The organism is Vibrio sp. Y29_XK_CS5 (assembly GCF_024181835.1).
Classification (GTDB): domain Bacteria; phylum Pseudomonadota; class Gammaproteobacteria; order Enterobacterales; family Vibrionaceae; genus Vibrio; species Vibrio harveyi.
Map to the genome: position 1 here is coordinate 2,056,924 of NZ_JAMZAM010000001.1, position 57,671 is coordinate 2,114,594.

The window sequence follows — 57,671 nt, forward strand, 5'->3', positions numbered from 1 at the left end:
CTCTGAACAGCCTATTTACACTGTAAAACACGTACTCGTGTCCAGCAGCAAAGCGCCATTCAAATTTAGCGATATGCAGCACATGCAAGGTCGTTCTATCGTGCTGCTGCTTGGCTTCGATTATCCTAACCTTAGCCCATTCTTTGAAAACGGCACCGTCAATGAAATGCGCGTCAAAGACTACGACGCTGCTTATCGCGTTCTGCAACGTACTCCTGGTGATACCGCCTTCGTCGAAATGGAATCGCGCGTGGTATACAACATCAAACGCCTAGAGTTGCCAATGGGAGACTTCCAGATCCAATCTTTCAGTTCAATCATCCCTGACTACTCCATTTATTTGGCTTTCTCTCCAGAGATGAATCCAAAAGTACAAAGCTTCATCAATAAACGCTTAGCGGAGCTTAAAAATTCAGGAAAAATCGACGACATCATCAAAAAATACATCTAGTCACTCACGCCTTAGCAATCATAAAAAACCACCAGCTTGGATAAGCTGGCGGTTTTATTTTTATTTCATATCTGCAACTAATCTTGTTCGAGCGCTTAATCTTGTTCAACAAATTTGGGGTCGAACATGTGGCCGAGCTTATTGGCTTTGGTTTGCAGATAATGTTGGTTATGCGGGTTATTGCCCTCTTGCAGTGGCACTCTTTCTATCACGTTGATGTTCACCTTCTTCAGCGCTGCAAGCTTACGTGGATTGTTGGTCATCAAACGTACTTCATCGATTCCAAGATGCTCCAGCATACCTTTGCAAAACGCGTAGTCACGCATATCTGCGGCAAAGCCAAGACGTTCATTGGCTTCGACCGTGTCTGCGCCTTCGTCTTGCAAGTGATACGCACGAATCTTGTTGATTAAGCCAATCCCCCTGCCCTCTTGGCGCAGATAAAGCAAAACACCGCAGCCTTCTTCGACAATGTTTTGCAATGCACGGTTAAGCTGGAAGCCGCAATCACAACGCGTACTGAACAGCGCATCACCAGTTAAGCATTCTGAATGCAGGCGAATCAGCGGCGCTTTACTGTTTGCTGGGTCGCCATACACCAAGGCGAGATGTTCTTTTCCTGTCGCGTTCTCGATAAAACCATGCATGATAAACGTTCCCCATTGAGTTGGCAGTTTGGCTTTATCGACAAAGCGAACCAGACTATATGGCTCTACATGTTTTAGTTCAGCACGTACGTTCATCAGAATCTCCCCTAAATGGTTTTCACCAGAGCCATCACCGCCATCGCCCCAGAAGGCATCTTTGTGCGAATGTTCGGTAAGACAGGCGTTTCCTGTCTGCATCAACTGTTTGGCAAGCTGAGGATTTTGCAAAAACTTCTCACGGACGATAAACGCCATCACAGAAAGTTTGTCGTTATCCCAATCTTCTCGGACTAGGTGCTGATACTTACGGCTTAAAGCAAAGGCTTCGTCGGGGCTTTTCGCTAAGAGGATTTTGTTTTGCAGTTTGAGGTCACTGAATTTTTGAGCTTGATAATAATGTTCGCTGGTGGGCCAAGATTGGGTGGAAACTTTGATTGGAGCTTGGCAAAAGTTGGAGAGAAAACCGTGGGATTCATCGGGCTCATAGAAAAGGATCTGATCAACCATAATCGTACTCCTGACGTTGCTGTTTAATAGTCAACAAAAAGCATATTGCTATTGATATAAGCTTTAGTAACGCAGGGTAAGAAAGTCAAATAATTGGTTGTAAATCAGAAAATGAAAAGGGCAGTCCTTTGACTACCCCATGGTTTTTATACCGCAGTGTGAGAATTAGTGAATTAAGCCAAGTTCCCTTGCTTCTTCGATGCTCAAGCCGCTTTCACGGATTTCTCGAAGTGCTTCAATACGACGTCTTGCTTCGGCAGACTTCACGGTTTTCTCGGGTCTCACAACGGCTTCTTCTTCTGGGAGTTCCCATTTGTGAGCGATGTTGCTCATCTCTTCATGGTCGATAGAATTAATGGACATATTTCCTCCGAACACACCATGTTTTCGATGGGTAATCTATAGCAAACCCCCAATGCAGAGGTAAGAAAAACAGTGGGGAAATGTGACCCCTTTCGACCTTTCATTAACTCTTTAATAGATTCATCATTTAGTTTTTGCAAACCACGTTTTTAGCGTTTAGATTTGAAGAATTCCCCCTACGAAAAGTGAGCTGATCCAGCTCTCATTTTTCCCTCATAAATTCACACTTCCATAACGGAAAAAAATCTTTTTATTACACTCAACTTTCGAGTCACTTCACTGATTAGACGGTTTTATCTTTCGCAAACCTTACACACCTGATAATGATAATAATTATCTTTTGTATTGGTAAGGTGTAATTATGAGTGAACTTAACCTGAACCAGGCATTCCACTCTGATCCTGTTATTCAGATCAGAGACTTATGCGTGGACTACATCACTGATAACGGTGACTTCAATGCTGTTAAATCAGTGAGCTTTGATATTGGCAAGGGCGAAATATTTGGTCTGGCTGGAGAATCTGGCTGTGGCAAAAGTACCATTGCTTTCTCTATCAACCGCCTACACAAGCCGCCCGCGTTTATCTCTGGTGGACAAATTCTATTTGAAGGCAGAGACATCCTTCGCCTACCTGATAATGAACTAAATACGCTACGCTGGAGCGAGATTGCGATGGTGTTCCAAAGTGCCATGAACTCGCTGAATCCGGTACTCACGGTTCAGGAACAATTTGCCGACGTATTACGCCACCACAAAGGGTTAACCAACGAGCAAGCCAAAGACCGCGCAGAGAAGCTTCTCGACTTGGTCAACATTCCGAGAAATCGTCTGGGAGAATACCCACACCAGTTCTCCGGAGGCATGCGTCAGCGTTTAGTGATTGCGATTGCCCTATCCCTCAATCCCAAATTGATCATCATGGATGAGCCAACCACAGCACTTGATGTAGTGGTTCAACGCGAAATCTTGCAGCAAATCTATCAGTTGCGTGACGAATTTGGTTTCTCTGTGCTCTTTATTACCCACGATTTAGCGCTCATGAGCCAATTGTGCGACCGCATTGCCATCATGCGCCACGGCAAGATTGTCGAAGTGAATAGTTCATACGAAATCCGCAATCATCCTCAACATGAATACACCCAAAAGCTATGGGCTTCATTCCCAAATATCCACGATGTACACAAACAACCGCAAACGGAAGGAGCACCAGCATGAGTGAACCGATCATCCAAATGAAAAACGTGATCAAGGAATTCAAAGTCGGTGGTGGTTTTGCCAAAGAAGAAACCTTCCGCGCGCTTCAGGGCGTGAGTTTTGATCTTTATGCAGGAAAGACCCTTGCTCTGGTAGGCGAGTCTGGTTGTGGGAAAAGTACCTGCGCTCGATTAATTACCAAAGTGTATCCAGCCAGTGATGGTGAAATCCTATTTAACGGGAAAAACGTCAACGATATTACCGCTCGTGCTGAGATTCAGGATTATCGCAGCAAGGTCCAAATGGTGTTTCAAGACCCGTTTGGCTCTTTAAACCCAACCCATACTATTCGTCATCACTTAACTCGCCCACTGAAGATTCATAAGCAGGTGAAGAGTGACAAAGAAATCCCAGCCAAGCTACTAGAACTGCTGGATTTGGTCGAGCTGCCAGAGGAAACTCTGAACAAGTTCCCTCATGAACTTAGTGGCGGTCAACGTCAACGCGTCAATCTCGCGCGAGCTCTGGCGGTAGGCTCACAACTTATCCTTGCCGATGAGCCAACATCGATGCTGGATGTGTCGATTCGTTTGGGTGTGCTCAACCTAATGCAGCGCATGAAGAAAGAGCTTGGAATCGGATTTCTGTATATCACTCACGACCTTGCAACCGCACATTACATCGCCGAAGAAACCGCAGTAATGTACAAAGGACAGATCGTAGAGTGGGGAGACACTCAAGCGATCTTAAAGAACCCACAGCATCCGTACACTAAGTTGTTGATCTCAGCGGTGCCAGATCCTGATCTGCCGTTTGGCAACCTAGTGGAAAGTGAACCAAACTATTCAGTAGATGCCGATGAGATCCGTAATCGCAGCAGTGTTATCGTTGAAGAATTCGATCAAATCGGACCAAACCACTTTGTAAAACAATGGACTGAGGCAGCTTAATGAATTTGATGACCTGGCAAGATCATATTTCAGATTGGTACGATAATCGGAAGCATGATCAAGTAGAAAGATTAGAAGCGATCTTATATCAAGCACCTGTTTCTGTATTTGGTCCAGAATTAACGGACGAACAGAGTAAAGCCATCGCTTGTTGGCTAGATGGCTGCCTAAGAGTCTTTCAATACGCTAGGCATCAAGACCATAAAAAAGCGTTTCAAATCCTACAGTACACCAGTGCAAAGCTAGAACACGCGGCTTGCCAACCGATGACCGATCTTCTAATCAAGGATTGGTGCCTCAAACGATTGCAACATTTGACCGTTTTGGCGTTGGAGTTTTGCAATCAACAGCACGATCAAAATGAGTGGCAGCAACAAGCAAGCAGCTTGATCGAGTCACACGTTGCGTTGATGCGATCGTTAAATTGGAATGAAACTAGGAAGCATGATCAAGGATTACGTCATTAATCCGGAAAGATGATCAAGGTTGCTTGTTTGTTCCGAATGGATTTTATGGATACAAAAGACAGGAATTTTAGATAAAAAAAAGCGAGTTTCTTGAGGAGAAACTCGCGAAGTCTATTCAGAATGAATGTAACAATATGAGCCAATCTATTAATCATCAGAAAGGACAAAAGGTTGTCTATTCGGGATAAATCTTAGTCTGCGCTCAGCGTTGCAATGTCAGTGGTTTGTAAGAGTTAAGTCTGATTTCCATCAGTGCAATTCATTGTTACATTCTGAATCAATTACTCATGCTTATCACTCGATAAGTATCCGCTTGGTTGATATCAGATCGCCATCTCATCAAGTGCTCTGAATACCATTTCATCCATATGACCTTCAAAGATCTGACGGCATACCTTACGACGGACAGCTAAGCCCGCAATCAAACGTTCAATGGTGAGATGTTTGACATCATTTTGGCTATTAAACAGTTCGACTGTCTTACTTAGTGTCTCGTATGGAAGCGGTGCATCCCCTACTCTCAAGAAATCAAGCTTCTCAATGAAGTCAGAACACTCTTCTTTGATCGAGGCATACGAATGCCCTGTCATCGCCGATAAAGCCGTTATACTGCGTTCTAGAGCCTCTGGAGAGGTATATTTAGATAGAGTTATGGTTATCTCGTCAGCATTGATCTCTACCAAGTGCTTTTTCTGTTTCACTCGGCGACCTAAATTGCCACGTGGAGACGGGGCTTTACGCTGAATAGGCTCAAATTCGCCGTCTATGATACCTGAGAGCTCATCTAGCTGCTGCCTGGTCACCATCTCATTGCGAAGTGGGTTTGGCAGTGTAGGCGCCATATTGCGCTTTCCTGCGTTGGTTGTACGAGCACGAGAATAACGCAGGACCTCTTCCACATCGCATTTGATGTCGATTTGGTAATCCATCACCTTGTCGTTTTCGATCATCGCTTCGATCGTCAAGTGATACCCCCAAAGATTCACAACAAAATGATCATCGCTCCCAGCCCCTTCCGATAGTCGTTTTAATTCACGGATCAGATCCATGGAGAAACGACGCCACTCAATATTGCGCGCTAATTTCTGGTTCAATTCGCTCAGCAACATGCAGTCCGTATGTCTACGTACCATGCGGCTACGGAAGAATGAATACAGTTGGAACACCAAAGTGTGCTGCTTCAGAATTTCTGGTGGGAACAGGAAGAAATAATCTCGCGTAAGCAGTTCTTCGTAGAAGGATGGCTCCCAAACCAAGATATACAGATTTGGTTTAATACGAATTTCGCCATCAGCGCCTTCTGTTGGAGCCTCCTCCGATGCCGTGATAGTACGCGCTAAGAAACGGAAACGGTCACTCTTGAAGCCTTCAGGCATGTTCTCGCTAAGCCAACGCCCTGTCAGTTCATGCAATTGAAAATCGGTAAACTCGATACGATCGATGCTGTCACGAATGGAATCTCGTGCCGGACCGCTGTCTTTTTTGCCACGTAACGACAGAATATCAGTAATGTACAGAGGAGTTTTGTTTGGAACATGCGCCGCATCCATGTGGTACTGATCTTTGTGATGATCATGGTACTGCACCGTTAGAGTAAACAGAGCAAACAAAGTCATCAGATCATCTACCGTCATGATATTTTTAGACGATCGAGTTTCAATCACAGCTTTTGTGCCAGAGATCGACACCATGGATTTTTGATAACTTTTTCGAGTACGCGGTGGCGCGAGAGCTTGGTCGATGATCCCTGCCCAATTGGTTGGTGAAACAACAAATTGATCCGCTTCATCTTTCATCATCGGCGGAGTATTTAAACCATGTTCGTTCAGTAAACGTTTATTCACTTGAGTTTGTGCTAGCGCTTTAGAACGTTTTTGCTTTTCGTTTTGACGAACTTTTTCAGTTACTAAGCTGGTGGCACCTAAGGCTGAAATAAGTTGATTCGGGTTAACGAACTTATGCAGCATGGTTTTACCTGCGAGACCTTCTTCAAAACGTACTGGTGTTTGAGTAAACAAACCAATGTTAACGGCAGCACGCAGGCGCTGTTGTAATGCAGCTCTGGTCAATTGACCGTCTGTCGCTTCAACAATTTCAGTTGTAGATACCAAACCATCTTTGCTGCTGAACCCTCTTAAAGAGATCAGATTAAGTAACTCCAAGATGCTTTTGGTTACCCCTTTGAAGTGTTGGTATTGCTCTACCCAATCTGCAGAAGATTCGTGTACCTCAAAAAGGTGCCCATCCTTATGGCTTCTTGGCGTTTTAATCAGAATTTTTTCATCAGCCGTCATTTTAGATCCAGATCACACTAGCCGTAGTTTTGCTATGGTTCCGAAGGATAAAGAAAAACAGATCATAAATAAAGAAAAAATCTTGGGTTTTTAAATAACTGATCTTTCTGATTATTCTGATCTTAATTGATTATATGATCTAATGATCTGGAGATTTTTGGCTCTGTAAGTTTTTGTTTTATAATGATATTTAAAAGTTCATTAACGGAACTATGATCATGATTATATCGAAACGATGATCAACATGAGCCGGAAAGCATGATCACAAAACGTCGTAAGCATGATCATTAAGTTTCTGAAAAGATGATCAAAACAGCCTTGAAACGATGATCATGATGTTTGTACAACTTATCCACAGATCCTAGCGGTTCAAATGGAAAACTTTCGGTTTCTGCATATTGAAACATTGTCATTTTACACTCGGATCGATGATCAAGAGAGAGGTTTTTTATCGTTCTGTTCATTGAGTTGGATATTATTTGCGCATGTGATGAAAACTTACTCTACTTTGCTGGTTGTGCCTCTTATTAATGATTAGCGTTAATTAAACGGAAGCATGATCATCAGATGAGTTTCTACATTTTGCATTCGCTTTGTTTTCATCGTTCCGTGATTTTATATTCGTTTTTGCCTCTATCCCCCTGTCTGTCTGCATTCTTCCGTAAATTAGCTTGAGAATTACATGCTTCCGAGTGGTTAATTCACTTGATCATTTTTCCGGTAAATTGATCCGTTTGAAATAACGAGCTGCAATGTAAATGATGCGTTGATTTCCTTGATCATGCTTTCGATTTTGGTGTGAGTACCGGAAGTATGATCAAGAACTCCCCTTGATCATACTTCCGCTTCATTTCACTTAAATATACGTTCTAACGTACTGGATGCATGATCAAGGTGTGGTTTTTTTCCATTTCTTTAAAGAGACACTGAAAATCATCCAACATAAGATTCATCTCACACTATCCGTAATTTAGCGTTGTTTTATAATCGTTCCGAGATTAATGCTATTTACATTGTAAATAAGTGACAGTGTGACATTTTAAATCTAGTCGAATTTGAAGCACTTTATTCGCAGGGTTTTGATTAAATTTTGTGATGTTTTGATGGTGAAATCATAAAACTGGCGTTTGTGAGTGTTTTTTATGTGATGGTTATTCAAAATGCTTGTGCACCTTTTTGTTGTTTTTGTGTTGTAGTGCTGTACAATGAAATGCAGATATCCTTCCAACGGAATTTGGCATGAAAAGAGAAACAACGATTGAAAATCTCCAGGAATTAGCAGAGCTGACGCAACAAGTTCAAGCTGACCGTATTGAGATTGTTTTGGAAGAGCGTAGTGACAACTACTTCCCACCAATGTCTAAGGCAATGATGGAAACCCGCTCTGGTTTAACTCGTCGTAAACTAGACGATGCTATCGGCAAGATGGAAGCGGAAGGTCATCAATTTACAAAGAATAATGCTAACCATTATTCAATCACGCTTGAAGAAGCGCACATGCTAATGGATGCGGCGGAAGTGCCAAAATTCCATGAACGCAAAAAGAATTCTGAAAATAAACCATGGATCATCAACGTACAAAACCAAAAGGGTGGTACGGGTAAATCGATGACCGCGGTTCATTTGGCGGCGTGTCTGGCTCTAAACCTAGATAAACGCTACCGTATTTGTTTGATTGACCTTGACCCTCAAGGCTCTCTGCGTCTGTTTTTGAACCCACAAATTAGCGTGGCAGAACACGACAACATCTATTCTGCTGTCGATATCATGTTGGGTAACGTGCCTGATGGTGTTGAAATCGATCGTGAATTCCTTCACAAGAACGTACTGTTGCCGACGCAATATCCGAACTTGAAGTCGATTTCTGCTTTCCCAGAAGACGCAATGTTCAACGCAGAAGCGTGGCAAACACTCTCTGAAGACCCATCGCTAGATATCGTTCGTCTGCTGAAAGAGCAGTTGATTGACAAGATCGCGAATGACTTCGACGTAATTATGATTGATACCGGTCCACACGTTGACCCGCTAGTATGGAACGCAATGTACGCATCGAACGCGCTATTGATTCCTTGTGCGGCGAAGCGTCTTGACTGGGCTTCGACAGTAAATTTCTTCCAACACCTACCAACGGTTTATGAGATGTTCCCTGAAGATTGGAACGGTCTTGAGTTTGTTCGTCTGATGCCTACTATGTTTGAAGACGACAACAAGAAGCAAGTTTCTGTTCTAACTGAAATGAACTATCTTCTAGGTGACCAAGTTATGATGGCTACCATTCCTCGCAGTCGTGCATTCGAAACCTGTGCTGATACCTACAGCACTGTGTTTGACTTAACCATAGGCGACTTCGAAGGTGGTAAGAAAACACTCGCAACTGCACAAGATGCGGTACACAAGAGTGCATTAGAACTAGAGCGCGTACTGCACTCTAACTGGCCGTCATTGAATCAGGGGTAATGAATAAATGGCATTGAAAACGTCTGAATTAAACGCGAAATTATTTGGTAAAACCAATAAGCGTCGTGTTGCGACACCTCAAGAAGCGCAAACGGCGGCAAAAGACAAAGCACAAACTATCGAACTAGCAGTCGCTGGTGAGAATACTGTGCAATTTGAATTGGTACGAATCCCTGCGGATAAAGTGGCGACAGACACGAGCGTATTTGCAGAAAACGCTCGTGAGCAATCTTTCCTAAACGAACACGCTTTATCGGATGTGTTGGTGACGTTGAAAGAACGTGGTCAACAATATCCAGCAGTTGGTCGTCGCACGCAAGATGGCAAGATTGAAGTATTAGATGGTAGCCGCCGTCGTATGTCTTGTATCTTAGCGGGCAAAGATTTCTTGGTTTACGTTGGTGACGGCATCAACACAGACCACGCGAAATTCCTTTCTGATGTTGCAAACGCGCACAAGCCACTGTCTCTCTACGAGAAAGGTAAAGAGATGCAGGCGAAGTTAGAAAGCGGCGAAGCAGAAGACCAAAAAGCACTGGCAAAAATGTTCCAGTGCAGCGAAGCATTGGTGAGTGGTGCGTTAAAAGCGGCGGCATTACCGTTAGAGCTTCTTCAAGCGTACCCGAATGTTGGCGATTTAGGTCGTCCAACGATAGTGAAGCTGCACAAGCAATTCTCATCACTAACTGGTGAACAGCAACAAAATCTGCTGGATAAATGCCGTACGTCTGAAGGCTACCTGTGGCAACGTAGCACAGCTCAAGGTGTTGCTCGTCTGACAAAAGAAGTGACAGAAAGCATTGAAAGCTGGATTGCAGAATTAGCACCTGCGAAGCCAGCTAAGAAAGCTGAAAAAGTTGATCTTGTTAAAGGGCGTGCAAGCTACAGCCGCAAAGGCAATAACCTTGCTCTTAACTTGAAGAAAGTTGACGACAGCTTGATGGAAGAAATTCTTGCTTTCGTTGAGAGTAAAATGAAGTAAATATATTCTTCTTTGAAACCGCCTTCGGGCGGTTTTTTTATGTCTGAAATTTGGCAAAGTCTCCGTGAATCGAGATGTGATAACATGGCGTCAGTTTAATGCTCGGATATACGTAATGCTCGCTCAATCTGAATTCCTTTCTCAACTTCAAACTCAATCTCATGATGCGTTTCAACGTCGTGGCGTGGCTATCTATGGTGAGCCCGAATGGCAAGATGCGCTAATTGCTGACTTTTACAAACATCAATCGGATCAGACTTGGTTCTGTGTTGGTGATTGGTCCCTTGAAGGGGCTTTTTGTGTGTCTGGCAAACAAGGCAATATGTTGCTTGGTCGTGAGTGCGATGTTTTATTGTTTGATGCGAGAAAAGGCGTCGATGCCAACAGTTTTACCGCTGCTCTTGGGGCTTTAGTTGGCGGTGGATTGCTGCTTGTTATCGCCAATAAACAAGAGCAACCAAGCGAAGCTGATTTGTGGATGCAAATGCATTGGCAAAAACTGACTGTGATAGACCAGAGTCTTCCGTTGCCGACACTATCGAGCGTACAATTTGGCGCGAAGGAAAACCAGTTTGAGCAACAAACTGAAGCGGTAGCATTAGTTGAGAAAGTAGTAACGGGACACCGCAAGCGTCCATTGGTGTTGACTGCTGACCGTGGTCGTGGAAAAACCAGCGCTTTAGGTATCGCTTGTGCACAGCTTCTTAAGCAAAAGACGCTGCGTATCTTAGTTACCGCACCAAGCATTAAAGCTGTTGAACCCATCTATCAGCATGCATTGCGATTACTTTCAACAGCGCAACGAGTTAAGAAAGAACGATTGGAAGTAGGGCAGGGGTACATCCAATTTATTGCCCCAGACGAGCTGCTTTCGTCTATGCCGGAATGTGACTTGTTGTTAGTGGATGAAGCTGCGGCGATCCCTGTACCAATGCTCAAGCAAATTACGGAACATTATCATCGTTTGGTTTTTTCGAGCACGATACATGGTTATGAAGGGTGTGGTCGAGGGTTTACGCTTAAGTTTATTGAGTGGTTGAAAGAACAAAGACCAGGAATGAAAAGCCACCACCTTCAACAGCCTATCCGTTGGAGTACAAATGACAACCTAGAGTCGTGGCTGTATGAGGCGTTTTTGTTGAATGCAGAGCTTGAACCGTTTGAGCGAATAGAGCTTGATGAAATTGCATTGGTCAATCTCCGTAAGTCCGAGCTGATTTCTAATCCTTCCGTATTGAAAACGTGCTTTGCGCTATTGGTCAACGCGCATTATCAAACGGCGCCTAATGATTTACTTCACTTGCTGCAAGATGAAAACAGTCAGGTTTATGTTGCTCAGTACCAAGGTCAAATCGCCGGTGTGATTTTAACCGTGGAAGAAGGCAACTTTGCCGAAAACCTAATTAAAGATATCCAGCTTGGCAAGCGTCGTCCAAAAGGGCATTTAGCTCCCATTACCATTATTAACCAGCTTGGCTACTCAGAAGTTGGCGCGCTTTCTACATTACGTGTGATGCGTATCGCTGTTCATCCAGAGTTGCAAGGGCGAGGAATTGGTCAACATATGTTGTCATTGCTGGAGCAATCTGCGCCATCTCACATTTCCTATTTGTCCACCAGCTTTGGTGCAACGGAAGAACTCATAAAGTTTTGGCAACGCTCGGGCTATGAGTCGATTCGACTTGGAACGATGCGTGACGCTGCGAGTGGCTGCTATTCACTTTTGATGGTTCGCAATTGTAACGCCCAACAGCAGTCTTGGATTGAAGAGTCTAAGGATCTATTTGAAGAATTATTGTCGTTGAGTGCTTCTGCGATTTATCCACGACTTGAGCCGAGTTTAATGCGTACGTTGTTATCCCAACCAATTCAAGCTGTCTCGCTGAATAAGGCGAAGCTCACTTTGGTGGAGTGCTATGCTCAAGGTGGTAATAGCTTTGAATCTGTGTCGACATGGCTTCAACAATGGTTACTTCAATTTGGTTTGGTTGATGTTTCTGATCTGCTGATCAGTAAGTCACTCTTAAACAAAGATTGGAATGAGTGTGCAAAGCAATTTGGATTGGCGGGACGTAAGCAAATCGAAGCTGAGATACGCAAAGAGCTTCAAGCTTTAATCGCTAAATTTACAGTGTAAAACGATACGCGGTTTTGTAATTTACACTGTAAAGTGGAATAGATAGGAATTTAGATAGAGGAGAGAGTTTACACTGTAAATTCTCTCCTTTGTTTTTCAGGCTGGCTAGAACGAAAAATTGATAGGAAGAGTTAGTGTCAAGCGAGCGCCTTTGACACTTGAAGGTGGTTTTACTAACGGTTGCGCTCGTCCTACAAGCTCAATCGCTTCTTTATCTAATGATGCTGTTCCTGAGCTTTTTACGAGTTCTACATCGAGAACATTTCCCTCCCTGTCCATGGTAAAGCGAATCACTGGCATCCCTTTCTTCTTAAGTCGACGTGCTTGCCTTGGATAGCGTTTTTCTCGTTCTAGGTGTGCATGCAGAGCTTGTTGCCAACTTACCTTTGCCGCTCGTCCTGCTTCGGATTGCTGACCCTGCCTTAGTGCGCTGATTTGTTTGGATTCACGTTTCGTCTCCAAGCTAGGTTTTGAACTGGCGGCTTGATTGATTTCAGGTTGTTTTTTCTTTGACTGCTTTTCTGGGGCTGGTTTTGATCTGTTCGGTTTTGGTTTCTCTGTTTTTATTGGCTTTTCAGTGTTTGCAGCAATCGTGCTCGGTTGTTTGGATTTGACTAAAGCTGGAGACTGCTCTTGTTCGGGCTTATGTTTTACGGATTGCTCTTGACGGGCTTGTTGAATTAACTCTTCTTGTTGCACTGTACTTTCAACCGCTTTCACCGTGTTTTTGGGGGCAGCCATTGGTGCTACGATACTCACTGTAATCGGTATCGCTTGTGGCGGAGAGGAAAAGTCATACTCAGGTGTCCACATGTAAGCGATGGCTATTAAGGCGTGAAGAGAGGCGCTCAGTAGTATAGCCGTTAAAACAAAACGTTTTTTCCTATAGCTATAACGAAAAGATGGTCCTGCTAGAGCATTCATTGTGGCGCTCCCGACGCTTGCTCTACACCAACTAATGCAATTTGGTTGTAGCCGCTAGCGACCATTTCATTCATCACTTTCATTAAATCTTGATAACTCAGAGATTTGTCAGCTCGAAGAAATATCCGAGTGTCTGGTTCAACCTTGGCTTGTATTAGGGCTTGCTTCAAATCGGCAAGCGAAGTCTCGTGCTTTTCTCCCACAACTAAGGTTAGGTCTTTTTGAATCGTGAGATAAACTGGTTTATCAGGTTGAGGCTGAGGCTCTGCAGATGACGTCGGCAAATCGACTGCAACGTTGACTGTCGCTAATGGGGCGGCAACCATCACTATGATTAAGAGCACCAACATGACGTCAACCAGAGGTGTCACGTTGATCTCATGATTCTCAACCATATCATCGCTGTCTGAGGCTGGCTTAAATCCCATGGCTTAACCCACCTTCTTTAGCACTGTGTCGTTGTGTTCTTGGTGAGATTGCATTCGCTTTTGATCCAAATCTCGGCTAACCAAGATCATCAATGCTACGGAGACATCGGCGAGTTGCGCTTTGTAGCCAGAAATTTTACGTGTGAAGTAGTTATAGATGACCACTGCTGGAATTGCTGCCACTAAACCAATTGCCGTGGCAAGGAGGGCTTCTGCGATCCCCGGAGCGACCACCACTAGCGTCGTGTTCTGAGATTTTGCGATTCCGATGAAAGCATTCATGATGCCCCAAACTGTGCCGAACAATCCAACGAAAGGACCGACGGAGCCGATGGTTGCGAGGATGCCAGTCAGTGAAGTCATGCTTCTCCCTAATTCAGCTTGCACTCTTTCTAAGCGCAGTTGTACGCGTTCTTTAATGCCATTTTCTGAAGCAGAGCCTAGAGAAGAGAGTTGCAATTCATGCTGCGTTGCTGAAATTAGTGAGGATTCTACGCCTTTAAAAGGCTGAGTGGTCTGTTTGGCATTTGCCAATGACTCTGCATCAACAAGCTCAGTAAGTAGTTTTTGTGTGCGTCGTGTTGCTTTCATCAGTTGTACTTGTTTAAAAAGAAAAACTGCCCAAGTCAAAATGGATGCGGCAAGCAGTGAGAGCATCACTCCCTTTACCACCCAATCAGCAGCGTGGTACATACCCATTGGGGATAAATCGTGGGTGATGAGCGGGTTAGAAGGTGGTGCTATTTGTGTTTCAGTGACTGAGTTATTTATAGAAGTACCAGTTGACTCAGTTGCAGAAGAAGAAAGGGGAAGAAGTGCCAGACTAAAAGATGCCGACACTAGGAGAAAAAAACGCTTATTCATTATCCATTGCTCGTTGTGAAAATGACTGATGGCGCAAATAACCTTTTCGCGCCTGCTCTATCCACTACACCGAATGAAGTAACGAAATCCGTAAAATAAATTTAAATATTTGGGTCAATTTACACTGTAAAGCATGTTTGCCGTGATTTTAGAGTCAAAAACGCTTTTCAAATTTTACGCTCACCTCATTTTGCTGATAGGTGTACAGCCAATCAACGTTGCTGTTTACCCGTTTATGAGTCCACTCTAGAATGGGTGTCAACGTCCAAAAAACCAACTTTGGAGAGGAAAATGTGACAGTATAGTTTTGCTCTGTGTCTCTTCTCTTTGCATCGAGTAGGGCGTTATATCCCTCGTATTGCCTTTCTCGCAGTGATGCAAATAGGTTAGCGTCAAGCCAACCTTCGACGCTTTTCACGACTCCGATTCGACCACCATAGAGCTGGTAAGCATGTACATCTTGATCATTTTGTTTATGCGTCCAGTCTATGCCACCGAATGCGAGCCATTGTTGTGGCAACTGGTGCCAATAGTTGATGCTTGCATTCCATTGCCAATCTGATTGATAGTCGAGCTTTGTTGGACGGTAATCTTGGTATTCGCCTTTTAGTTCCCATCTCAATGCGCTTTTCGAGTCTAAGCTATGGAATCCATTCAACTTTAGACCTGTTGACCAATACAAACTCTTATCCGCGTATGTGCTGTACTCGATCAACGGCGCAACCAAGATACTATGACGCTGGTCTTGAAAGCTGTAACCAAAGCTAACATTCGCTGTTTGCTCGTTGTATTCACTGTGATTGTTGTAACGAGAACCATACGTCAGCGCTTGCAAACTCATACCATGATGACCTTTGAAGCTAATGCGCTTATTCGCACTTGCATTAAAAGTTAACCCTGCTGCTCTCTGTTTTTCCGGTGTTACTCGATCAAATAAACACTTTCCTGTCTCATGACGGACTAAGCAAGTATAGGTTTCTGAGCTGCTATTGAGATTGTCATTGAAAGTTGGACCAAAGCTGATCGCACCTTGCCATGCATCTCTGTGCTCTAGTGCTGATATAAAAGCATCGAGAGTACGTCTGACACCATCAGCCCTTGGGTTATCAGTAGGGAGAGTAGATTTGATTTGTGAGAAAAGGGTGTGTGCGTCTTGGTTTTTCTTACGCTCAAACAAAACGCGAGCAAGCTCTAACTGAGCGGGAAGAAAATTCGGATATAAGGATAAAAGCGATCGGTACTCTGCCTCTGCTTCACTTAAACGACCTAAATAGCGTGATAGACCGCCTTGGGCATAATGGATAAGTAAAGGATCTGTATAGGGTGAAGATTGATACTGGTTCAATAGTACTTCTACTTGTGACCATTGCTTTCCTTTAACTGCTAGGTAAAGCGCTTGCCCTAAGTTGTCGTTGCTTTGATCTGACGAGCTTTGTTCCTGAGCTTGCTTCGACCTCTGTAATTCGAGTTCTTTTTCTTCTTGCAGGAGACGCTTTTCTTTTTCTTGTGCTGATAGCGCATCTCTTTGTTGAATGCGAAGATTCGTATCTTGGTCATTGGCTACAACGGGAAAAGAAAACAACGGCACTAACAGAAATGTCAGAGCGATGGTGTAAGAGGTTCTAACCGCCATAAATATTCCATATAAAAAGAAGCAGCACGGGCTGCTTCTTGGTTATCACTCATTGAATCGAGAGTTATTTTTTCTCGCCGCCAAAAGCAGTGTCTAGATCGCTATTGTTGGTAAAGGTGGCGATACCAGCCAAGCCAGCAGCATTCGCACCAAAGAAGTGACCTTGAGAAGCGCCATTCGTGGTTGTGCCATTCTGTACAGCTTGAGCAGTGCCATTAAATGCTGCGGTTGCTGCATTAATCGTTGCGTCTACACTTACCGTTAGGTTGCTATTGTTGATTGAACCGTCTAGCGTTTTGGCTCCGAAATCAGCGTTAAACGTACCTGAAAGTTTGTTTGCGCCAGAGAACTTGTTAATACCAGTAATGTTGTAGGTCGCCTTGCCGCTGGTTGGTACAGTCGTTCCTGCATCATTACCGACGTAGTAAACGGTACGGTTGTTAAACTCAGAATCTTTCTTACCTTCGTACCATTCTCCAAACCACACATCTTGATTCGCTACTTGGACAAAACTGTAAAAATTGTCTTGAAAATGTTTGCTGCCTGATGTGTGAACACCATTTCGCTCGTCATCAAAAATACCACCAGCTAGACCTTCAAAGTCCACTCGTTTGCCACCTGTTTTACCGATGCCTGCATTGCCTTTAGAGTGAATAAATGGGACCCAAACTTCTGATTCTCCTACTTGGCGAAGCGAATCATCACTGATCGCGCCATCAAATCCTGCATGAACAAGTGGGCTTAGACCAATCATTGCTGCTGCAATCCATGAAAGTTGAAGTGGTTTCATTGTCTCTTCCTTTTGTTGATTGAAATAGTTAAAGAAAGAGACCATGCCAGTGCATCCGGTGCGCGCGACAGATGACTAACGCGGTCTCATTTAGTACACCGAAATAGGAGACAAAACCCGTAAATAAGTTTGTGATTTTTTAAATTGTTGGCGAATAAAAAACAAAACGCCCACAACTGTGGGCGTTTTTGATAGCTGCTTGTGTTTTAACGGCTGGTAAATTCAATCGTTGTGGAAATTCTTTCAACCATACTAAAGTCATTAGGACCGTTAAGACTCCAGCTGAAGCCCATTGAGGCTTTTGCCACTTTGCCGTTGGTCGGTGGACTTTGTAGTTGGAAGGTTAAGCTGTCACCAGCGGGGATAACAATAATGACATCGTTATCTTGAAGGTCTTTACTAAAGTAGCTTTGAGAACCAACTAATATCCTTGGTGTTACATCGTTGTTGCTACTACTAAGCGTATACTTTCCGAGAGTAATGGTGACTGGCTTTCCTACTGCTTCAAAAGTATAGCTATCGAGAGTGTAATAGTTAGGAATAGGACCCGTATCGGATGTTTTATCGATGACGTCATTTTGCTTGTGAGGCAGTCGCAAAGGAGTAGTATCTGAGTCGCGTGTGAGTTTGGTGTGCGGTTGGGATTCAGAAATCGCTCTTACTCTAACTCCCACAGAATGGCTATCTGAAAACTCGCCATCATTTACGGTTAAACTGACGACGTAATCCCCGGGGATATCTGGCGAAAATGAAGTTAGCACAGCATAAGGATCATCGATGACGGCGGATGAGCCGTTTGGTTTTTTAGTGAAGTGCCATTCATAAGTGAGTACATCGCCGTTGGCATCACCACTGGGTGTGCCATTCAATGGGACACTCATGTTATCAAGAACCCAAAACATTGAACCATCTACCTCCGCATGTGGAGGGACATTTTTATAAAAAAAGGAAGCGGTGGTCGTAGCGGAAGCTTCAGAAAAGCCATCGAATGCAGTCACTTTAACCACATAATTGCCCTCCGTATCAGCCTTGATTGAGTTGAAATCATATACAGTCGATTTCGCTATAGAGTAATTGCTGCCTTGTGGGTGGGACAACACTTCCCATGTAAACGACAATTTATCGCCATCAATATCTTGAGGTCTTGTGTTTAGGTTAATTTGCTGAGTTAGGTTACCGGTGTACTTATCTTTGGTAAATTTAATCGTTGGTGGTGTATTTTCGTCTTCCCTGATGACTTCTATCTTTACTTGGTTAGGGCGGCTGTCTGTTTTGCCATCGTTAACCACCAATTCTACAAGGTAAGTGCCCAATAAGTCTGGTTCAAAGCGCGGAGTTCTGGATTCTGGATTAATGAGCTCCGCCTTACTCTTGAAGGGTTTCGATACCATTTTCCAAGAGAAGGCTATTGAGTCTTGATCGTAGTCGACGCTACCCGTGCCATCGAGATGCACCACTTTTTCACTCAGCTTTACATGTTGATTGATCCCAGCTATCGCAATAGGGGGGTGATTGTTAGGCGTTTGGGGTTCAGAGGCATCATTCCCACCGCCACCATTACAACCATTAAGAAGTAATAATAGCAATGGTGTGAGAGTATATTTCGAGCTTAGACTCATCTTAGTTCATCCTAATTGATTAGAAGCGCGGTCCATAACGCGGCGCGGTAAAAGAAAGGCTTTATCTGATACACCGAATGAGATTTGAATATCCGTAAAAAAGCGCGGAGAGACCGCGCTTTTTTATGTGTCATTGTTGTGCAGGACGATCAGTTTGTTTGGAAGTTGTAGCCAACACCGCCATAAAAGTTTGTTTGATCTTTGATCATTAGACCGTAAGTCATCATGACACTACTTCCTTGTGTTGGTGCTGACCAAAACTTAACAACAATCTCATCACCGACAGGTAGCACGCTGCCATCTTCAATGCCGCTTAATTTCAAGTCGTGATCGGGATTGGTTGCGTTCATTGCAAAGACCTGCTGAACTTCATAATCTTGTCCAACTGCTTCAAGAGTTAGTGACCCTAGGAGTACGTATTTGGGCGCTTCACCCTTGAGGTCTTTATTCAGAGTAATAATCGGTATTTCGAGAGGCCATTGTTTTTTCTCACCGTTGAAGTGCAATACGAGGTCGCTTGTTCCTGCTTTCGATGCCGTTACTCGAACAAAATCTTTTTCACTGCTTAGAGCACCATCACTTACGGTTAGAGCAAGCGCATAATCACCCTCGACATCGGGGGTGAATGTTGGTTTTGCTGACGTAGCATCCGACAATTCTGCAGTACTTGCCGAAGGCTTGGACACAAATTCCCACTGGTACGTGATACCTGAATCATTGCCATCAATGCTTGCGCTAGCGTCTAAGGTTGCGGTTCCACCCAATTCGAATGTGGTATCTCGTCCTGCCATGGCAACCGGTGCTACGTTATCGGCAGAGTAGTTGATGGTGATCTCTTTAGTTGTCTCTTCTTTACCGTCTGAGACGGTTAGAGTTAGTTTGTATTCACCCGCAACGTTTGCTTTTAGCGTTGCTTGTTTGGTGCTTGCGTTGCTCAACGACATCGTGGTGTTTTTTGGTGCTGAGTTGAGAGCCCATTGGTAGCTGAGCATATCATTATCAGCGTCGTAAGCTTTCGCGTCTAATTTCAGGGTTTGATCAAGCGCTGCCGTGTAGGTTTCTGATGCATAAATAACGGGCGCCACGTTGGTATTTACTTCTGTTGCGGTGATAGTCAGCGATTGTGCGCTACTGTCTTTTTTGCCATCGTTGGTTACCAACTGAACGGTGTAGTCTCCTGCCACGTCTGGTGTGAAGTATGGAGAGACTGCATTAACGTTATTTAACTTGACGTTACTGCCTTGTGGTTTTTTGCTGATAGACCAAGTGTACGTTGCGATACTGGCATCTACACCGTAGCTACCCAGTCCATCTACACGAATTCTGTTTCCGACTTTTGCTGTTTCGTAACCAGAGACAACGGATACAGGCGCTTTATGTGAATCTGCAGTGTTTGAGTCTGAACCACCACAAGCGATAAGCGAAGGAATGGTGATAGCAAGAAGCGTCCATTTCATGTTGGGTTTCATTAAATCATCCTAAATATACGGTTCTATAGGCTTGGTGGTGTTTGGGACACCAAGCCTATATTGGGCTTTATGAAGTTTCATCCACTACACCGAATAGCAATTGGAAATCCGTAAAAATAAAATGAAAAAAGAAAACGCCTCGGGTGAGGCGTTTTCTTTTTAAGGGGCGTTCATAAGGTTTAGAAGCGTCCGTTTAACTTGAGTCCTATCGTTCTTCCTGGTGCAGGCATCCCAGATACCGATCCAGCTTCAAGATAATAAACATCGGTGATGTTGCTTCCGATAAGCTCTGCAGATAGGTGTTCGTTAAATGCATATTTAATGTAAGCATCAAATGTTGTTACATCGGTTCGTTTAATTTGTTCATCTTCGTGACTGCCAGAAACATAGTTGGTGCGTAACCCGCTTTCTAATGCTTGATTAAAGAACCTTGCTCCGACTAATAAGCTACCCGAATACTCTGGTGCTGCTTGTGCTGCCAGATAGCTTGCTGCTGTGAAGCCACCGCGAACACACGTTTCTGTTGATGGTGTGGTTTTATCGACAAGAGCTGGGACGAAGCCTTGAGCTGCAGAGTTTTTGTCACACACCTCATTGCGGAAGTTATAAGCCAATGATGCATCGGCAAAGTACAGTTGGTTATCGAACATACCGTTGATTTCAATACCACTGGTGCGTTGGCTATCCAGATTGGCAAATGAAAAACTGGATCGATCGCGATCCATTACATCATCAATCGTTTGATCAAAGTAAGTGAGCTTTGCACTTGCGTTCTCAAAGTAGTGAATGTACGCGACCTCGAAGAGTTTCGCTCGCTCTGGTTCAAGGGGTACTGATGCTGATGGGTTACCAGAAAATCCACTGGTACTCTCAAATAAGCTTGGGAATCGCAGTGTCTCTGCATATCGAGCATACGCACGGCTGTTTTCGTTGATTAGCCATGTTGTGGTAAGAGATGGCATCCAACCACTGCCGCTGTTCTTGTAGCTGAGGTTACGGTTGTCCTTGCCATCAATTTGTCCTTTGGTTTTACAGCTGCCTTCAACAAAGTTGTCTTTCTTTTGGGCAATCAAACAAGGGTTGTTAGCAAGATCCAGTTCGTTTTTACTGTTGGTTCGCCATTCAACTAGGTGATCCTCAACGAAACTGGTTTTGTTTTTGGCTTCCGTTGTTTTCTCTTCTACCTTTGCAGTTAACAGTGAATCAAAGTTGTTGATCTCATTTTGACGCAGTTTTAACTCTTCACGGTAAGTATCCGCTTGGGTGGGATCGGTGGTGATCAAATGTTGCAAGCGATTGATTTCTCGGTTTATGTTCTTTTTTGTGAACGTTGCACGAACTTCATGCTCAGCATTCGCGACGTTTTGTGCGATTTCTTCTGGGGCGTAAGTTTCAATGGTTTGAAATGCGAGACGATAACCATCTTTCTTGTATTCTTTAAGACCAACATCGTTGCTATTACCCGTTTTGATGCGATTCTCGATGTAAAAGTCGGTGGCTTCATAACTGATATAGCGCACGCCTGCGTTGATAATAAAGGCATCTAGTGGACGCCATTCGATGACCGCGGCTCCGTTATATTCTTCTCTTTCTCCCGAGCGCACAGGACCACCGTAGAAATCAATGAGGTATTCCAAACCTTCTTTTGGGGTCAATTCATGCTTCATGTAGCTGCCGGAAACCGTGACATCCAAGTTATCGAGCAATAGCATTTTGTTCTTAAAATCAAAGCCAAAACGGTTTTCATCACGATTGACGGTCGAGGTGTTGATGATGATATCTGGTGTCTCGCTACGAAAGTTCACAAAATTGGGAAAGCCATAGCCAGTATTGCTTCTGGAATCCGTTAACGTTGTCCATAGGTTAGTACTGAGGTCAATGTAGCGGCTTTCTGGGTTTGCTCGAAACTTGATGCTGTAAGCTTGCATCTTGGCATTCGCTAGCGGCCATTGAGGCAGACCGTCACTGTTTCGATAATCTGAACGACTCGCGAGGATTTCCCCGTGAGTGCTCTCTGTGTAGCGCGCGTTCAGTTGTAACTTATAGTAATCGCTAAAATTAATGGTTGTTTTTAATAGGAACGATTCCATCTCAGAGGATGTATTTGGTACTTCGTGCCCAGGGATATGGCTCAATGCAATGTGTTCCGGGTTCAAATATGGGTTTCTGCCCGCAACGATCTCGCTACCGCTACCATCTCTTGATTTGGAGTAGAAACCCGTTTTATTTGTGCCTGAGTAGTAGTTACCACGATTACGATATGCATACGCGCCAAGCCATTCAATTTTTGGTTTTACGCCCGCAATAGCTAATCGATAAGCTGTATCCTCACCGTTTAGCGGATTGTCATCTTTATCATCTCTAGTTTGAAAGCGTACTTCTGGGTCGTCATATAATGGTACGCCGCCTAACTCATTGTATACTGGGACATCTTGCCACCGTTTACCTGTATGCAAGCGAGCTTTGTTGGGCTTTACTGAGTTGCTGCTGCTTTCCGCCACGAACTCCATACCGAAATTATCACCCTCAGGCACAATGTCTTGTGGCTCCAATGTCGTGACTTGTACTGCGCCCCCTACAGAGGTATTCACGTCCGAACTGATCTGTGCGCCTTTGTAAACTTTCAGACCACCAATCAAGTTTGGATCAATGTAGTTTCGGTTTGAAGCGCCTCGGTAACCGTTATAAACGGAAATGCCTTGTTCTGTGCCATCTATGACGACAGGGACTCGTCCAAAACCTTGTACACCACGAACATTAGGATCAATGCTTCCACCGCCATTACGAGCCTCACCACTAAAGGTATTTGCCATTCCGGTAAACAGATCGGCAGCGCTTGCGCCTTTGAAGCGTTCTATTTCTTCTTTGCCCATGTAGGCACTGGCAACATCGGCGTCATAGATCGCCATCTCACCATCACTATCGCGATAATAAGCATCTTCAAAACTCGTTCTTACCTGAATTGCGTCGAGTGTCATTTCAGAGGAAGGAGAAAGTTGATAAACACCATCAGCCTGCTTCTCGGCATTCAATCCCGTGTTTGCCAGCAGCAATGTCAATGCTTGTTCGGGGTCATAGTTACCTGTTAATCCAGGACTTTGCAGGTTTTCTGAAAGTGAAGCATTGAGATAAAACTCAACACCAGACTCTACCGCAAACTGGTTTAATACATGGTCAAGATTACCTGGTGGAATATCGTACTGTACTGACTGTTCTGCCCATGCGGCAAAAGGAGTGATGAGAGAGGCTAATCCTAGATTGGCTTGAATCATTATCGCCAATATCTGGCGTCGTTGAGGGAGCGGCACCTTGCTTTCCTTAATCGGTCTACTAACTGCTCTTTACACCGAATGAGATGTCTAAATCCGTAATTTTTTTTATGGTTTTGCTTTCACACTGACCCACATTGGTGTCCGATAACGGATTTCGATTGGTAATATTTGGCTGATGTTAAAAAGCGTTTTGTCGACGTTTTTTGTCGAGAATACCCCGGTGAGCTTCAAAGAGGACAACTGTGGATCGACTGAGAGAATACCGCGACGGTATCGACTTAGTTCCGTAATAAACTCTGTGAGTGGCACCCCTTGTGCCATGATTTTTTGTTCTAACCATAGGGCGTCGTCACTGAGATTCTTTTGTATGTTCGAGGTTTCACGTTGCGTAAAGTGGGCGTTTTCACCAGCAAGCAAGTGCTGTGCTCCCATACCAAGTAAAGGGTAGAGTGCTACTTCGCCCTCATAAACGGAAACTAGCGTATCGTCGTCTCGTTTTTGTACGGTGAAACGGGTGCCTATTGGTACGACTCGACCTTGCGGAGTAGTGACATGGAAAGGGGTGAGATGGTGAGAACTGGTGACCATAATCTCACCTTCAAGCAGGTGTAAACGTCGTTCTTGCTGGTTAAAGTCGACAAATACGCGGGTGGCGGTGTTCATTGCCATTTGAGTGCCATCAGAAAGCAATATGTCTTTCACCTCACCCGTCGCTGTAGTGTACTCCGCACCATTGGGAAGAGAGGTATGAGTAGACATCATCAAACTTAACGTGCCAAGAGAAAGGCCACCAAGCATCAAGACTTGTCGGCGGTTCAAACCACGCTGTTTTGGAGCAAGCACTTTGCGGCTGATCGGGGAGTTTGGAATACCAGTAAACTTTCTTTGCAGCTCTTCTAACTGCTGCCACGCATAAGTGTTATCAGGGTGGGCGCTTCTCCAGCTATCAAAGGCATCTCTGTCTTGTTGTGTTACGTCATCGGCCCACAAGCGCGCCATCCACAGAGAGGCTTGCTCGATGGATTCACGAGAAACTTGCTCCATGTTACTCGTTCTCACTCAGCATGGTCATCATGCAGCCCTGCAGTGCTTTCGCTACGTATTTCTCGACAGAAGACACTGACACGTCGAGTGCGAGTGCGATTTCTTTATAGCTCTTGCCTTCCAATTGGCGCATCAAAAGTGCTTGGCGAGCTTTAAGAGGTAAACGATGCAGAAGGGCATCAATTTCGACCAGAGCTTGCACAACGACAGCTTGGTCTTCAGGAGAGCCAGCGACTTCTACAGGTTCTTGTTCGATGAGTTCTAAGTAAGCGGCTTCGATTCGACGACGTCGGTAAAGATCAATGACCAAACCTTTTGCGATATGAGTAAGGTATCTTCTCGAATCTTTCGCTTCAGGTAATTTGCCTCGGGTAAGGAGTCTTAAATAAGTGTCTTGAACTAAATCGGCAGTTGCTTCAGGGCACCCCAAACGACGTTTAATAAACACAGATAACCAACTGTGGTGCTCTTGGTACATGTTACCGATACGAGCTGCGCTTGCTGAACTGATAGCCGCCATGATTTGATACTCCTTCCCTAACTAATAGTAATGATAATAATTATCATTACGACAGTTGGCGGAATATAACAGAAAAATAAATAGGTTCCAGAGGAAAAATTTATAAAAATTATTAATGATAAGACTATCGTCACTAAATCAATGACTTTAAAAGTAAAAAAAGATGTGAATAAACCAGGGTGTTGCCAGCGCGACAGGTAGAAGAAAACGACCGTATACAAGATTTTCTGAGCTATATAAGAAACATTCTATTGTCGAAGTTGATTCGGTATTGATAAAACTCTTTTCGTTATTTTCTTTGCTTGAAAACGGCTGGAGGTAAATCAATTTTACGACCTTTTCTAAACCAAATTGCATTTTGTCTAAGATGGCTTTGTTGAAATGAGTTTTATGCTCAATGCTTTATATACCTGAGTTTTGAGCCTGTTAATGCTTTAGTGATGTGAGCCTGATTCTTAGAATTGAGAGGTTTGTTCAGAAAATGATTTTGGTTAGACTGAAGGTGGTGATGGGTAGCAGATGGATTGGTTATGTGGAAGATATGCCTGGAGTGGTCAGAAGATAAAACAAAGGTTTTTGCCCGCTTACCGGGAGATGTGGATCTCGGAGGTGAGCTAAATCAAAAGGAATTGCCTGAGCAGCTTCAGATGATGGAAGCTGACAAAGCGTTTGTCGATGAAACTGAGGTGGTGCGATTCATTAATTGCGCGCGTGAACGTAAATCAGAAGCCTATGAAGGGATCGTGATTGCACAGATCAAAAACGCTCAGGTGGAAGTTGAACTCTCCAACAATGACATGCTTGCCAGCATGAATGTGACGGGCGCTTATGGCGGACGAGGACTAAGAGGTCCTGAAATTGTTCAAGCACTCGCGCATGCTCGTGTTTCCAAAGGCATCAATAAACTTGCGTTGAAAAAAGTGTTGGTTGTCAGTACACAGCTAAAACCCGGAGAAACCTTCACCCAAGCTGTTGCGGTTGGCAAGCAACCTGTTAAAGGCAAAGACGCTATCTTCACGCCACTTGTTAAAGACATCACCAAGCGCATCCTTAAGCCGAAAGAAGGTCAATCCTCTAGTGACAAAATCGATCTACGCAATTTAGGTGAAACCATCGCTGTCGATATTGGGGATGAAGTGATGCGCCGCACTCCGGCGACCAGAGGCATCCCGGGCTTCACCGTTCAAGGTCGCGTTATTCCGCCACAAGCGGGCAAAGACAGTCCAATTAAACCCGGTAAAGGTACTGAAATCAGCAAGTCCGATCCAAACCTCTTGCTTGCATCTGTTTCAGGCACACCACTGATCAAAGAAAAAACCATCGAAGTCGACAATGCTCTTTGCCTCAATAGTGTCGGAGTAAACACCGGTCACGTGAAATTTAAAGGCAACGTCATCATTGGCGGGAACATCGAATCGGGCATGATAGTGAAAGCGACGGGCTCAATCACAGTGGGTGGTTTTATTGAATCTGCCGATGTACAAGCTGAAGGGGATATTCAAGTTGCTAAGGGCATCATTGGTCATACGGTGAGCGATGGTCAGCCAAAAAGCTGCCATGTGCGCACCAAAACATCGATTCGTGCCAGTTATGCCCAATATTGTGAATTGCAATCTGGTGAAGACATAGAACTTGCTGTCCATAGCATGAACAATGACATTGTTTGTGGGCGCAATTTAATCGTGCTTGATGCCAGTGGCAAGAACGGCACTTTAAGTGGCGGTGATGCAAAAGTGGGCAGTAAGGTTTCCTGTTCGCAATTGGGTGTAGAGGGAGATACGGCGACCAAGGTTGAAGCCTTTGCAAATTATTCTGTCTTTAAGGAACGTATTGCAAATCTAAAAGACGAGTATAAATCCGCGCAAGAAGGCACCATGGACGTTATCCGAAAGGAACTTGAGTTTAAGAAACGCCCTAAAGCAGAGCGCACGGATGAAGAGCAAGCGCAGATAGAAGTATTGAAGGCGCAAAATAACACTCGTTTGGAAGACGTAAAGCAAAAGCTTGAGCAAACTGAACAAGATTTCGAAGTCGCATTAGCAGAGAATATTGTTGAAGCAACTGACCGAGTCTTTACGCGGGTTACGGTTCAATTTGGTGATGAGCAAGTCACCACCAAACGTACCCATGGCGGCTGTGTATTTAGCTTTAATCAATACGAGATTAAAGTCTCAGCAACCTTGGAAGAAGAAGACCTGGCTGCTGTTTAACCTTAGGAACGAAAGCCCATTTATCTGGGCTTTCGCTTCATTTTTCCTTAACAAATCAGACCCAATGCTAAGTCGTTAAGCGATGTGTTCACGGTAGTAGTCACCTAATGCGAAGACGTCACCACTGCACATGATTTTCATCGCTTGTTTGATGTGCTCAATTGACCAATCCCACCACTGAATTTCTAGTAGCATCGATACCGCCTCTTCATCAAAGCGCAGGCGAACCACATGATTATTACCAACCACAATGGAATACGGTTCGACATTTTTAGTGATCACTGAACGCGCACCAATCACTGCACCATCACCGATTGTCACGCCCGGCATTATCATGGCTTCACTGCCAATCCAGACATCGTTGCCAATAATGGTATCGCCGGCACGTTCAAAGCCGCTTTGTACCCCATTGCCAAACTCTTCTGGGGAAAAGGGAAAGGTGGAAATCCAATCAATACGATGTCCCTGATTACCCGCCATCATAAAAGTCGCACCAGAGGCAATCGAACAAAATTTCCCAATGATCAGTTTATCGACTTCGCCATATGCGCCGTTTTGCCATTCTTGTTGTGTCACGCTGTCGCCCATCAAATAACGAACAGCCTGATCTTCGAAAGTTTTGCCATGGTAAAAGCCGGAGTAGTAGCTGTATTCACCCACTTCAATGTTTGGGTTGGTGACATGTTCTTTAATGATTTGCCCTTTCAGCCAAGTATCGAAAGCGTTCATCTGTATTCTCCATGCAAAAATTTAAGTTGTGCGCAGTGTAGAGCCTTTCTATTATTTCCAGTAGATTGATTTTAGAGATTCATAATTACTATATGGAAATAAACTGGCTCAGTTACGTACCGATTTACATTGCACTGTGCGAAGAGAAAAGTATTGCTGGTGCGGCTAAAAAGCTGCGCTGTTCCAATGCTCATGTGAGTCGTCAACTTAGGCAGTTGGAGGCGATACTTTCTGTTCAGCTTATCCAACGCACCACGCGACAATTTAACCTTACTTATGATGGACAGCGTTTCTACCACCAAGTGAAAGGCTTAATGGAAAACGTGGAACAGATTAATGAACAAGTGATGGAGACCGATAAGGTTGCTGGGCATTTACGTATTGCTGCTTCTGCCTCATTTGGTGCGGAGTTACTCAACCCTTCATTAATTGCATTTCGCCAGCAGTTCCCCGACGTTACGTTTGAGGTGATTTTCACTGAGACACCGCTCGATTTGATTGAGTCTGGGTTTGATCTTGCGTTCTTTTTTACCGACTCACCCCCTGAAGGGTATGTCGGACACCATCTGCGTTCTTTACACTGTAAACCATTCGCGAGCAAAGCGTATCTAGCGACAAAACCATCACCAAACACACCAGAAGATTTGCATCTTTTAGAGCACATTACCTATCGCAATGCTGAATTGAATCTGGATACATGGCACTTTCATCATCAGCAAACTCAACAAGACATCAAGGTCACGTTATCCAGCGTGCTGTGCTTTAATCTTGTCCAATCGATGCTTGATGCGACAGTAGCTGGTTGCGGTGTCGCGATGTTGGATGAGTTTGCACTAGAAAAACTGAGTCCCCAAGAGCGAGCGCAACTTGTCACTTTACTCCCCGATTGGCGTACTAAAGCGATACTTCCACTCTATCTGCTTTACCCTAAACGTGAACATCTACCGAAACGAACACGAGCATTTATTGATTTTTTTAAAAACAATAGATGATTCGGTGGTTTTTTGTTCAATAACAACATGTTGTGGTAACAATAAGTGAGTTTAGTTGAAGGGAGCAACTTGTTGCCTATAATTCGCACCCCTTAAATATCACGTTTTGTGAATATCGTTTCAGTGCATCGCACGCATATTTGGGTTTTTATTATATGACACGTTCAATTGTTGCTCTTTCGTTAGCTACTATTTTCACTTCAACTTTTGTTTCTGCAGAAACAATTGAAGGCTCCTCATACGACCGTTCTGGTTTTGGTGTAAATATTGGCTACGCAATGACTTCCCTTGATAATGTTACAGCGGCGACGGAAAGCGGTGTATCTTTCGGTGTTTCGTACACTTTTAACAATGGTCTTGTGATCGCAGGTTCTTATGTTCCAACCATCGTTGAAGACAGTGCATCAATCGGCTATCTAGGTGCGCATGTAGAGGCTTCGCAAGCAAACCTTATGGTTGGTTATGAGAGCATGAGCGGTTGGCGTATTTTAGGTGGTCTAGCTGCTACTGATACGGAAGCGACAGTGTACAACGCATACACATCAGTTAGTGACTCAGACTCTTCGACTGGTTTCGCTGTGCAAGGCGGTTACGTATTCCAAAATGGAATTACGTTGGATGCTCAAATCTCAGTTGTAGATTTTGCTGGTATCGATGCAACAACTTCTAACCTTCTAGTTGGCTACAAGTTCTAATTCTTAGAGGGGACATGCATTTTGTGTCCCCTGTTCCCCCTCTATTATTCGTATGCAACAGCAAACTGACGTCTTGATGAGAAATTAAAAGTCTGGTTGGTGCTGCAGTAGAGCGATAAATGCGTCTAGGTGCTGTTCAATTGTCAGATCAGCAGAGATCGCGGGTAGTTCAACCGTAATGCATGGCAATGCGCGCTCGTTACACCAAGTTCCGAATGATCCCGGAGTTTCGTAATCTACGTCATCGACGAGCGGTAGCTTGAACTGCTCTCCAAGCCACTTCGCCAGCACTGAATGGGCTGGATCATCAACAAACGCAAGGGGCTCATGAAAAGAGACCACGAACTTTGGATTACGTTGCTCAATCAGGTTAATTAATGCATCGACTTCGGGTTCAAGCGATTGTTTGCTGCCTGTTTTGACTTTGACATCTCTCACGGGTGTGTGTGAACTCCAACGATAGACGGTGCCGTGTTCTGTCCAATTTTGTGTGGGGAAAGCACGGTTTAAGTCGACTTGATTGGCGTTTGCTCGTGTACCCAACTGGTTGGCATCTGGGTTCATCGATAAAATAACGTCATGCTTTAAATCTTCAGCGGGCAAACTTCTCAGCGCGCAAGATAGCCCTGCGATAGACGCTGTCTCATCACCGTGTGTGCCTGCTAAAATCAAACCTCGGGAGTTACTTTCTACTTGCGCAGGGAAGTACAGCAATGGCGCGCCCAACACCGATTTTCCATATGATATCGGCGAAATTAAAAAAGCCGCTCTTTCCGTTCTTGGAATTAGACTCACCGTAATCTCCTGATTGTTCGATTAGTATTTGGATATCACTCAAGTTATGGTTGCTGAAACTGGCACTTTGAGATTACTTGGGTATAAACCGAACACTTAAAGTTCGTCAATGCTTGTATTATCAATTGTGGTACTTGCTTCAAAAGACGTGTTAGGAGAACGAAGAACGATATGGATTTTAAAAAGCATTCTACAGCGTTAGTGATTTCCTCTTTATTGACCCCATTTTTGTCCGCAGCTGCGTTTGCAGACTCTCTACCTGATGGCGTGCAATTGGCATCTGAACAACATTTAGTGCGTGCAAACGATGCCGAAGCAGCGACACTAGATCCGGCAAAGGCTGAAGGCTTACCCGAGATGCACATCATTCGCGATTTGTTCGAAGGCTTAGTCATCCAAGATCGTGATGGCAACATCGTTCCCGGCGTTGCAGAATCTTGGCAAACGGAAGATAACCAAACTTTTGTGTTCCATCTGCGTAAAGATGCGAAATGGTCGAATGGCGATCCTGTGACAGCGGATGACTTTGTTTATTCGCTGCGCCGAGCTGTGGATCCTAAAACGGCATCACCGAATGTTTGGTATCTCAAACTCACCAAGATCAAAAACATTGCTGATGTTGCGGAAGGTAAGAAGCCGCTGGATAATCTCGGTATTACCGCTGTCGATAAACATACGCTACGTTTCGAGCTGGATAGCAAGGTGCCTTATTTTGTCGCAATGACCGGGCATACCTCCATGATGCCAGTGCACAAAGCGACGGTTGAGAGCAGCAATAAACCGTGGAGTGATCCTAAGCAGTTTGTTGGCAATGGTGCATTCGTGCTAGACAAGTGGGTGGTGAATGAGCGTATTGAACTGAAGAAGAACCCAAACTACTGGGATAGCGCAGACGCTCACCTCACTCAGGTGACCTATATTCCGTTTGAAAACCAAAATGCCTCGATCAATCGCTATGCCGTGGGTGAGGTTGATATTACTTCAGATGTACCTACACACATGGCGCAAAAGCTGAAGAAAGAATACGCACAAGCTTACACCGCGGTGCCTCTGCTTTGTACTTACTATTATGCGTTTAATACCACTCGTCCTCCGTTTGATGATGAGCGAGTTCGTAAAGCTGTTTCTTACTCCATCATGCGTGATGTGATCACCGATGGTGTGACTCAGGTGGGTAACTTGCCTGCATACACATTTGCTCATCAATACACGGCGGGCTTTGACGCAACTCAGCCAGAATATAGCGCATGGACACAGAAACAGCGTGATGCAAAGGCGCGTGAACTGTTGAAAGAAGCAGGGTACGGAAGCGGTAAGCCTTTGGATTTCAAATTGCTGTACAACACCAGCGAGTCCAACAAAGCCATTGCAGTGGCAATTGCTTCTATGTTGAAGAACAATTTGGGAGCCAAGGTTGAGCTAGAAAACCAAGAGTGGAAATCTTACCTGGTCGCACGTAAGCAAGGGGATTTTGATGTCATGCGTGCCTCGTGGTGCGGAGACTACAACGAAGCGTCCACTTTCTTGAGTCTGTTGCGCTCAGGCTCATCAGGTAACTTTGCTCGCTACAGCAGTGAAGCTTATGACAGCACAATGAACAGTGCATTGGCTGCCACCGATGAAACAGCGCGCCAAGGTTTCTATGACCAAGCAGAGCAACTATTAGCTACGGATATGCCAATCGCGCCGATTTACTATTACATGCAAGCGCGTTTGGTTCGCCCTACGGTGGGTGGTTTTGCCAAAAACAACGTAGAAGGTCGTATTTACTCGAAAGACCTCTATATCAAGAAATAGCACCTAACCAACCAGTGCTAAAATCTAGCCCCGAAGAGGTGTCTTGCGGGGCTTCTTTTCTCTTAGCGGGTGGAGAGCTTGTTGACTAGCATTGCGACTCGTTTGCCAAGATATTCGGCTGTCGCGAGATCAGAAGGAGGTAACTGACCATCTTCACCACCTTGAGCAACAATGCCACCTTGCACACCGTAGCGATTAAGGTTTTGCTCACCAGAATTGCTGATCTTGTCCAAGCCGACCCACATCATGCCGTGTTGGTTAGCGAGCGTTTGTAGGTATTGCAATGTGCAAGATTGGTCACCATTCATAGCCCCACCACTGGTAAAGCCGGCTGCGATTTTCCCTGCCCATTTTTGGTAACACCAAGATTCACTGCTTGCATCGGCAAATGCTTTAAACTGTGCTGCCACACTGCCCATGTAGGTTGGAGAGCCAAAGATAATCGCATCACACTCAGCAAGTTCATCCATTAGGTTAGGGTGCACAAAACGCCCCTCAATAATCTCACTGCCTTGAATACGGTGAGAGAGAATTTCAAATCCACCTTGCTGTTCAATGCCCTGTTGTTCAGCGCCAGCAGCAATTGCGCGAGCAAGCTGACCTGTTACGTCGGTTTTAGAGAAATAAATAATCGCAATTTTAGCCACAATGGTTCCTTTTTCATTGTTGATCTTGAATCGTGCGAATAAGGCTAAAACCTCAAGCATGGTTGAGGTCAAGAAGGTGTTTAAAAAAACCGAGTAAACAAAAAGCCGATGTTGAAACATCGGCTTTTTAGTGGGCTATTTCTTTCTGCGGGTATAAATGCGTGAGGTGGTTTTTGGCTCCTCAACCTTGGCTTTCTCTTTCGCCAGTTTGAGTACCGCTTTTTGGAGCATCAAGTTGTTCGGGTAAGTGATTAGGTTGCCGTTGTCGTGCTTGATCAACACATGGAACATACGGATTTCCTGAATCTCACCGCTAATGTCTTCGTCTTTGTCCACGACTTTAATTCGGTCACCGACACGATATGGGAAGACAAAGAAGATCAGAAAGCTTGCCGTGATGTTACTAAGAATCGACCATTGAGCGATGAAAGCCACCCCCAATACCGCGAAGATAGACGATAGGAATAGCGACACATCGCCATAACCAATACCGGTCACGATGGCGAATAGCGAAGCAAACAGGAACAAAAATGCGACGTTGAAGCAACGTTGAATAAAGCTCAAGCGTGCTTTGTTTACGCCTTTAGCTTCTGCCAAATTCAGAATCGCGCGGTTGGCGATCTTCTTTAGCAAGCGATAAGCGATCACAATGATGACGCCCATCAACACTTTATAACCGATAGAGCCCGCCGTGAAATACTGGCTGATTTGCTCTAAATGCATCCAATGATTCATTTCTTCAACTCGAGAATATTAAGAAGGCGCGTGTTATAGCCGATTTTGACTCGCAAGTAATTAACTATTTTCACTGCGGAATGAGATTTATGTTGAACAAATTTTGACCTTTATCCCAGTTCCGGATTGAGACGTAATGAACCTTGCTCTTTGTTGTATTCGCTGCTGCTAATCTAGACAAGTTGATTGCGCTATGGAAAGTGGAGGGATGTGTGGAAGAAGATGAAAGGGCTATCATGGGACTTGTCGCCATTGTTGGCTTTGTGTTGGTTTGGATACTTCTCGAAGAGTTTGGCTATTTTGGTTTACTCACCTTCAATAAATAAGCCCCGTGAAACACTCAGTTCAACGGGGCTTTGATTTTTTTGTGCGGTTTAGTGCTAGCTGACGGCGCGAACCTTACCTTGCTTCAAGTCGTTAAGCACTTGCGCCTTCGGACCATCTGCAATCACACTGCCTTTTTCCATGACTATCACGCGATCAACAATGTCGAGCATTGAGGTTTTGTGTGTAATCAAAATCAGCGTCTCACTTGGTTTTAACTGCGCTAACTGATGTTTGATGTGCATTTCCGAACGGTTATCCATTGCACTGGTTGGCTCATCCATCAATAGCACAGGTGGGCGACCTAAAAACGCTCGCGCAATGGTTACCGCTTGACGCTGACCACCTGAAAGCATCGCACCACCTTCACCGACCTGACGCTCAAGACCTGCTGGGTCAGATTGAGTAAAGGCTGTGACGCCCGCTCGGTTTGCAGCATCTAATACATCGCGATCATCAGTTAGTGGACGACCGAGTGTAATGTTGTCGCGAATCGAGCCGAAGAATAGATTCGAATCTTGCGGTACGCAACCGATATTGCGTCGTACGTCTACGTGATGAAGCTGTTCAATATCGGTGTCATCAATACGCACATGACCTTCTGTTGGCTTGTACAGACCCATTATCAAGCGTTCTAGCGTGGTTTTACCCGAACCAATACGACCGATGATCGCCACTTTCTCACCTGGATTGATGGTTAGGCTCAAATCACGAATCGATGCTACTGGTGCATCTGGGTAATGGAAGGTTACTCGGTCAATTTCAATCTTACCTTGCACGATAGGACGGTGAATGTAGCGTTTACCTTCTTCTTGCTCGTCTGGCATTTCCATCACTTGATTAATGATGGTCATCGAAGACTTCGCTTGGTTGTATCGGGTTGAAAGCAAAGAAAGTTGAACCATAGGACCAATCGCTCGACCACTTAGCATGGTTGCTGCAATCAAACCACCCATGGTGAGGTCCCCATTCGCAATTAAGTACACGCCTAAAATGATCATGCCGACGTTACTACTTTGCTGCACAAAACCTGCTGCATTTTGAATACTGTCGGTGATACGACGGCTCTTGATGTTCCAGTTTGCCATGTGTGCAACGGCTTCTTCCCAGCGGTATTGGAATTGGCTTTGTGCACTCAGCATTTTCACCGTTTCTAAGCCAGATAAGCTCTCAATCAAGTTAGCGTATTTCTGTGAAGCAAGACGTGAGCCTTCTTCAATTGAGCGGCGCAATGGACCTTGGATCAACGCGGAGTGAATCATCAGAATCACCACGCCCACCATAGGCACGAATACTAAGTCGCCAGCCATTAACCAGATGATAATCAGGAAGAGAATCGCGAAAGGTAAGTCAATCAACGCACTTACCGTGGCAGAGGTAAAGAATTCACGAATGGATTCAAACTCTTGCAAGTGGCGAGCAAACGCACCCACAGAAGGCGGCTTGGACTCCATACGGATGCCCATCACTTTGCTAAACAGCTTAGAGGAAATCAGGATGTCGGATTTCTTACCTGCCACGTCGATGAAGTAGTTACGCAGTGATTTGAGCAAGAAATCAAACAAGAACACCACGAAGATACCGCTTGCCAACACCCATAGCGTCTCAAACGCGAGGTTTGGTACTACTTTGTCATACACCAAGCGAGTGAACATTGGTGCAGCGATAGCAAAGATGTTGATAAGGAGAGAAGCGATAAGCACATCGCGGTAGATGCGTTTAGATTGCCACAAGGTTGACCAGAACCAGTGACCTTCTTTGGTTTTGAGCACTTCGGGAGAGCGCTCGTCATAACGGAATTGCTTTTTAACTAAAAAATAGCGACCAGTGTACTGCTCAAGTAGGTCTTCTAGAGGAATGGAGATAGGCACCATTCCGCTTTCTAGGGTGGTGATTTCAGCTTCTTGCTTCTCAACGTTAATGCTATTGAGAACGCAAGAATCACCACCTTTAAGAAGTAAGATAGCCGGCAGAATTAGGCTAGAGATCTTGTCTAAATCTGCGCGGTTTTCCTTGGCAACCAATCCGGCCCTTTCCGCCGCTCTTGGTAGCAGAAACGGGGTAAGCTTGCCATCAGAGAGCGGAAGACCGTTAATCAGGGCTTCCGGTGAGTTGGCTAGTCCGTAGTATCGGCTAACGTAAATGAGCGAGTTCAGTAAAGGGTCTTTCATCCTTGGTATACCTTTCTTATTCCTTGTCGACGATGAAGCCTTGGAAGACTTCCACAAAGTGTTCGGTTAGGAAATCCAACTGAATCTGTGTTTCAACACGAGATGCGATCGTGGTAATACCCAAGTTATGAGCAGTACGTGAGATCGAAGTCAGCGTGAACTTCTGCTTCTCGTCGTGCAAGTTGTGCGTGAATAGGTAATCCAGTTTTACGTAATTCGGGCGGAATTCCTGAATGTACTCAAGTGACTGGAAGTTACGACCATAGTTATCAACACCGAACTCTGCACCAGTTTGACGAATCGCGTTACACAGCAGGGCTGTATGGTGCGGATGGTCAATGAAACACGCTTCTGGAAGCTCAAAGTGAAGCATAGGTGCAACTTTCGGGTGCTTTTCTAGCATGCTGGTGGTCCAACGAATGAACGATGGTTGAGACAAGCTGCTTTGTGCGATGTTGATTGCCACTGGCTCTTTTAGCTCGCCGCTTTCTAACATCTTAATCATCGACTCAATGACGTATTGGTCGAAGATGTTGGTTGCGTCTAGCTGCTCAAGAGCAAACAGGTATTGGTTTGCACGGTAAGTCTCGCCATCTTTTTCGATGCTTGAGAACACCTCGTTGTGGAACACTTTACCCCAAGTATTTTTCGCAGACTGGAAGCGGAATTTAATCCAATCGCTGTGAATCGCTTCTTCAACCAACGCTTTCCATTGCTGTTTACCCATAAGGTTAGAAGTATTTTCACCACCAACGAAGCCGTACGCTTTGTCTGGTTGCGCTTTGGCTTTCGACAAGGCGTTATCCACCATCGATAGCACTTCAGTGCGCGTTTTCTGATCTTTACTGTGTGCAACACCCAGTGATGCTTTTGGTTTCGCAAGACCGGTAGGATCGGTATTCAGACCATTTACACAGTTAACGATACTGTCAGCTAGAATGCGCAGTTCGCTCTCATCCATGTGTGGGAATAATAGACCGAATTCGTCGCTAGATAGACGAGCAATGGTCGCTCCTGGTACATCGATAGTGTTTTTCAGACGTTGAGACAACTCTTTCACGTGGGCATCAGCGCGTTGATAGTCTTTCGTCTCGTAAATATCGCCAATGTATTCAGCATGGAGTAGCGCGATACCCCCTTGCGTTTGTTCTGCAAGCCATTGGTCAACTTGGTTAATGTAGAACGAGCGGTTACCTAGTTTGGAGATTGGGTCTAGGTAAGCTTGAGCACGCAGACGCTGTGCTTCTTTGGCTTGTTCTTTAAATGACAGTTCGATTTGTGCCGACATTGAGTTGATGCCATCAACCACTGCAATTAGGTCCTTGGTTTTTGGACGCGCCAGTGGGTCACCAAACTGGTTGTTGGCGATCTCGTGCATTTTCTTCACGATGGCAGCCAGCGGTTTTAATGAGCGACGTAGAATGTAAGAAATCGCAATCAGACCCACTAGGAAGATAATGCCAAATGCCGTAAGTAAGCGAATAAAGCCTTGCCAAAGTTGCTCGTAAGCAGCTCCTGGGTGGCTGATGATTTCAACTTCTGCAAGTTGCATCCAACCACTGGTTACCACGCGTTTATCATGAATCGCTTTGAACAAGTTCAAGTCGATGAACCATTGTGGAACATGGCTTGGTTTGACTGGGTACGAGCGTACGATTTGGTAATCCGAATCTAACGCGGTGAGACGTACGACAGAATAAGTACTGCCATCGAACAACGCATTAATCACGGATTCTACCGCCACCTTATCCTTGTCTTTTAAATAAGGTGCCAGTGCCAAACCAACGGTGTTAATGGTGTTGTTGACCTCTGAACGTTGCTGCTGCTCTAAGCTGTCTCGAGTAGTGTTGAACTGGATTACGAATACTGATGCCATCAAGAGTATAAAGACCGTAACCATTCCCACTACAAGCTTCTTATATAGGGTCATGTTTTTCACTCGTCATAGTTAATTTTAGGTTTTTTTAACTGCAACTTACGTTCGCGCGAGCGTAAGTCATTCCAAAGGCTCAAACGTGAGGCTTTTCCTGCTAGCTCTCCAACGCTAGCAGAAGACTTCATTAGCCATAGGTTTGAACCATTAAAACTGTAAATCGGTAGCAAATCGCTACGCTTGGAGGCTCGGACAATTTCTGGATTGATGTTGTCGAGAATGAGCGGCTCTGAACTTGGGGTTGGGTAATAGGCGAGTACCATGTGAAACTGATTCAATTCGATGGCTTTTACGTAGATCAAACGCATCTTTGAATCCGGTACGCCAAGCTCGAGTAAAGAGAAGTATTTGGCAATAGTGAAATCTTCACAGTCACCGGCATTGCTGCCTAAAAACTCGAGTGGTGTTGCCCAGTAGTCTTTTTTGCCCCATAGGTCTATGTCGTCAACGAAGTAAAGTTGATTGAAAAAGTCGTTAACGCCTGCCAGCTTTTCATGAGTCTCCAATGTTTTAAAAAAATCGATATTATCTCGCCAGGTTTTCACGCGCATTCCAGCGCGTTCACCATAGACTGAAGTGACCGTATCGACCCATCTTTGTTCTTTGTTGTTCAAGGCTCCAATTTGGAACGAAAAACAACTAATGCTGATTAATAATGTAACTTTACGCTTCAATCTGGGTGGCATATTCGACTCACATCACAAGTGTACTCTTCCAATGGGCTCGACAGTGAGAAATAAGTGCTTTTTATTTAACCACTTATCAACACTTAAATATACATTGGAGAGTCCTTGCTGACACTTACTCCTTAAGTGCGTTGGTTTTGGCGCTCAAAATTGGTTTAAGCAAGTATTCCAAAACGGTTCGCTTACCTGTGATGATATCGACTGAAGCCGTCATACCTGGAATGATTGGCAAGTCTGCATCCTGTCCAAAACTGGTTTTCTCAGTTCGTACACGCACGATATAGAAGCTGTTGCCTTCCTCATCTTGTGTGGTGTCGGCACTGATGTGCTCCAGTTCCCCTTCAAGACCGCCGTACTTGGTAAAATCGTACGCGGTGAATTTCACGATGGCATGAAGGTCAGGGCGCAAGAATGCGATGTCCTTCGGTGCAATTTTGGCTTCAACCAAAAGGGTATCTTCAGTTGGGACGATTTCGACGATGTCCATACCCGGTTGAATAACGCCGCCAACGGTGTTGACGTTCAATGTTTTGATAGTGCCTGTCACTGGAGAAACCACAACGGTACGATTTACGCGGTCCTCCAAGCCCACAGCCGATTCCACGAGCGCAGAAAGTTGGTCTTGGGTGCTATTGAGCTTCTCTTGTTGTTCAGAACGGAATTTCAGAGCAACATCAATACGATTAAGCATGGATTCGCGGATACCAGATTTGATTACGGGAATCTTCAGTTCACTGGATGTCATTTCGCGGCGTGTGTCGTTCACCTGACGCTGTAGTTTCAACAGTTCGATTTTAGGCACAACGCCTTCATCTGCGAGCGGCTTGGTAATGTCTAACTCTTTCTTGGCAAAACGATAGCTCTGGCGCAAGTTACTCACACGTGCTTGGATCTCAACCAGGTCTTGCTGCTTCTGCTTTACTTGCTGGTCGATAACTGAAATTTGGTTACGCAGATTATCTAGGTCTTCTCGGTATTCCGCTTTTTGGCGTTGCGTTAGGCGAGGTTGATTTTCTTCAAGCGTTGGTGGGAATGTCAGTTTTCCGTAATCAAGAACGACATTTTGTTCCCAGTTGCTGTCATCGAAATCGCGATTGACTTCGACACTACTGATCGACGCAGAAAGTTGCAGTACGGAAGCCGTCAAGTTGGCAACTTGTTGTTCACGTTCACGGAAGTCTGAGCGGAAACGCGTGTCGTCAATCAATAACAACTGCTGACCTTTTTCGACTCGTTGACCTTCCTTCACCAAGATCTCTTTGACCAAACCACCTTCGAGGTTTTGTACGACTTGGATTTGAGAGGAAGGGATAACCTTGCCTTGCCCTACGGTTACTTTATCGATTTGCGCCCACGACGCCCAAGCGATAGCCGCAACAAAGAATAACACCATCACCCACAGCATTAAGCGGGCACTATTTGGCGTATTTAGAAGCAATGCAGCGGTTTTGTCGTCAACAAAATCCAGCTCTTCGCTGCTTAGTTTGTTGTAGTTGTCTCGGCTCATCACATTCCTTGTTTTATAAAGACGGTTTATCTTTTTGATCTTATTATTATTAACGGAGCATGTCAGCATACTCAGCTAATAAAAATGTGTGAAAGGGGTAAGTCCCCCCCTCATTTACTGTGCCTTGAACTTTGTTTTGTCCAACTGATGTTTTTTTAGTTTGTCGTACAAGGTTTTGCGCGACACTTGTAATTCTAGTTGAACCTCTTTGAGTCTGCCTCTATGTCGTTGCAAGGCATCAAACAACAAGCAATATTCAAAGTGTTCTGTGCGTTGGGTCATACTTTGGATTTCAATGCTTTTTTCGCTGTTCCAATCCTCCATACGAAACGCGTCCGGTTTCAATGCCCTTAATTCGGCAAACTGCCTCAATTGTTTGATGTTTTCTGGCCAATCGAGTTCCGTAATCCGCTTCACTTCATTCAGACTAATCTGAGGGGGTTGGAGCTGATAGCGACTCGCTGCATGACGCACGAAGTGTTTGTATAAGGGACCGATGTCTTCTTTGCGTTCATTCAAATTCGGCATCCGAATCATCTTTACTGAGCTTTCAATGCCTTTATCGACGGTGTTTGCAGCACCAAATACGCGTTGCAGTTTCGGGTGGTTAAACAAGCATTGCCACTGTTTTTCCGATATATGCTCGGCGCTGTGTAAGTACAAACTGCAATGGCTTTTACCGTCTGTAAGATGATGTATGGTTTTGTCTAACGCTTCATGTGAAAGCTCGTATAAGTCTTCACCGGATGCGGCAATCAACTCACTTTCTGCGGTCGCATGGATATCGTGAGCAAACTGAGCAGCGAGTCTTCGCCCTGTGCCATCTTCACCGACAAGAATGAGCGGCTGGTGGAGTGGGGCGCTTATCAGCGCACGGCGAATGTCGACCATAGCTTGACTGTGACCAATCATTTTTGGACCGACATGGGTTTGCATGTCGAGCTCTTTCTTTAGCCAGACGTTTTCTTGCAATAAGACCAGTTTATCGCCGGCATTGTTGAGCGATTTTAATAGTTGCTCGGTAGAGAATGGCTTTTCAAGAAAGTCATACGCACCGCTCTTCATCGCTTCGACCGCGGTTTTTACATCACCATGCCCAGTTAATACGATAAATTGAAAGTGATTATTTTTGCCTAACAGGGTGCGCATGAACTCTAACCCATTCATCACTGGCATGTGGATATCGGTGATGATCAGTGCTGGCGTATTGGGATCAATCACGCGCAGCGCTTCAACTGCATTTGGGAAGCAAGTGACGTCAATTCCTTCAATCAATAACGCTTGAGTAACCGCATCACGAATATGCGGCTCATCATCGACAAAGAAAACAGGGTTATGCATGAGAGTCTTCCTCTGCTGGATGAAGTGAAACGAGAGGTACGCTGACGACAAAAGTCATCCCACCTGATAGCTGAGATTGTGTATCCATTTGGTTGTGAGCGTGACGGGTATAATCGGCATCGCTATCAGCATCATCGCTATTAGCATCATGATTATAAGCGCTGAGTGAGCCTTGATAGCTCTCCAAAATGCGTTTTGAGATGGTTAAACCCAGTCCGAGCCCCTCTGGCTTGGTGGTGTAAAACGGGTCGAAAATCTTAGCTAAGGCGTGTTCTGACATGCCGGGGCCGTTGTCAGAAACCAAAATATCGCAGTTACTCTGGTCACACTGCACGGCAATCGAAATCTGTGGGTCGATACAATACCCTTCCATAGCTTGAGCTGCGTTGTGGAATAGATTGATCAGCACTTGCTCAAGCTCGACGCTGTGAATCGCGAGTTTTACGTCGTATTCAATGGCTGGCACTTTAAGCGTCACTCCCTGTTTGATCAGCTTACTGCTCAGAATACGTGTCGCGTTGTGCACCGCATCGTGTAGAACCGATACCTCACTGTGTAGGTTGTCATCCGTCTTACGCGTGAAGACCTTTAAGCGTGCAATGACTTCGGCCATGGTATCGTTGAGCGACAGCATTTTATCCAGATTGTCCGCCACCATCGGGTAACGCTCCATTGTCATTAAACGCTGCGAGTTTTCGGTGTAAGTCCGCAGCGCAGCCAATGGCTGATTGATTTCGTGATTAATGCTTGCAGACAGTTCACCAAGTAGCGCTAACTTTGCCGCTTGAGTTAGCTCTTGTTGCGTTTGCTTCAGTTCTTGTTGGCTCTGCTCATATTGATGCACGGTTTGTTGTAACTTGTGGTTGGCTTGGCTGAGGATGAAAGTTCTCTCTGTTACCTTTTCTTCCAAGCTGGCATTGACATTGGCAAGACGTGCTTTGTTGACCAGCATTTGGAACCATGCCAACGCAATTAACCCCACGAGCGCATACAGCAGCAGATAAACTATGTCGGCTTGCAATACAGCGGTGAAGACTTCTTGTTGGCTAATCAGTGCAATGACGCGAAAACCTTTGTCAAACAGATTGGTCGCGTAAGCAAGGTAGTTGGGTGACACCAAGAGTTGGTTGTTTTCAAACTGATTGACTCCGCTTTGCCCAGTGAGCTCGCCACGATATTGAGGAAGGGTATCACCGTATTGTTGAGTTTGATTGAGCTCTTGTTTTGCTTGTTCAGATAATGGGAACAGAGCACGATAGCGCCAATCGGGCAAGTTACTCATGAACACCACGTCGTGCACACCCGCAACCAGTAAATCGCCATCGTCTTGTGCCAAGCGCTGTTCTAGCTGCTCCAAATTGACTTTAACTGTTATTACGCCTGCGACTTCGCCATCAACCCAAAGTGGTGATGAGAAGAAATATCCGCGCTTATTGGAGCGAACCCCGAGGGCAACGTATTGAGCCTTCTCCCCATTTAATGCGTGTTGAAAGTAAGGACGAAAGGCAAAATTAGAACCGACGAAACTGTCGTCTTGTTGATAGTTGCTTGATGCGATCACCAAACCGGTTTTATTGTGCACGTAAATAGTGTCAGCGAGGCTTTGTGCTAACCAATCAGCGAGCAATAAATTGAAGGATTCTGACGGTTTACCCTCTTTGACCGCTGCGAGTAATCTTGGGTCATGGCTGAGCAAGTTCGGGATTTGTTCAAACTTTGCCAGTTCATAATCGATTTCCTGTGCAACCTGCGAAGCTTGAGTTTGCAGCTTATTTTGCCACTGATCATGTTGATGCTGGGTTGCGTATTTATGAGTCAACATCAGCCCGACCAGACCGATGGCGAGCAAGACCAATAAAAAATGGTGCAGAGCTTTGGGGTTAAGTAGGTTCACGATTGGCTCACTAGTTTTTAACGCCATGTTATCAAAAGGCATTTAGTGATGCTGTGAGCTGCTGCGACAACGTGACATAACACAAAACCGCAATCAGGGTTCTCGCTTGCTTTCCTTGAATTTCCCTATCATCGGGCGCACAATCGACAAAAACGAGTGAAGGAGTGAAGATGGAACTTGCTGATATTCGTCGTGAGTACACAAAAGGTGGCCTGCGTCGTAAAGATTTAAAAGCAGATCCGATTGATCAATTTAACCTATGGTTAGAGCAAGCGGTACAAGCAGGGTTGACTGATCCAACCGCAATGACGGTCGCGACAGTGGACGAAAATGGCATGCCGTTTCAACGCATTGTGCTGCTGAAAAACGTCGATAAAGATGGCTTTGTGTTCTACACCAACTTGGGCAGCCGCAAAGCGCAGCAGCTTGAGCACAACAGCAACATCAGCCTGCATTTCCCATGGCATCCACTTGAGCGTCAGGTTCACATCACAGGTGTGGCAGAAAAGCTAACGCCGATGGAGAACATGAAGTACTTCACTTCTCGTCCGAAAGACAGCCAATTGGCTGCGATTGCGAGCAAACAAAGTAGCCGTATTTCTGCACGTGGTGTATTGGAAGGTAAATTCCTAGAGTTGAAGCAGAAGTTTGCCAAGGGTGAAATCCCGATGCCATCCTTCTGGGGTGGTTTCCGCGTCAAGCCGCAAAGCATTGAATTCTGGCAAGGTGGTGAACATCGTCTGCACGACCGTTTCTTGTTCTCAAATCAAGAAGGCGAGTGGGACATCGATCGCCTTGCGCCGTAATGGCTTTGACAAAGAGATAAAAAACACCGCCTCAATAGGCGGTGTTTTTGTGTTTACCCAATGGCGAATCAACGTTCACCGTTAAGCACGACAGAAAGCTGATGTTTAAGCAGGGTTTTCGGCACAATCGATCCGTAGCCTGCCTCCATGGCTTTGTCGATAAGTTCGTTCTTACTGTTGGCTTCAAACTTAGTGCGCAGACGAGCAACATGCCCTTCTACGGTCTTGGTTGAAATCCCCATGACCTGTGAGATGAATTGCGGCTTTTTGCCATACAGCAACAAGAACAGAGTCTCTTGCTCACGGCAGGTCAGCTTTTCTGGCTCGGGTTTCAGGTTAGAAAAACGAAAGATGGACTGCTGGTTGGGCGTGCCACCGATGGCTCTGCATACCCAATATCCCACTTCGATGACGGCAGTATCAGTAAGTTCGCGACCATAAAATATGGTGCCAATGATGTTGCCGTCGTCGTCTCGCCAAGGCGTCTTAGTAAAAATGTGCGCTCGCCAATGACCATCTGGATAAGGGTGGATATCAAGGATCTTTAGCGACTCGCCTGTTTCAATTACGTGCCTATCTTGTTCTTGAAACTCTTTTGCACATTCAATGGTAGGGCTTGCGACCTCAAAGTCTGTTTTGCCTATACAGACTTCAGGTGAATCGTAGCCTATCAATTCTGCGTATTCCTGATTCACATAGCGGAATACCGAATCTTTATCTTTGCATCCCCAACAACCCGGTAGCTGTCGAAGGAGCGACTGTTCTATGGTATTGACTGGAATATTCACAAGGGACTCACTACTGCTACATATCGCCTGCTTGATTGCAGGTCAGTATTCTCACTTCGCTTATCCCGCGTTTTTATTACAACACTGCCTTGATCATGCTTTCGAGAATCGCGCCAGATGGAACTGGAAGAGAGAAGGTCGATCAGGATAACTCAGCGTGATGATTAACGTCAGGATACGGTGAGATGGTCGATATATTATCAGCTTATGCCATTGTTTTCATTGGCGTGAGACAAAAAAAAGCCAGCCTGAAGACGGGCTGGCAACACAAGATATAATCTTGTCGACGTGTAGAAGAGGTTCTAAATTACATAGCGAGGGTCTGCTAAGTAAGTTAGAGGTATCAAGTAGATACCGATGAGCTCAGGGTCGTATGCATCCTAGAGCTCGAGGTCTAATGTATTGAATTGTGAGCATATTAGTAAGGGGGGAAATCCCTCTATGCCCCTGTTTTTCGGGCATTTCGTGCGCTTTCGATCGTAGTTTTTACCTTGTTGCTTACATTGATGTGCATTTCAACCCCAAAGATCTTTGCTATTGGCTTGTCTCATCTTTGGTAATTTTGGCTATCTGTCCGTTTTTGTTAAAAAAATTGGTTGCACATTGACCGTAAGTTTCTCTCACATGATCATCGTTCCGGAACTATGATCATGTAGAGCGCAATGATCGTGTTGATTTGATCTTGTGCGATTGGATTGGGGAAGATTTGCAACCCAACAGAGAAGGTATATGATGCCAAGATATAAGCCGACTGTGTAAAGACGACTGTTTGAAATGAGTGATTCAGATAACCCGAAAGCCCCGCTATATAAAGAGATCATGCTGCCTAAACCAGCAGAGTTGATCACGCTTCCGTCTTATATGGATTGCCATGATCATGCTTACACACAGATCGTGATCGGTTTAAAGGGACAAGCAGAATTCGAAGTTCGTGGTCAGGGTAATTTGGTTGGTCCGGGGCAAGGTTGCATCGTAACGGCATCTTCTGATCATGCTTTCGGTGGCGTGATTCATCAATCAGACATCTTGGTGCTTAATATGCCAAAGCCTGCCAACGATGATCCTGAGATGTTGCAAAAAATCAATAACCTAGAACGCTCTCATCTTTACTTCCAATTGGATGGTCAGATTCAAAAGCTGATTCAAATGCTGGTGCAAGAGATGCGTAATCATCCAGACGATTTACTGCTTAGCCGTGCGTGTAATGACACCGTGATCGCTCTTATGCAGCGTCATATATCAGCATTTGAAACCTCAAGGAAAGAGTCACGCTTTGATCTGGAAGCGATTGACCGTTACATCGAACAGCACTTGAGCCACAAAATCAGCGTGGCGCAATTGGCTGGCAGCGTATTTTTGGGTGAAAGCCAATTCCATAGCTTATTCAAAGATCAGATGGGCATTACGCCGCATCAGTACGTGCTCGGCAAACGCATCGATATGGCGCGCGATTTGATTGAACAAGGTCACCTAACGTTGGGGCAAATTGCCGAATTCACCGGTTTCTCAAGCCAAAGTACTTTCACTCATACCTTTACTCGTTTACAAGGATTATCACCTTCTCAGTATAAGAAACAGGTTGGCTAACACTGCTCATCAAGTTGCTTATTTGAGCGAAGCCGCGTATGAGTCGCGGCTTTTTTGTGCTTGTGTTTTGCACAGGAAAGTCGAACTTTTTTGCGTAATTCTCCGGAAAATTTCAATGTTTTTGTCCATTCCTCACAAAAGCGCAATCTAAATCCTTCTTATTCAAACAGAAATTGCTCAAAACCCGCCTGCTTTTGTTGTAAATGACATGCAAAGATGAATTTTTACAACACAATATATTATGTATTTGCGTGTGACTATGTAGATGTTTTGTTATAAAAGCGAGTTTTTAGCAAAAAGCTCGGAGTTTTTGACAAGTATTCTTCTCGGGCTCAAAATACACTGCCAGCCATTGATGATCCTCGAAGCGGTTTTCGAGGAGAGAGATTGAGGAAAACGCATGTTTACAGCAACGAACGTGTTAACACCGGAATTTATCGAGCAGCCGCTTGATAAGTTGTGGTCACTGATCTCGCCATTGTACATGGTGGACGAGTCTCAATGGCTAGAGCAATTATTGCCACTAGCAACGCCGACAGCGGAAGAAAAATCGGCAATCACGACCCAAACAACCCAGCTTATCGAAGCCATCCGTGCGGATAAAAAGTCAATTCAGATGATTGATGCGCTATTGCTGGAATACAGCTTAGATACTCATGAAGGTATCTTACTGATGTGTCTTGCAGAAGCATTGATGCGTATTCCTGATTCAGCAACGGCGGATGCACTGATTAAAGATAAGTTAAGCGTTGCTGACTGGAAATCTCACCTTAAGAGTTCTGATTCTGTCTTCGTTAACGCTTCAACTTGGGGCTTAATGCTAACAGGTAAAGTGATTGGTCTTGGTGAGCAAGAAACCCAGAGCCCAGGTCAGGCTGTAAACCGTCTGGTAAATAAATTCTCAGAACCTGTGATTCGTAAAGCCATGTATCAGGCAATGAAGATCATGGGTCATCAGTTTGTACGTGGTCGTACGATTGAAGAAGCGCAGAAGAACGGTCGCCCAATGCGCGACAAAGGTTTCACTTACTCATTTGATATGTTGGGTGAAGCGGCGCTGACCACAGCAGACGCAAGCAAGTACTTCAAAGACTACCTAATGGCGATCGAAGCCGTTGGTCGTGAAACGTACGGCAGTGACACAAGCCCTGCACCTTCTGTTTCTATCAAGCTTTCTGCACTTCACCCACGTTACGAAGTGGCGAATGAAGAACGCGTGATGACAGAGCTTTACGACACCTTAACGCAACTGCTTAAGCGCGCTATTGAGGTGGATGTTGCCATCACGATTGACGCAGAAGAAGCGGACCGTCTTGAGCTGTCACTCAAACTGTTTGAAAAGCTGTACCGCAGCGACCTAGTGAAAGGCTGGGGCAAGTTTGGTCTAGTAGTTCAAGCCTACTCGAAACGTGCACTACCTGTACTCGTATGGCTAAACGGTCTAGCGAAAGAGCAGGGTGATTTGATCCCTCTTCGTCTAGTAAAAGGCGCGTACTGGGACAGCGAAATCAAGTGGTCGCAACAAGCGGGTTACGAGAACTACCCTGTTTACACGCGCAAAGAAGCGACGGATGTTGCTTACCTAGCGTGTGCGCGTTTCCTACTGAGTGAAGGCGTGCGCGGTAATATCTTCCCGCAGTTTGCTAGTCACAACGCACACACTGTTACGGCGATTGCTGTAATGGCAGAGCACAAAGATTACGAATTCCAACGTCTGCATGGTATGGGCGATTCGCTTTATAACCATGTGATGGACACTTATGGTCAGCCAGTACGTATTTACGCGCCAGTCGGTAGCCATGCGGACCTCCTGCCTTACTTGGTTCGTCGCTTACTAGAAAACGGCGCGAACAGTTCGTTTGTGCACCGTTTGGTGGACGCGCGTTGTCCAATTTCAGAGCTGACGCATCACCCTGTTGATGTGCTGACCTCGTTTGAGACCTTGCACAACGGTCAAATCCCAATGCCAACCGGCATTTTCCCAGAGCGCAAAAACTCATACGGTGTGAACGTTGATATCGACAGCGAAGCGAAGCCGTTTGAAGCGCAGGTTGAAAGCTTCCTAACTCAGAAGTGGACTGCGGGTCCGATCATCAACGGCGAAAAACATGCCGAAAGCATGATCAAGGAAAACTCTGCAGAGATCATTACTGCCCCTTACGATCGTCGTATTGAAGTGGGTCAGGTGGCTTTCGCAAACCTTGATCATGTTTCCGCTGCAATCGAAGCGGCTGATGCTGCATTCCCAGAGTGGAAAGGCACCGCAATTGAACAAAAAGCGGCGTGCCTAGATAAGCTTGCGGATCTGATGGAAGAAAACTTGGCTGAACTGGTGGCAATTTGTCACCAAGAAGCGGGTAAGACGATTCACGATAGCATTGATGAAGTGCGTGAAGCGGTCGACTTCTGTCGTTACTACGCGAAACAAGCACAAAACCTTCAGCCGTTCGAATTGGAAGGTTTTGATGGCGTGAAACGCATTTCTAGCCGTGAAGGTTTGGGCGTATTCGTTTGTATCAGCCCATGGAACTTCCCATTAGCGATTTTCCTTGGTCAAGTCACAGCGGCATTGGTTGCAGGGAACACAGTTGTGGCTAAGCCAGCTGAGCAAACCAGCTTAATTGCGGCGCGTGCGATTGAATTGATGCTAGAAGCCGGCTTCCCAGCGGGCGTGATTCAGCTATTGCCGGGTCGTGGTGGTGAAATCGGTCATGCACTAACGTCTCACGATGCGATTGCAGGTGTGGCATTTACCGGTTCGACAGCGACGGCGCAACGCATCAATGTGACGCTTGCCGAGCGTAGCGCGAAGCCAGTACCGTTTATCGCTGAAACTGGCGGTCAAAACGCCATGATTGTGGATAGTACGGCACTGCCAGAGCAAGTTGTGCGTGACGTGATTCGTTCCGCTTTCGCTTCTGCAGGTCAACGTTGTTCTGCTCTGCGCGTTCTGTTCGTTCAAGAAGACGTTGCAGATCGCATCATCAACCTTATCCAAGGTGCGATGAATGAACTGCATGTTGGTATTCCTTACTTGCACAAAACGGATGTGGGTCCGGTTATCGACAGCAATGCGAAAAATAAACTCCTTGCTCACCTAGAGCACATGACAAGCACGCAAACCAAAGTTGCTCAATTGCAATTGGATGAAGCGTGTCAGCACGGTGATTTTGTGTCGCCAAGTGCATTCGAAATCTCGGGCATTGATGTTCTGAAAGAAGAGCAATTCGGTCCCATCTTACACATTGTTCGCTTTAAAGCGTCTGAGTTGCCAAACGTGGTTGAGCAAATTAACCAAACTGGTTTTGGTCTCACAATGGGCATCCACAGCCGTAACGAAACCACTTACCGTTGGATTGAAAAACACGCTCGTGTGGGTAACTGCTACATCAACCGTGATCAGGTTGGCGCGGTGGTTGGCGTTCAGCCATTCGGTGGTCAAGGTTTGTCGGGTACAGGTCCGAAGGCTGGTGGTCCTCATTACCTATATCGCTTTACTAAACAACATCTTGTTCAAGCAGAGAAGGCGTAAGGAGTCGCATTATGGTTCATCAGATCACGTTTTTTAAAGATGCATTCTCTGCGTGGGAGCAGTGGAATCTGACCGATTTTGATTACAAATGTGAGCATTTGCTGGCATTTAAATCTGCGATTGAAGAGCAGCATAGCGTGGTTGGCAAAGTGGTGTCTTACCACTTGCAGCAAGCGTCTACTCTGTTAGCAGAAACTCATCAGTTAGTGGGGCCTACGGGCGAAACTAACGAGCTGTACGCAGCGGGTCGCGGTGTGGCTTTGGTCGTTTGTGAAAACAACCTGGCGAATACCGAGAACGCACTGTACAGCGCATTTGCAATGATCACCTGTGCTCTGATTGCAGGCAACAGTGTGGTGATTTGTAGTGACAATACAGAGCTTACTCAATTGGTTAAGCATGCTGTGGCGTCAGCAAACTTCCCATCTAACTTAGTCCAAGTGGTTGCGTACGATGCGTCTTCCCCGTTGTTAGACAGCGACGTACGTAGTGTGGGTTATGTTGGGCATTCACAGGTTGAGCATGCGCTTAACCTGCAACTGGCTAAGCGTGACGGTGCCATCGTCAGCTTAGTTTCTGAAACGGATTTAGAGTCACCGACATTGACTCATGATCCTCATCTGTCGTTGCGCTTCATTACCGAGCGTACTCGAACGATAAATATTACAGCGGTGGGCGGTAACGCGACTCTACTCGAGTTGGGAAGCGACTCCCACTAACCTGACTTGTGATACCAATCTGAACCAAAAGAGCCTGAGAGCTTACTCGGGTTGGTATCTCTTACTTTGATGTATTGCTGCGATGGCAAAATATCAAAGCAGGCAAGGAAGGAAATAATTATAACGAGGACTATCAAATGATAGAAAATAGCTTTGCTATCACGACCACTTTTGTGGCGTACTTACTAATTATGGTTGCCATTGGCGTTTACGCGTATAAGAGGACTTCCAATTCATCAGACTACTTCCTAGGTGGTCGTAGCCTTGGTCCATGGCCAGCGGCACTTTCTGCAGGTGCATCAGACATGAGTGGCTGGTTGCTACTTGGTCTTCCGGGGTATGCATATGCAGCAGGTATTGAAGCGTTCTGGCTAGCAGGTGGTCTGCTTGTGGGTACATGGCTAAACTGGTTAATCAGTGCAAAACGTCTACGTACGTACAGCATTCAAACTGATGCGCTAACGCTGCCTGAATTCCTGTCGCGTCGCTTTAACGATAAGTCGAAACTGATTCAGACAATCTCTGCTTTCTTCATTCTTCTATTCTTCCTTTTCTACACCAGCTCAGGCTTGGTAGCAGGGGGCAAACTGTTTGAGACCGTATTCGGCTTGGATTACAGCATTGCCGTTATCATTGGCACGGTGTGTGTGGTTTCTTACACGCTATTCGGTGGTTTCTTAGCGGTATCTTGGACGGACTTGGTGCAAGGTCTATTGATGGCAGCAGCACTAATGATCGTGCCAGTTGCTGTGATGGATGGTGGTCTAGGTCAATTAGCGACGGACATGCACAACATTAACCCAGAGCTACTAACGCTATGGAACGATACGAAAGGCGAGCCTCTATCGGCTATCGCGATCATCTCGTTGGTGGCATGGGGTCTAGGTTACTTCGGTCAGCCACACATCCTAGCGCGTTTTAAAGCTTCTCGTTCGAACAAAGACCTAACAACAGCGCGTCGTATCGCTGTAGGTTGGACTGCGCTTTCTATGGCGGGCGCAATGCTAGTTGGTCTTGTTGGTCTAGTGTGGGTAACAGGTCACCCTGGTACGCAACTAGAAGATGGTGAGAAAATCTTCATGCTATTGGTGAACACGGTATTCCACCCAGTGATTGCCGGTATCCTATTGGCGGCAATCCTAGCGGCGGTAATGAGTACTGCAGATTCACAGCTTCTAGTATCGTCATCTGCTCTAGCAGAAGACTTCTACAAGCAAGTGATTAAGCCGGATGCAACGTCTGAAGAAGTTGTAATGATTGGTCGTGTGGGCGTTATCGTGATTTCTCTTATCGCGCTATTCCTAGCAATGACGCCAGACAGCTCTGTTCTCGGTCTTGTATCTTACGCTTGGGCAGGCTTTGGTGCAGCGTTTGGTCCAGCAGTTGTGCTTAGCCTTTACTGGAGCGGTATGAACCGCAACGGCGCACTAGCAGGTATCCTAATCGGTGGTGTGACTATCGTGGTTTGGAAACAGCTAACAGGCGGTTGGTTCGATGTGTACGAAATCGTACCGGGCATCATCTTCTCAACGATTGCGATCATTGTTGTAAGTAAGTTGACTGGTGGTGCAGCGCAAGAAGTACTTGAGCAACACAAAGAATACGAGAAGAAATTGGTTGAGCTAGACTAATTCCTCTCAATTAAAAACAAAGCCCGCGTTCGTCGCGGGCTTTTTTGTGCTTACTCGATGGTGATTTGAATGACCCGTAATACCTCAATTCGAGAATTTCTGAGGTATAGTAAAAAACGTGTTGACCCGTCTATCAGTGTAGGGCTGATGCTATGTCTGTACCGACAAAAGGAGCCACTATGCTAACCGTAACCCAACTGGCCAGAGAGTGTGGACTCTCTCGTACTACGATTCTTTACTATGAACGTGAAGGCTTGCTAGCGCCTGCACATCGTTCAGAAAACGGTTATCGCTGGTATGGAGAAAAAGAGATGCAGCGTTTAAAAACCATTTCGTCTTATCGTTCTTATGGGTTACCGATTTCCAGCATACGCACTTTGTTGGCACAGAAAGGCAAATCTCAAGCGGAGATCTTGAAAGACCATTTCAATGAACTTGAACGCGAGATTCAAAATCTGCGAGCGCAGCAAAAAGCGATCGTGGTGCTATTACAAGAACCACAACTGATAGAGGATAATATTGTGACTAAAGAACGTTGGGTACAAATCATGCAAGCGGCGGGCTTTTCTGAAAACGACATGGTGACATGGCACCAGAAATTTGAAGAGATGGAGCCTGCTGAGCACCAAAAATTCCTTGAATCTTTGGGTATTGAGCAAGACGAAATTGTGCGCATTCGCGCTCTATAATTAGCGCTTAAGCAGGACATTAAAAACCGGTTAAATAAAAATAAGCCTCTTCGTGAGGCTTATTTTTTATAACAGCTTACTTAATCATAAACTGCTTAGAAACGGATCTTTGAGTAAACCACAGTGTTACTCAATTCCCCTGAGGTAGAGAGGCGGTCGTGTCTCAACTCACCTTCAAAGTCATAACCACAACGCTCTGCGACAGCACGGCTTTTTAGGTTGGTTGAATCTGCCATAATCGCAATGCGTCTTGCACCGAGGTCTTCAAACGCGTAGCGCTCTAGCTCAAGCACCGCTTCGGAAATGTAGCCGTTGCCCACCGCGGCATCATCCAGCCAGTAACCGATTTCAAACGACGGCACTTCTTGATCACGAATCATTAAGCCTACTGCACCAATTAAACGGTCGCTTTCTTTTTCAATAATGAAGTAACGCAACTCCCCTTCAAAACTTTCAAAGTTGGCGATGGCTTTTTCTGTCCCCTCAATCATTGCTTCTAGTGTGAGCACATGTGGCACCCAAGGAAGATACACTTCGAGTGTCTTCTGGCTACGCAGTACTGCTTGGTGTGCTTCTTCTGCACGTTCTAAACAAGCAGGGATTAGCTTAAGACGTTTCGTTTCCATATCGGCTCTCCTTTGGGTGAAAAATGAAAGAAAAATCATTTAAGCAGATGTACTTAGAATGATCTAGTTGTTCGTATACCCAAATAACCTCGAGATGCTAGGTTCAGCGAGAATGACTTGGTTTGTATACGCGGCGGCGATTTAAAGGTCTAGTGGGTCTAAATCAAGAATCGGCAACAAAGTATACAAGCCAAGGCAGTTCGCCCTTTGGGAGCGTGTCATTGACTCGATTGCTGCGTCAAACAACTTGGAAAGAGCTGGCTATTACGCTGCGTTGTTTTCCTTGACCTCGAGTCAATGACAACGCTCTGAATCCTGCATCATGAAGTCATTTGGGTATACAATATTATTCACTTGGTTTGTTTTGAAGAACCTGAGAGAATCGTAGGGTTATTCAAACCACTAGGTTCACTATGAAACTTTTAGTAAGAAACTTGGCTCGTCAAACGACTGAGCAAGACATGCGTGCACTCTTCTCTGCACACGGCAAAGTAGAGCTTTGTACATTGGTTCTTGATCAAGAAACCGGTTTATCAAAAGGCTTCGGCTTTGTGATCATGCCAGATGAAGCAGAAGCGATTTCTGCACTGGAAGCGCTGAACTTGACCAGCGTAGCGAAAAGCAAGATTCGCGTGAAAGTCGCTCAAGACTAAGAGAGAGAAAAGCCAGCATCATTGCTGGCTTTTTTGTATTTCAAGAGAGGAAACGAGCGCTAATCGCATTGGCACATAACGAATTCCTTCTTTCTCGCAGAGATCATCGGTAGGTTCAAAACCGTGCTTGTGATAAAACGAAACTGCGTTGGGGGCTGAACGAAGACGCACATAACTTCTTGGCTTATCATGGGTTGAGTCCAGTATCGTATCGAGAAGTTGTTTACCCAAACCATGACCTTGAGCTTTGGTTGCGACGAATAAGTGGGTGAGATAGTTATCATCTTTTAAAGCGGCAAAGCCAACCACTTTACTGTCGCGGAACGCCGCTAAGGCTAAAAAGTCTGGATGCGTTATTGCTTGTGTCACATCTTGTCCGATTCTTGCGAGAAAGCGCCGTTTTCCTTCCTCGGTAAAGTGCTCAAGGATGTGGCGCTGTGTAACTTTAGAAACCAAATCCGCCACTTGTATATACCCAAGTAACCTCGAGATGCTAGATTCAGCGAGAATGACTTGGTTTGTAGACGCGGCGACGATTTAAAGATCTAGTCACTCTAAATCAAGAATCGGCAACAAAGTATACAAGCCAAGACAGCTCGCCCTTCGGGAGCGTGTCATTGCCCCGCTTTCTGCGTCAAACAACTTGGAAAGAGCTGGCTATTACGCTGTGTTGTTTTCCTTGAACTCGAATCAATGACAACGCTCTGAATCCTGCATCTTGAAGTCACTTGGGTATAATGTCATTCGTTTGCGCTTTGACTATCTCTATCATCAATTTTCTCTTCGATCTGTTTCATTAATTGCGCTAATTGCAGTTTATCGAAGTTGTTGGAATTTGGAACCTGATAGGAATCTGTGGCGGTGTAGAGCATCAAGCAGTTACTACTGAAAGGTTCTTTCTCAATTCGAACCTTGCTGATTTCATTCAATGGAATACGAAAGTACACTGTAGAATCTTGATGGTACTTCAAACTGTTAGAAGCGGGCTCAATGCTGATCGATTTTGGCGTAAACCACTTACGCTTAGATAGATGTAATACGTACAGCAATAGAATAAATACAGCCAATCCTGCCCCTATTAACCATAGGTAACCGCCTATATAAGCAAAGTAGGTGAGTGATAGAAACCAAATGCTGAATAAGAACGGATTGTTCTTTGGTAAGTTTTGTGAGGTCTCATGAATGATCACTTCGAATTTCCTCGCTGCTTATGTTTGACAGTTTACGCAGAGCTTGTGTAAGCGGCTGAGATTTCACTTCAATTAAAATCAGGTTTATTAGCCCACCAACTGAGATAGCCGCAAGGACCGCGCTGATACCACTTCCTTTGGTCACTAAGCCATACAGACCTGTGCTCAACATAAGGATAAACGTCGCCATTTGGACGGTTAAATGGCGCTGAACCAAATAGTGACCAGTTTGGTAGTCCTTAATAACGTAAACGTATTGCCCAAAGCTACCGAGTTCTACTTTGACCTTTCGATCTAGCGCATGACAGCGGAACCCTTGTTGATTGAGAGATTTTGCGAGGCTTTCCATGCCAATGACTCCATGTTCTATCTAGTTATCTTTTGCACATCATAATGTCACGATGAGAGCCGCTTAGTTTCGCTGAACAACAAATCTAAGAGGCAAGTCCCACCGTATACTCAGTGCTTTCTTTAGTTTGCGGAACGCTTTCAGGTTTAGTTATTCGCATCAAATCCGCATTGAACTGCGCGATGGGTAGTGCGATTTTTTTGTGCACAATTCACACTGTAAATTACACGAGTCGGAAGAGAGGTATCCGTTCTCTCTCACCTGTCGGAATCAAGACGCTCTTTAATGCTGAATGTAAAAAATACACAGTGACAATTACTTATGCGTAGTATCTCGTAGTATTACATACATAGGCGTTATTGTTCATAATTTGATACAAAAGTTGAGGTCTGACCAAGGTCTCAGTTTTCAGGCACGTGTGCGGAATTTTTTGGATGTGGGGCACAAAAAACTAAAGGGGCTTTTTAATTGTGGAATTATTTTGAACAAAATATGTCAATTGTCAGTAGCACAGAAAATCAGGGAGAAGAGAAATGCCGGATATTTATTGCTCAGTTTGTAGAAGATCAACGCAGCATAAAGTGATCATGAAGCGTTGTGAACCAGAGCATATCGACACGCTAACTGGCAAAGTCGTCAGTTTTACTCAGTTGATGGCAAAGTTTGTATCGGGTGAGCATTACTACGAGATGGAGCCGCAGTACTACTGCCGTTGTTGTAACCATCGCGCTATTGGTGAAGTGGTTCAGCATCCAGCGCGACAGACATCAGCAATTATGTAATTGACGCTTACGCAGCAAGATCTTTTTCTGTTGCGAATGGCAATCCGTCGATCATAACTGGCCAGCCGTAAGACGCATATTCAGACGCCAGAGACTTTGCGACTTCGTGTGAGACGGTCGTGTACGTCCATTCTCCAACGCCAAATGGTTTGTACGCGAGTTGTAGGGTTAACATTGCTTTCTCCTTAATATTTTTACCTATTATTGCCTTATCATTTGGCTCATTTCTTTTCTCTTCAGCTCATATTTTTCTCTTCAAAGTTCATCATTCCATTATTTTGTTAACAAAATTATCTGATTAATAAAGTCGCCAATATTGGTGTGTTGATTTATAAATTATGCAGATGAATGTTTTTATTTTTTGACTATTTGATGAATTTTTGTGCTAGGCAAACGTTAAATGTATGCAGGTTTCACACGTTGTTGATATCACTATTTGCAAACTGAATAGTTACTATTACTCTGATGACTCCTGAGTTGTTACAAGGATGTGGTTAATGAGTTACCAATTAGACAGAATTGATTTGCAAATTTTGAGAGTGCTGCATTCTCGTGGGCGAATTCCGGTCGTAGAACTGGCAAAGCAGGTTAACTTAACCACATCACCATGCTCTGAGCGTGTCAAACGGTTAGAGAAAGAAGGCTACATAAATGGTTATCATGCCGAGCTCAATGCGGAGAAGCTTGGGTTGGATGTGCAGGTCTTCATCCATATTCGCTTAGATCAAACCAGCTTTTCGATTTTTGAGAAGTTTGCTAAAGCGGTAGAGTTAATGCCTGAAATAGAAGAGTGCTATTCGCTGTCAGGTGACTTCGATACCATGATCAAAGTGCGAGTGAAGAACATGAA

At 45.1% G+C, this 57,671-nt stretch carries 49 protein-coding genes (2 of these 49 only partly in view); 20 read left to right on the forward strand and 29 right to left on the reverse strand.

Annotation, left to right across the window (positions count from 1 at the left end; genetic code table 11):
• Nucleotides 1–451, forward strand: partial view of an ABC transporter substrate-binding protein gene (locus NL647_RS09245; protein WP_017189801.1) — the 3' portion only. It extends 305 nt beyond the left edge of the window; 451 of the gene's 756 nt are visible here — the last part of the coding sequence; its start codon lies beyond the left edge, outside the window; its stop codon occupies nt 449–451.
• A gap of 95 nt (nt 452–546) precedes the next feature.
• Here NL647_RS09245 and ribA read toward each other — a convergent pair whose 3' ends face one another.
• Together ribA and NL647_RS09255 are read right to left on the reverse strand one after the other, a co-directional pair.
• Nucleotides 547–1,605, reverse strand: a complete 1,059-nt coding sequence (gene ribA, locus NL647_RS09250; RefSeq protein ID WP_253650042.1) for a GTP cyclohydrolase II — start codon at nt 1,603–1,605, stop codon at nt 547–549.
• 165 nt (nt 1,606–1,770) lie between these two features.
• Nucleotides 1,771–1,968, reverse strand: a complete 198-nt coding sequence (locus NL647_RS09255; RefSeq protein ID WP_005448843.1) for a PA3496 family putative envelope integrity protein — start codon at nt 1,966–1,968, stop codon at nt 1,771–1,773.
• Nucleotides 1,969–2,329: 361 nt separating this feature from the next.
• Here NL647_RS09255 and NL647_RS09260 point away from each other — a divergent pair, with 361 nt between their 5' ends.
• Genes NL647_RS09260 through NL647_RS09270 form a run of 3 tightly spaced genes read left to right on the forward strand, consistent with a single transcriptional unit; the run spans nt 2,330 to nt 4,580 of the window.
• Nucleotides 2,330–3,184 carry an ABC transporter ATP-binding protein gene (locus NL647_RS09260; protein ID WP_050908194.1) on the forward strand — a complete coding sequence of 285 codons (855 nt, stop codon included), beginning with the start codon at nt 2,330–2,332 and terminating at the stop codon, nt 3,182–3,184.
• Entirely contained in the window at nt 3,181–4,113 is a 933-nt protein-coding gene (locus NL647_RS09265; protein WP_029790507.1) for an ATP-binding cassette domain-containing protein, read from the forward strand. The genes NL647_RS09260 and NL647_RS09265 overlap by 4 nt, the downstream gene beginning before the upstream one ends.
• A complete protein-coding gene (locus tag NL647_RS09270) occupies nt 4,113–4,580 on the forward strand; it encodes a hypothetical protein (protein WP_005448840.1) in 468 nt (155 codons plus the stop codon). Before NL647_RS09265 ends, NL647_RS09270 begins: the two co-directional genes overlap by 1 nt.
• A gap of 323 nt (nt 4,581–4,903) precedes the next feature.
• Here NL647_RS09270 and NL647_RS09275 read toward each other — a convergent pair whose 3' ends face one another.
• Nucleotides 4,904–6,874: a replication initiator protein RctB domain-containing protein gene (locus NL647_RS09275; RefSeq protein WP_253650043.1), complete on the reverse strand. Its 1,971-nt coding sequence runs from the start codon at nt 6,872–6,874 to the stop codon at nt 4,904–4,906.
• Between the two features lie 1,239 nt (nt 6,875–8,113).
• Here NL647_RS09275 and NL647_RS09280 point away from each other — a divergent pair.
• The 3 genes from NL647_RS09280 to NL647_RS09290 all read left to right on the forward strand — a co-directional run bounded on the left by NL647_RS09280 (nt 8,114) and on the right by NL647_RS09290 (nt 12,450).
• Nucleotides 8,114–9,331 carry an AAA family ATPase gene (locus NL647_RS09280; protein ID WP_005448834.1) on the forward strand — a complete coding sequence of 406 codons (1,218 nt, stop codon included), beginning with the start codon at nt 8,114–8,116 and terminating at the stop codon, nt 9,329–9,331.
• A 7-nt stretch (nt 9,332–9,338) separates the two neighbouring features.
• The gene (locus NL647_RS09285) at nt 9,339–10,313 is read left to right on the forward strand and encodes a ParB/RepB/Spo0J family partition protein (protein ID WP_029790505.1); all 975 of its coding nucleotides are present in this window, start codon (nt 9,339–9,341) and stop codon (nt 10,311–10,313) included.
• Nucleotides 10,314–10,428: 115 nt separating this feature from the next.
• Nucleotides 10,429–12,450: a GNAT family N-acetyltransferase gene (locus NL647_RS09290; RefSeq protein WP_253650044.1), complete on the forward strand. Its 2,022-nt coding sequence runs from the start codon at nt 10,429–10,431 to the stop codon at nt 12,448–12,450.
• A gap of 105 nt (nt 12,451–12,555) precedes the next feature.
• On the opposite strand, the gene NL647_RS09295 is transcribed toward NL647_RS09290, so the two are convergent.
• The 10 genes from NL647_RS09295 to NL647_RS09340 all read right to left on the reverse strand — a co-directional run bounded on the left by NL647_RS09295 (nt 12,556) and on the right by NL647_RS09340 (nt 25,013).
• A complete protein-coding gene (locus tag NL647_RS09295) occupies nt 12,556–13,374 on the reverse strand; it encodes an energy transducer TonB (RefSeq protein ID WP_253650045.1) in 819 nt (272 codons plus the stop codon).
• Nucleotides 13,371–13,802: a TonB system transport protein ExbD gene (gene exbD / locus NL647_RS09300; RefSeq protein ID WP_005448827.1), complete on the reverse strand. Its 432-nt coding sequence runs from the start codon at nt 13,800–13,802 to the stop codon at nt 13,371–13,373. Before exbD ends, NL647_RS09295 begins: the two co-directional genes overlap by 4 nt.
• Nucleotides 13,803–13,805: 3 nt before the next feature.
• Complete coding sequence (exbB, locus tag NL647_RS09305; protein WP_253650046.1) at nt 13,806–14,666, reverse strand: tonB-system energizer ExbB; 861 nt, start codon at nt 14,664–14,666, stop codon at nt 13,806–13,808.
• Between the two features lie 154 nt (nt 14,667–14,820).
• The gene (locus NL647_RS09310; RefSeq protein ID WP_253650047.1) at nt 14,821–16,299 is read right to left on the reverse strand and encodes a surface lipoprotein assembly modifier; all 1,479 of its coding nucleotides are present in this window, start codon (nt 16,297–16,299) and stop codon (nt 14,821–14,823) included.
• 64 nt (nt 16,300–16,363) lie between these two features.
• A complete protein-coding gene (locus NL647_RS09315; protein ID WP_005450033.1) occupies nt 16,364–17,089 on the reverse strand; it encodes a Slam-dependent surface lipoprotein in 726 nt (241 codons plus the stop codon).
• A gap of 206 nt (nt 17,090–17,295) precedes the next feature.
• Nucleotides 17,296–18,708 carry a PKD domain-containing protein gene (locus NL647_RS09320; RefSeq protein ID WP_253650048.1) on the reverse strand — a complete coding sequence of 471 codons (1,413 nt, stop codon included), beginning with the start codon at nt 18,706–18,708 and terminating at the stop codon, nt 17,296–17,298.
• A gap of 149 nt (nt 18,709–18,857) precedes the next feature.
• Nucleotides 18,858–20,177, reverse strand: coding sequence for a PKD domain-containing protein (locus NL647_RS09325; protein WP_252045501.1), 1,320 nt, complete (start codon nt 20,175–20,177; stop codon nt 18,858–18,860).
• Between the two features lie 179 nt (nt 20,178–20,356).
• Entirely contained in the window at nt 20,357–23,449 is a 3,093-nt protein-coding gene (locus tag NL647_RS09330; protein ID WP_110414904.1) for a TonB-dependent receptor, read from the reverse strand.
• 105 nt (nt 23,450–23,554) lie between these two features.
• On the reverse strand, nt 23,555–24,493 hold the full coding sequence (locus NL647_RS09335; RefSeq protein ID WP_253650049.1) for a FecR domain-containing protein: 939 nt from the start codon (nt 24,491–24,493) through the stop codon (nt 23,555–23,557).
• A gap of 1 nt (nt 24,494) precedes the next feature.
• Nucleotides 24,495–25,013, reverse strand: a complete 519-nt coding sequence (locus NL647_RS09340; RefSeq protein WP_005450041.1) for a sigma-70 family RNA polymerase sigma factor — start codon at nt 25,011–25,013, stop codon at nt 24,495–24,497.
• A 530-nt stretch (nt 25,014–25,543) separates the two neighbouring features.
• Here NL647_RS09340 and NL647_RS09345 point away from each other — a divergent pair.
• Complete coding sequence (locus tag NL647_RS09345; protein WP_005450044.1) at nt 25,544–27,223, forward strand: DUF342 domain-containing protein; 1,680 nt, start codon at nt 25,544–25,546, stop codon at nt 27,221–27,223.
• Nucleotides 27,224–27,298: 75 nt separating this feature from the next.
• Here the strand turns inward: NL647_RS09345 and NL647_RS09350 are convergent, their stop codons facing one another.
• On the reverse strand, nt 27,299–27,952 hold the full coding sequence (locus NL647_RS09350) for a CatB-related O-acetyltransferase (RefSeq protein ID WP_017818304.1): 654 nt from the start codon (nt 27,950–27,952) through the stop codon (nt 27,299–27,301).
• Nucleotides 27,953–28,044: 92 nt separating this feature from the next.
• Between NL647_RS09350 and NL647_RS09355 the strand changes: the two genes are divergently transcribed.
• On the forward strand, nt 28,045–28,944 hold the full coding sequence (locus NL647_RS09355; RefSeq protein WP_009696518.1) for a LysR family transcriptional regulator: 900 nt from the start codon (nt 28,045–28,047) through the stop codon (nt 28,942–28,944).
• A gap of 155 nt (nt 28,945–29,099) precedes the next feature.
• Complete coding sequence (locus NL647_RS09360; protein ID WP_005450047.1) at nt 29,100–29,639, forward strand: outer membrane beta-barrel protein; 540 nt, start codon at nt 29,100–29,102, stop codon at nt 29,637–29,639.
• 84 nt (nt 29,640–29,723) lie between these two features.
• Here the strand turns inward: NL647_RS09360 and mpaA are convergent, their stop codons facing one another.
• Nucleotides 29,724–30,434, reverse strand: coding sequence for a murein tripeptide amidase MpaA (gene mpaA / locus NL647_RS09365; RefSeq protein WP_026000292.1), 711 nt, complete (start codon nt 30,432–30,434; stop codon nt 29,724–29,726).
• Nucleotides 30,435–30,605: 171 nt separating this feature from the next.
• On the opposite strand from mpaA, the gene NL647_RS09370 reads away from it, so the two are divergent.
• Nucleotides 30,606–32,231, forward strand: coding sequence for an ABC transporter substrate-binding protein (locus NL647_RS09370; RefSeq protein ID WP_253650050.1), 1,626 nt, complete (start codon nt 30,606–30,608; stop codon nt 32,229–32,231).
• 62 nt (nt 32,232–32,293) lie between these two features.
• Here NL647_RS09370 and NL647_RS09375 read toward each other — a convergent pair whose 3' ends face one another.
• The 8 genes from NL647_RS09375 to NL647_RS09410 form a co-directional block, all read right to left on the reverse strand.
• Nucleotides 32,294–32,878, reverse strand: coding sequence for a flavodoxin family protein (locus tag NL647_RS09375; protein ID WP_009700501.1), 585 nt, complete (start codon nt 32,876–32,878; stop codon nt 32,294–32,296).
• A gap of 135 nt (nt 32,879–33,013) precedes the next feature.
• Complete coding sequence (locus NL647_RS09380) at nt 33,014–33,601, reverse strand: mechanosensitive ion channel family protein (protein WP_005450053.1); 588 nt, start codon at nt 33,599–33,601, stop codon at nt 33,014–33,016.
• 392 nt (nt 33,602–33,993) lie between these two features.
• Nucleotides 33,994–36,108: a type I secretion system permease/ATPase gene (locus NL647_RS09385; RefSeq protein WP_005450056.1), complete on the reverse strand. Its 2,115-nt coding sequence runs from the start codon at nt 36,106–36,108 to the stop codon at nt 33,994–33,996.
• Between the two features lie 16 nt (nt 36,109–36,124).
• Nucleotides 36,125–38,038, reverse strand: a complete 1,914-nt coding sequence (locus tag NL647_RS09390; RefSeq protein WP_026000294.1) for a LapD/MoxY N-terminal periplasmic domain-containing protein — start codon at nt 38,036–38,038, stop codon at nt 36,125–36,127.
• A 5-nt stretch (nt 38,039–38,043) separates the two neighbouring features.
• On the reverse strand, nt 38,044–38,727 hold the full coding sequence (locus NL647_RS09395) for a transglutaminase-like cysteine peptidase (protein WP_017189818.1): 684 nt from the start codon (nt 38,725–38,727) through the stop codon (nt 38,044–38,046).
• Between the two features lie 115 nt (nt 38,728–38,842).
• The gene (locus NL647_RS09400; RefSeq protein ID WP_005449876.1) at nt 38,843–40,234 is read right to left on the reverse strand and encodes an HlyD family type I secretion periplasmic adaptor subunit; all 1,392 of its coding nucleotides are present in this window, start codon (nt 40,232–40,234) and stop codon (nt 38,843–38,845) included.
• 114 nt (nt 40,235–40,348) lie between these two features.
• Nucleotides 40,349–41,575: a sigma-54 dependent transcriptional regulator gene (locus NL647_RS09405; RefSeq protein WP_074051894.1), complete on the reverse strand. Its 1,227-nt coding sequence runs from the start codon at nt 41,573–41,575 to the stop codon at nt 40,349–40,351.
• Nucleotides 41,568–43,511 carry a cache domain-containing protein gene (locus NL647_RS09410; RefSeq protein ID WP_253650051.1) on the reverse strand — a complete coding sequence of 648 codons (1,944 nt, stop codon included), beginning with the start codon at nt 43,509–43,511 and terminating at the stop codon, nt 41,568–41,570. Before NL647_RS09410 ends, NL647_RS09405 begins: the two co-directional genes overlap by 8 nt.
• A gap of 128 nt (nt 43,512–43,639) precedes the next feature.
• On the opposite strand from NL647_RS09410, the gene pdxH reads away from it, so the two are divergent.
• Entirely contained in the window at nt 43,640–44,275 is a 636-nt protein-coding gene (gene pdxH / locus NL647_RS09415) for a pyridoxamine 5'-phosphate oxidase (protein WP_005449881.1), read from the forward strand.
• Nucleotides 44,276–44,343: 68 nt separating this feature from the next.
• Here the strand turns inward: pdxH and NL647_RS09420 are convergent, their stop codons facing one another.
• On the reverse strand, nt 44,344–45,063 hold the full coding sequence (locus NL647_RS09420) for a PAS domain-containing protein (RefSeq protein ID WP_009702374.1): 720 nt from the start codon (nt 45,061–45,063) through the stop codon (nt 44,344–44,346).
• Nucleotides 45,064–45,837: 774 nt separating this feature from the next.
• Between NL647_RS09420 and NL647_RS09425 the strand changes: the two genes are divergently transcribed.
• The 5 genes from NL647_RS09425 (at nt 45,838) to NL647_RS09445 (ending at nt 53,221) form a co-directional block, all read left to right on the forward strand.
• On the forward strand, nt 45,838–46,650 hold the full coding sequence (locus tag NL647_RS09425) for an AraC family transcriptional regulator (RefSeq protein WP_005449884.1): 813 nt from the start codon (nt 45,838–45,840) through the stop codon (nt 46,648–46,650).
• 400 nt (nt 46,651–47,050) lie between these two features.
• Nucleotides 47,051–50,182, forward strand: a complete 3,132-nt coding sequence (putA, locus tag NL647_RS09430; RefSeq protein WP_029790491.1) for a bifunctional proline dehydrogenase/L-glutamate gamma-semialdehyde dehydrogenase PutA — start codon at nt 47,051–47,053, stop codon at nt 50,180–50,182.
• Between the two features lie 11 nt (nt 50,183–50,193).
• Nucleotides 50,194–50,901: a 1-pyrroline-5-carboxylate dehydrogenase gene (locus NL647_RS09435; RefSeq protein ID WP_049535189.1), complete on the forward strand. Its 708-nt coding sequence runs from the start codon at nt 50,194–50,196 to the stop codon at nt 50,899–50,901.
• A 137-nt stretch (nt 50,902–51,038) separates the two neighbouring features.
• On the forward strand, nt 51,039–52,532 hold the full coding sequence (putP, locus tag NL647_RS09440; RefSeq protein ID WP_005449887.1) for a sodium/proline symporter PutP: 1,494 nt from the start codon (nt 51,039–51,041) through the stop codon (nt 52,530–52,532).
• 179 nt (nt 52,533–52,711) lie between these two features.
• Nucleotides 52,712–53,221: a MerR family transcriptional regulator gene (locus tag NL647_RS09445; RefSeq protein ID WP_009706661.1), complete on the forward strand. Its 510-nt coding sequence runs from the start codon at nt 52,712–52,714 to the stop codon at nt 53,219–53,221.
• 95 nt (nt 53,222–53,316) lie between these two features.
• Here NL647_RS09445 and NL647_RS09450 read toward each other — a convergent pair whose 3' ends face one another.
• Nucleotides 53,317–53,847, reverse strand: a complete 531-nt coding sequence (locus tag NL647_RS09450; RefSeq protein ID WP_005449889.1) for a GNAT family N-acetyltransferase — start codon at nt 53,845–53,847, stop codon at nt 53,317–53,319.
• A gap of 413 nt (nt 53,848–54,260) precedes the next feature.
• On the opposite strand from NL647_RS09450, the gene NL647_RS09455 reads away from it, so the two are divergent.
• On the forward strand, nt 54,261–54,500 hold the full coding sequence (locus NL647_RS09455) for a hypothetical protein (protein ID WP_005449890.1): 240 nt from the start codon (nt 54,261–54,263) through the stop codon (nt 54,498–54,500).
• An 18-nt stretch (nt 54,501–54,518) separates the two neighbouring features.
• Here the strand turns inward: NL647_RS09455 and NL647_RS09460 are convergent, their stop codons facing one another.
• The 3 genes from NL647_RS09460 to NL647_RS09470 form a co-directional block, all read right to left on the reverse strand.
• A complete protein-coding gene (locus tag NL647_RS09460) occupies nt 54,519–54,965 on the reverse strand; it encodes a GNAT family N-acetyltransferase (protein ID WP_009702245.1) in 447 nt (148 codons plus the stop codon).
• Nucleotides 54,966–55,240: 275 nt separating this feature from the next.
• Complete coding sequence (locus NL647_RS09465) at nt 55,241–55,690, reverse strand: hypothetical protein (protein WP_005449893.1); 450 nt, start codon at nt 55,688–55,690, stop codon at nt 55,241–55,243.
• Nucleotides 55,677–56,039, reverse strand: a complete 363-nt coding sequence (locus NL647_RS09470; protein ID WP_009696502.1) for a hypothetical protein — start codon at nt 56,037–56,039, stop codon at nt 55,677–55,679. The genes NL647_RS09465 and NL647_RS09470 overlap by 14 nt, the downstream gene beginning before the upstream one ends.
• Before the next feature lie 533 nt (nt 56,040–56,572).
• Between NL647_RS09470 and NL647_RS09475 the strand changes: the two genes are divergently transcribed.
• Entirely contained in the window at nt 56,573–56,821 is a 249-nt protein-coding gene (locus tag NL647_RS09475; protein WP_253650052.1) for a hypothetical protein, read from the forward strand.
• Between the two features lie 7 nt (nt 56,822–56,828).
• On the opposite strand, the gene NL647_RS09480 is transcribed toward NL647_RS09475, so the two are convergent.
• Nucleotides 56,829–56,996: a hypothetical protein gene (locus NL647_RS09480; RefSeq protein WP_005449897.1), complete on the reverse strand. Its 168-nt coding sequence runs from the start codon at nt 56,994–56,996 to the stop codon at nt 56,829–56,831.
• A gap of 322 nt (nt 56,997–57,318) precedes the next feature.
• Between NL647_RS09480 and NL647_RS09485 the strand changes: the two genes are divergently transcribed.
• Nucleotides 57,319–57,671 carry the 5' portion of an Lrp/AsnC family transcriptional regulator gene (locus NL647_RS09485; RefSeq protein WP_005449899.1) on the forward strand. 124 nt of this gene lie beyond the right edge of the window, so only the first 353 of its 477 coding nucleotides appear in the window; it begins with the start codon at nt 57,319–57,321; the stop codon falls past the right edge of the window.

Coding starts and splice junctions, on each gene's coding strand:
- NL647_RS09445 (WP_009706661.1), top strand. CDS start 52,712: ATGCTAACCGTAACCCAACTGGCCAGAGAGTGTGGACTCTCTCGTACT.
- NL647_RS09310 (WP_253650047.1), bottom strand. CDS start 16,299: ATGGCGGTTAGAACCTCTTACACCATCGCTCTGACATTTCTGTTAGTG.
- NL647_RS09290 (WP_253650044.1), top strand. CDS start 10,429: ATGCTCGCTCAATCTGAATTCCTTTCTCAACTTCAAACTCAATCTCAT.
- NL647_RS09435 (WP_049535189.1), top strand. CDS start 50,194: ATGGTTCATCAGATCACGTTTTTTAAAGATGCATTCTCTGCGTGGGAG.
- exbB (WP_253650046.1), bottom strand. CDS start 14,666: ATGAATAAGCGTTTTTTTCTCCTAGTGTCGGCATCTTTTAGTCTGGCA.
- NL647_RS09450 (WP_005449889.1), bottom strand. CDS start 53,847: ATGGAAACGAAACGTCTTAAGCTAATCCCTGCTTGTTTAGAACGTGCA.
- NL647_RS09370 (WP_253650050.1), top strand. CDS start 30,606: ATGGATTTTAAAAAGCATTCTACAGCGTTAGTGATTTCCTCTTTATTG.
- pdxH (WP_005449881.1), top strand. CDS start 43,640: ATGGAACTTGCTGATATTCGTCGTGAGTACACAAAAGGTGGCCTGCGT.
- NL647_RS09280 (WP_005448834.1), top strand. CDS start 8,114: ATGAAAAGAGAAACAACGATTGAAAATCTCCAGGAATTAGCAGAGCTG.
- NL647_RS09425 (WP_005449884.1), top strand. CDS start 45,838: ATGAGTGATTCAGATAACCCGAAAGCCCCGCTATATAAAGAGATCATG.
- NL647_RS09355 (WP_009696518.1), top strand. CDS start 28,045: ATGGAAATAAACTGGCTCAGTTACGTACCGATTTACATTGCACTGTGC.
- NL647_RS09325 (WP_252045501.1), bottom strand. CDS start 20,177: ATGAAACCCAACATGAAATGGACGCTTCTTGCTATCACCATTCCTTCG.
- NL647_RS09345 (WP_005450044.1), top strand. CDS start 25,544: ATGTGGAAGATATGCCTGGAGTGGTCAGAAGATAAAACAAAGGTTTTT.
- NL647_RS09410 (WP_253650051.1), bottom strand. CDS start 43,511: ATGCCTTTTGATAACATGGCGTTAAAAACTAGTGAGCCAATCGTGAAC.
- NL647_RS09255 (WP_005448843.1), bottom strand. CDS start 1,968: ATGTCCATTAATTCTATCGACCATGAAGAGATGAGCAACATCGCTCAC.
- NL647_RS09320 (WP_253650048.1), bottom strand. CDS start 18,708: ATGAGTCTAAGCTCGAAATATACTCTCACACCATTGCTATTATTACTT.
- NL647_RS09265 (WP_029790507.1), top strand. CDS start 3,181: ATGAGTGAACCGATCATCCAAATGAAAAACGTGATCAAGGAATTCAAA.
- NL647_RS09395 (WP_017189818.1), bottom strand. CDS start 38,727: ATGCCACCCAGATTGAAGCGTAAAGTTACATTATTAATCAGCATTAGT.
- NL647_RS09380 (WP_005450053.1), bottom strand. CDS start 33,601: ATGCATTTAGAGCAAATCAGCCAGTATTTCACGGCGGGCTCTATCGGT.
- putP (WP_005449887.1), top strand. CDS start 51,039: ATGATAGAAAATAGCTTTGCTATCACGACCACTTTTGTGGCGTACTTA.
- NL647_RS09385 (WP_005450056.1), bottom strand. CDS start 36,108: ATGAAAGACCCTTTACTGAACTCGCTCATTTACGTTAGCCGATACTAC.
- NL647_RS09335 (WP_253650049.1), bottom strand. CDS start 24,493: ATGGAGCAAGTTTCTCGTGAATCCATCGAGCAAGCCTCTCTGTGGATG.
- NL647_RS09350 (WP_017818304.1), bottom strand. CDS start 27,952: ATGAACGCTTTCGATACTTGGCTGAAAGGGCAAATCATTAAAGAACAT.
- NL647_RS09475 (WP_253650052.1), top strand. CDS start 56,573: ATGCCGGATATTTATTGCTCAGTTTGTAGAAGATCAACGCAGCATAAA.
- NL647_RS09270 (WP_005448840.1), top strand. CDS start 4,113: ATGAATTTGATGACCTGGCAAGATCATATTTCAGATTGGTACGATAAT.
- NL647_RS09330 (WP_110414904.1), bottom strand. CDS start 23,449: ATGATTCAAGCCAATCTAGGATTAGCCTCTCTCATCACTCCTTTTGCC.
- NL647_RS09295 (WP_253650045.1), bottom strand. CDS start 13,374: ATGAATGCTCTAGCAGGACCATCTTTTCGTTATAGCTATAGGAAAAAA.
- exbD (WP_005448827.1), bottom strand. CDS start 13,802: ATGGGATTTAAGCCAGCCTCAGACAGCGATGATATGGTTGAGAATCAT.
- NL647_RS09285 (WP_029790505.1), top strand. CDS start 9,339: ATGGCATTGAAAACGTCTGAATTAAACGCGAAATTATTTGGTAAAACC.
- NL647_RS09360 (WP_005450047.1), top strand. CDS start 29,100: ATGACACGTTCAATTGTTGCTCTTTCGTTAGCTACTATTTTCACTTCA.
- ribA (WP_253650042.1), bottom strand. CDS start 1,605: ATGGTTGATCAGATCCTTTTCTATGAGCCCGATGAATCCCACGGTTTT.
- NL647_RS09340 (WP_005450041.1), bottom strand. CDS start 25,013: ATGGCGGCTATCAGTTCAGCAAGCGCAGCTCGTATCGGTAACATGTAC.
- NL647_RS09470 (WP_009696502.1), bottom strand. CDS start 56,039: ATGGAAAGCCTCGCAAAATCTCTCAATCAACAAGGGTTCCGCTGTCAT.
- NL647_RS09275 (WP_253650043.1), bottom strand. CDS start 6,874: ATGACGGCTGATGAAAAAATTCTGATTAAAACGCCAAGAAGCCATAAG.
- NL647_RS09390 (WP_026000294.1), bottom strand. CDS start 38,038: ATGACCCTATATAAGAAGCTTGTAGTGGGAATGGTTACGGTCTTTATA.
- NL647_RS09455 (WP_005449890.1), top strand. CDS start 54,261: ATGAAACTTTTAGTAAGAAACTTGGCTCGTCAAACGACTGAGCAAGAC.
- NL647_RS09405 (WP_074051894.1), bottom strand. CDS start 41,575: ATGCATAACCCTGTTTTCTTTGTCGATGATGAGCCGCATATTCGTGAT.
- putA (WP_029790491.1), top strand. CDS start 47,051: ATGTTTACAGCAACGAACGTGTTAACACCGGAATTTATCGAGCAGCCG.
- NL647_RS09260 (WP_050908194.1), top strand. CDS start 2,330: ATGAGTGAACTTAACCTGAACCAGGCATTCCACTCTGATCCTGTTATT.
- NL647_RS09480 (WP_005449897.1), bottom strand. CDS start 56,996: ATGTTAACCCTACAACTCGCGTACAAACCATTTGGCGTTGGAGAATGG.
- NL647_RS09400 (WP_005449876.1), bottom strand. CDS start 40,234: ATGAGCCGAGACAACTACAACAAACTAAGCAGCGAAGAGCTGGATTTT.
- NL647_RS09315 (WP_005450033.1), bottom strand. CDS start 17,089: ATGAAACCACTTCAACTTTCATGGATTGCAGCAGCAATGATTGGTCTA.